This window comes from Halorubrum sp. Ea8 (assembly GCF_002252925.1).
Classification (GTDB): Archaea; Halobacteriota; Halobacteria; order Halobacteriales; family Haloferacaceae; genus Halorubrum.
Genome location: NZ_NHPF01000048.1, coordinates 1 through 48,835 on the forward strand (window position 1 = coordinate 1; position 48,835 = coordinate 48,835).

42 protein-coding genes and 13 pseudogenes are annotated in these 48,835 nt (G+C 57.8%); 33 read left to right on the top strand and 22 right to left on the bottom strand.

Annotated elements, in window-relative coordinates; genetic code table 11:
- Positions 1 to 207, top strand: a pseudogene (locus tag DJ74_RS19385) (cell division control protein Cdc6); the annotation flags it as partial.
- 411 nt (positions 208 to 618) lie between these two features.
- On the opposite strand, the gene DJ74_RS03800 reads toward DJ74_RS19385, so the two are convergent.
- Positions 619 to 1,248, bottom strand: coding sequence for a nitrous oxide reductase accessory protein NosL (locus DJ74_RS03800; RefSeq protein ID WP_254921946.1), 630 nt, complete (start codon positions 1,246 to 1,248; stop codon positions 619 to 621).
- Positions 1,249 to 1,436: 188 nt separating this feature from the next.
- On the bottom strand, positions 1,437 to 1,796 hold the full coding sequence (locus DJ74_RS03805) for a hypothetical protein (protein WP_212589833.1): 360 nt from the start codon (positions 1,794 to 1,796) through the stop codon (positions 1,437 to 1,439).
- Positions 1,797 to 1,911: 115 nt separating this feature from the next.
- Here DJ74_RS03805 and DJ74_RS03810 point away from each other — a divergent pair, with 115 nt between their 5' ends.
- Positions 1,912 to 2,415 carry a helix-turn-helix domain-containing protein gene (locus tag DJ74_RS03810; RefSeq protein ID WP_094526411.1) on the top strand — a complete coding sequence of 168 codons (504 nt, stop codon included), beginning with the start codon at positions 1,912 to 1,914 and terminating at the stop codon, positions 2,413 to 2,415.
- A 96-nt stretch (positions 2,416 to 2,511) separates the two neighbouring features.
- Positions 2,512 to 3,198: an SCO family protein gene (locus DJ74_RS03815; RefSeq protein WP_094524362.1), complete on the top strand. Its 687-nt coding sequence runs from the start codon at positions 2,512 to 2,514 to the stop codon at positions 3,196 to 3,198.
- A 105-nt stretch (positions 3,199 to 3,303) separates the two neighbouring features.
- Here the strand turns inward: DJ74_RS03815 and DJ74_RS03820 are convergent, their stop codons facing one another.
- Positions 3,304 to 4,104: a sulfite exporter TauE/SafE family protein gene (locus DJ74_RS03820; RefSeq protein WP_094526412.1), complete on the bottom strand. Its 801-nt coding sequence runs from the start codon at positions 4,102 to 4,104 to the stop codon at positions 3,304 to 3,306.
- Positions 4,105 to 4,494: 390 nt separating this feature from the next.
- On the opposite strand from DJ74_RS03820, the gene DJ74_RS03825 reads away from it, so the two are divergent.
- From DJ74_RS03825 to DJ74_RS18585, 3 genes and pseudogenes are all read left to right on the top strand, one after another.
- Complete coding sequence (locus DJ74_RS03825; RefSeq protein ID WP_094524364.1) at positions 4,495 to 4,791, top strand: hypothetical protein; 297 nt, start codon at positions 4,495 to 4,497, stop codon at positions 4,789 to 4,791.
- A gap of 174 nt (positions 4,792 to 4,965) precedes the next feature.
- A complete protein-coding gene (gene sufB / locus DJ74_RS03830) occupies positions 4,966 to 6,396 on the top strand; it encodes a Fe-S cluster assembly protein SufB (RefSeq protein ID WP_094526413.1) in 1,431 nt (476 codons plus the stop codon).
- Between the two features lie 734 nt (positions 6,397 to 7,130).
- Positions 7,131 to 7,229 (top strand): annotated as a pseudogene (locus DJ74_RS18585) (IS200/IS605 family transposase); the annotation flags it as partial.
- On the opposite strand, the gene DJ74_RS19390 reads toward DJ74_RS18585, so the two are convergent.
- The 3 genes from DJ74_RS19390 to DJ74_RS03850 all read right to left on the bottom strand — a co-directional run bounded on the left by DJ74_RS19390 (position 7,210) and on the right by DJ74_RS03850 (position 8,503).
- The gene (locus DJ74_RS19390; RefSeq protein ID WP_254922136.1) at positions 7,210 to 7,335 is read right to left on the bottom strand and encodes a HalX domain-containing protein; all 126 of its coding nucleotides are present in this window, start codon (positions 7,333 to 7,335) and stop codon (positions 7,210 to 7,212) included. The pseudogene DJ74_RS18585 and the gene DJ74_RS19390 sit on opposite strands and share 20 nt — an antisense overlap.
- 42 nt (positions 7,336 to 7,377) lie before the next feature.
- Positions 7,378 to 7,764 carry a response regulator transcription factor gene (locus tag DJ74_RS03840; protein WP_217900312.1) on the bottom strand — a complete coding sequence of 129 codons (387 nt, stop codon included), beginning with the start codon at positions 7,762 to 7,764 and terminating at the stop codon, positions 7,378 to 7,380.
- Between the two features lie 190 nt (positions 7,765 to 7,954).
- Entirely contained in the window at positions 7,955 to 8,503 is a 549-nt protein-coding gene (locus tag DJ74_RS03850; RefSeq protein ID WP_141212666.1) for a PAS domain-containing protein, read from the bottom strand.
- A 181-nt stretch (positions 8,504 to 8,684) separates the two neighbouring features.
- Here DJ74_RS03850 and DJ74_RS03855 point away from each other — a divergent pair, with 181 nt between their 5' ends.
- From DJ74_RS03855 to DJ74_RS03865, 3 genes and pseudogenes are all read left to right on the top strand, one after another.
- Positions 8,685 to 9,266 (top strand): hypothetical protein, encoded by a 582-nt coding sequence (locus tag DJ74_RS03855; protein WP_094526415.1) that lies wholly within the window; start codon positions 8,685 to 8,687, stop codon positions 9,264 to 9,266.
- Positions 9,267 to 9,269: 3 nt separating this feature from the next.
- Positions 9,270 to 9,728, top strand: coding sequence for a hypothetical protein (locus tag DJ74_RS03860; protein ID WP_094526416.1), 459 nt, complete (start codon positions 9,270 to 9,272; stop codon positions 9,726 to 9,728).
- Positions 9,725 to 10,048: pseudogene (locus DJ74_RS03865) on the top strand (site-specific integrase); the annotation flags it as partial. The gene DJ74_RS03860 and the pseudogene DJ74_RS03865, both read left to right, overlap by 4 nt.
- On the opposite strand, the pseudogene DJ74_RS19550 reads toward DJ74_RS03865, so the two are convergent.
- The 3 genes and pseudogenes from DJ74_RS19550 to DJ74_RS03875 all read right to left on the bottom strand — a co-directional run.
- Positions 10,047 to 10,534: pseudogene (locus DJ74_RS19550) on the bottom strand (RNA-guided endonuclease TnpB family protein); the annotation flags it as partial. The pseudogenes DJ74_RS03865 and DJ74_RS19550 sit on opposite strands and share 2 nt — an antisense overlap.
- A gap of 129 nt (positions 10,535 to 10,663) precedes the next feature.
- Positions 10,664 to 10,726 (bottom strand): annotated as a pseudogene (locus DJ74_RS19985) (type II toxin-antitoxin system PemK/MazF family toxin); the annotation flags it as partial.
- Positions 10,723 to 11,094 carry a helix-turn-helix domain-containing protein gene (locus DJ74_RS03875; RefSeq protein ID WP_094526417.1) on the bottom strand — a complete coding sequence of 124 codons (372 nt, stop codon included), beginning with the start codon at positions 11,092 to 11,094 and terminating at the stop codon, positions 10,723 to 10,725. The gene DJ74_RS03875 and the pseudogene DJ74_RS19985, both read right to left, overlap by 4 nt.
- A 183-nt stretch (positions 11,095 to 11,277) precedes the next feature.
- On the opposite strand from DJ74_RS03875, the gene DJ74_RS03880 reads away from it, so the two are divergent.
- On the top strand, positions 11,278 to 12,288 hold the full coding sequence (locus tag DJ74_RS03880) for a hypothetical protein (protein WP_094526418.1): 1,011 nt from the start codon (positions 11,278 to 11,280) through the stop codon (positions 12,286 to 12,288).
- A gap of 21 nt (positions 12,289 to 12,309) precedes the next feature.
- Here the strand turns inward: DJ74_RS03880 and DJ74_RS03885 are convergent, their stop codons facing one another.
- The 3 genes from DJ74_RS03885 to DJ74_RS03895 form a co-directional block, all read right to left on the bottom strand.
- Positions 12,310 to 13,887 carry an ABC transporter permease gene (locus DJ74_RS03885; protein WP_094526419.1) on the bottom strand — a complete coding sequence of 526 codons (1,578 nt, stop codon included), beginning with the start codon at positions 13,885 to 13,887 and terminating at the stop codon, positions 12,310 to 12,312.
- On the bottom strand, positions 13,884 to 14,753 hold the full coding sequence (locus tag DJ74_RS03890; RefSeq protein WP_094524372.1) for an ABC transporter ATP-binding protein: 870 nt from the start codon (positions 14,751 to 14,753) through the stop codon (positions 13,884 to 13,886). The genes DJ74_RS03885 and DJ74_RS03890 overlap by 4 nt, the downstream gene beginning before the upstream one ends.
- A gap of 251 nt (positions 14,754 to 15,004) precedes the next feature.
- Positions 15,005 to 15,895, bottom strand: a complete 891-nt coding sequence (locus DJ74_RS03895; RefSeq protein WP_254922132.1) for a CPBP family intramembrane glutamic endopeptidase — start codon at positions 15,893 to 15,895, stop codon at positions 15,005 to 15,007.
- A 228-nt stretch (positions 15,896 to 16,123) separates the two neighbouring features.
- Here DJ74_RS03895 and DJ74_RS03900 point away from each other — a divergent pair, with 228 nt between their 5' ends.
- Together DJ74_RS03900 and DJ74_RS03905 are read left to right on the top strand one after the other, a co-directional pair.
- A complete protein-coding gene (locus DJ74_RS03900; RefSeq protein WP_394338287.1) occupies positions 16,124 to 16,471 on the top strand; it encodes a helix-turn-helix domain-containing protein in 348 nt (115 codons plus the stop codon).
- A gap of 1 nt (position 16,472) precedes the next feature.
- Complete coding sequence (locus DJ74_RS03905; protein ID WP_094524375.1) at positions 16,473 to 16,796, top strand: hypothetical protein; 324 nt, start codon at positions 16,473 to 16,475, stop codon at positions 16,794 to 16,796.
- 605 nt (positions 16,797 to 17,401) lie between these two features.
- On the opposite strand, the pseudogene DJ74_RS03915 reads toward DJ74_RS03905, so the two are convergent.
- Together DJ74_RS03915 and DJ74_RS19860 are read right to left on the bottom strand one after the other, a co-directional pair.
- A pseudogene (locus tag DJ74_RS03915) lies at positions 17,402 to 18,039 on the bottom strand (IS6 family transposase).
- Positions 18,040 to 18,066: 27 nt separating this feature from the next.
- Complete coding sequence (locus tag DJ74_RS19860) at positions 18,067 to 18,495, bottom strand: hypothetical protein (RefSeq protein WP_217900313.1); 429 nt, start codon at positions 18,493 to 18,495, stop codon at positions 18,067 to 18,069.
- 610 nt (positions 18,496 to 19,105) lie between these two features.
- On the opposite strand from DJ74_RS19860, the gene DJ74_RS03925 reads away from it, so the two are divergent.
- The 16 genes and pseudogenes from DJ74_RS03925 (at position 19,106) to DJ74_RS03995 (ending at position 35,337) form a co-directional block, all read left to right on the top strand.
- Positions 19,106 to 20,116, top strand: a complete 1,011-nt coding sequence (locus tag DJ74_RS03925) for a HEAT repeat domain-containing protein (protein ID WP_094526422.1) — start codon at positions 19,106 to 19,108, stop codon at positions 20,114 to 20,116.
- 60 nt (positions 20,117 to 20,176) lie between these two features.
- Entirely contained in the window at positions 20,177 to 21,364 is a 1,188-nt protein-coding gene (locus DJ74_RS03930; protein ID WP_094526423.1) for an ABC transporter substrate-binding protein, read from the top strand.
- A gap of 2 nt (positions 21,365 to 21,366) precedes the next feature.
- A pseudogene (locus DJ74_RS03935) lies at positions 21,367 to 22,357 on the top strand (NAD(P)/FAD-dependent oxidoreductase).
- A 2-nt stretch (positions 22,358 to 22,359) separates the two neighbouring features.
- Positions 22,360 to 22,488, top strand: coding sequence for a hypothetical protein (locus DJ74_RS19560; protein ID WP_254922134.1), 129 nt, complete (start codon positions 22,360 to 22,362; stop codon positions 22,486 to 22,488).
- Entirely contained in the window at positions 22,485 to 23,624 is a 1,140-nt protein-coding gene (locus DJ74_RS03940) for an iron ABC transporter permease (RefSeq protein WP_094526424.1), read from the top strand. Before DJ74_RS19560 ends, DJ74_RS03940 begins: the two co-directional genes overlap by 4 nt.
- Position 23,625: 1 nt before the next feature.
- The gene (locus tag DJ74_RS03945) at positions 23,626 to 24,567 is read left to right on the top strand and encodes an ABC transporter ATP-binding protein (RefSeq protein ID WP_094526425.1); all 942 of its coding nucleotides are present in this window, start codon (positions 23,626 to 23,628) and stop codon (positions 24,565 to 24,567) included.
- A complete protein-coding gene (locus DJ74_RS03950) occupies positions 24,567 to 26,471 on the top strand; it encodes an ABC transporter ATP-binding protein (protein ID WP_094526426.1) in 1,905 nt (634 codons plus the stop codon). The genes DJ74_RS03945 and DJ74_RS03950 overlap by 1 nt, the downstream gene beginning before the upstream one ends.
- Before the next feature lie 56 nt (positions 26,472 to 26,527).
- Positions 26,528 to 27,790 (top strand): ABC transporter substrate-binding protein, encoded by a 1,263-nt coding sequence (locus tag DJ74_RS03955; protein ID WP_094526427.1) that lies wholly within the window; start codon positions 26,528 to 26,530, stop codon positions 27,788 to 27,790.
- 3 nt (positions 27,791 to 27,793) lie between these two features.
- Positions 27,794 to 28,473 (top strand): annotated as a pseudogene (locus DJ74_RS03960) (FAD-binding protein).
- A 71-nt stretch (positions 28,474 to 28,544) separates the two neighbouring features.
- Entirely contained in the window at positions 28,545 to 29,789 is a 1,245-nt protein-coding gene (locus DJ74_RS03965; RefSeq protein WP_094526428.1) for an ABC transporter substrate-binding protein, read from the top strand.
- Positions 29,790 to 29,792: 3 nt separating this feature from the next.
- Positions 29,793 to 30,734, top strand: a complete 942-nt coding sequence (locus DJ74_RS03970) for an FAD-dependent oxidoreductase (RefSeq protein ID WP_141212010.1) — start codon at positions 29,793 to 29,795, stop codon at positions 30,732 to 30,734.
- 93 nt (positions 30,735 to 30,827) lie between these two features.
- Positions 30,828 to 31,745, top strand: a complete 918-nt coding sequence (locus DJ74_RS03975) for a hypothetical protein (protein ID WP_094526429.1) — start codon at positions 30,828 to 30,830, stop codon at positions 31,743 to 31,745.
- Between the two features lies 1 nt (position 31,746).
- Positions 31,747 to 32,538: a hypothetical protein gene (locus DJ74_RS03980; protein ID WP_094526430.1), complete on the top strand. Its 792-nt coding sequence runs from the start codon at positions 31,747 to 31,749 to the stop codon at positions 32,536 to 32,538.
- A 155-nt stretch (positions 32,539 to 32,693) separates the two neighbouring features.
- Entirely contained in the window at positions 32,694 to 33,113 is a 420-nt protein-coding gene (locus tag DJ74_RS03985; protein ID WP_094524383.1) for a metal-dependent transcriptional regulator, read from the top strand.
- A 497-nt stretch (positions 33,114 to 33,610) separates the two neighbouring features.
- Positions 33,611 to 34,537: a MarR family transcriptional regulator gene (locus DJ74_RS03990; protein ID WP_094526431.1), complete on the top strand. Its 927-nt coding sequence runs from the start codon at positions 33,611 to 33,613 to the stop codon at positions 34,535 to 34,537.
- Positions 34,534 to 35,337, top strand: a pseudogene (locus tag DJ74_RS03995) (DUF6036 family nucleotidyltransferase). Before DJ74_RS03990 ends, DJ74_RS03995 begins: the two are co-directional and overlap by 4 nt.
- Positions 35,338 to 35,348: 11 nt before the next feature.
- On the opposite strand, the pseudogene DJ74_RS04000 reads toward DJ74_RS03995, so the two are convergent.
- Positions 35,349 to 36,041, bottom strand: a pseudogene (locus DJ74_RS04000) (IS6 family transposase).
- 405 nt (positions 36,042 to 36,446) lie between these two features.
- Between DJ74_RS04000 and rdfA the strand changes: the two are divergent.
- Complete coding sequence (rdfA, locus tag DJ74_RS04005) at positions 36,447 to 37,076, top strand: rod-determining factor RdfA (protein WP_094524385.1); 630 nt, start codon at positions 36,447 to 36,449, stop codon at positions 37,074 to 37,076.
- Between the two features lie 17 nt (positions 37,077 to 37,093).
- On the opposite strand, the gene DJ74_RS04010 is transcribed toward rdfA, so the two are convergent.
- Positions 37,094 to 39,037, bottom strand: coding sequence for an archaea-specific SMC-related protein (locus tag DJ74_RS04010; protein WP_094526432.1), 1,944 nt, complete (start codon positions 39,035 to 39,037; stop codon positions 37,094 to 37,096).
- Between the two features lie 348 nt (positions 39,038 to 39,385).
- Between DJ74_RS04010 and DJ74_RS04015 the strand changes: the two genes are divergently transcribed.
- Positions 39,386 to 40,198 carry an IclR family transcriptional regulator gene (locus DJ74_RS04015; RefSeq protein ID WP_094526438.1) on the top strand — a complete coding sequence of 271 codons (813 nt, stop codon included), beginning with the start codon at positions 39,386 to 39,388 and terminating at the stop codon, positions 40,196 to 40,198.
- A gap of 762 nt (positions 40,199 to 40,960) precedes the next feature.
- Entirely contained in the window at positions 40,961 to 41,137 is a 177-nt protein-coding gene (locus tag DJ74_RS19990) for a DUF3830 family protein (protein ID WP_094524387.1), read from the top strand.
- Here the strand turns inward: DJ74_RS19990 and DJ74_RS19400 are convergent.
- Positions 41,104 to 41,292: a hypothetical protein gene (locus tag DJ74_RS19400; RefSeq protein ID WP_217900314.1), complete on the bottom strand. Its 189-nt coding sequence runs from the start codon at positions 41,290 to 41,292 to the stop codon at positions 41,104 to 41,106. The genes DJ74_RS19990 and DJ74_RS19400 overlap by 34 nt on opposite strands.
- Positions 41,293 to 41,409: 117 nt before the next feature.
- Positions 41,410 to 43,020 carry a thiamine pyrophosphate-requiring protein gene (locus DJ74_RS04025; RefSeq protein ID WP_094526433.1) on the bottom strand — a complete coding sequence of 537 codons (1,611 nt, stop codon included), beginning with the start codon at positions 43,018 to 43,020 and terminating at the stop codon, positions 41,410 to 41,412.
- Between the two features lie 165 nt (positions 43,021 to 43,185).
- Between DJ74_RS04025 and ddh the strand changes: the two genes are divergently transcribed.
- Entirely contained in the window at positions 43,186 to 44,124 is a 939-nt protein-coding gene (ddh, locus tag DJ74_RS04030) for a D-2-hydroxyacid dehydrogenase (protein ID WP_094526434.1), read from the top strand.
- A gap of 159 nt (positions 44,125 to 44,283) precedes the next feature.
- Here ddh and uraH read toward each other — a convergent pair.
- The 4 genes and pseudogenes from uraH to DJ74_RS04045 form a co-directional block, all read right to left on the bottom strand.
- A pseudogene (gene uraH / locus DJ74_RS04035) lies at positions 44,284 to 44,541 on the bottom strand (hydroxyisourate hydrolase); the annotation flags it as partial.
- Positions 44,538 to 44,645 (bottom strand): annotated as a pseudogene (locus DJ74_RS19570) (IS6 family transposase); the annotation flags it as partial. The pseudogenes uraH and DJ74_RS19570, both read right to left, overlap by 4 nt.
- Before the next feature lie 163 nt (positions 44,646 to 44,808).
- Complete coding sequence (locus DJ74_RS04040; protein WP_094526436.1) at positions 44,809 to 45,876, bottom strand: isocitrate/isopropylmalate dehydrogenase family protein; 1,068 nt, start codon at positions 45,874 to 45,876, stop codon at positions 44,809 to 44,811.
- 413 nt (positions 45,877 to 46,289) lie between these two features.
- A complete protein-coding gene (locus DJ74_RS04045; protein WP_094526437.1) occupies positions 46,290 to 47,621 on the bottom strand; it encodes a glycerate kinase in 1,332 nt (443 codons plus the stop codon).
- A gap of 797 nt (positions 47,622 to 48,418) precedes the next feature.
- On the opposite strand from DJ74_RS04045, the pseudogene DJ74_RS19575 reads away from it, so the two are divergent.
- Positions 48,419 to 48,809 (top strand): annotated as a pseudogene (locus DJ74_RS19575) (M28 family peptidase); the annotation flags it as partial.
- Between the last annotated feature and the right edge of the window lie 26 nt (positions 48,810 to 48,835).

Genomic DNA, 48,835 nt, shown 5'->3' on the forward strand with positions numbered 1-48,835 from the left:
TTCTCCTCGAATCTCTATAAGGCCGGGACCTACGGTGTTCTGGAAAGCGAACGGGTCAGTGGTGGATTCAAATCGGGTGTCCACTTGGTTTTCAAGTTCACCGAGCCCGTTGGGGCTGTTCTAGATACATTGAGCGAAGACGAACGACTCCAAGAGATACCTACGAAAGAACTTGGGGAGGTCGTGAAGAGACGGTTGCGGGATTAGTAGTCCGGTCCGCACAGCCAGTTCGTACTCCTTATCAACCGGCTGTTTCAGATGCAGTGCGAAATAGTTCGAGGTCCTCATCATAGAGATATGACTCACAAGCCCGAAGTCTGGCACTACTGCCGATCCTCCAGCGCGAGTTCAGTGATATACGCCGACTGCCGACGCGGTTATCATTCCAAAATCGGCAGCTCCAACGGTCCATTTTCGATGCGAGTGTCGCGTCGAGTGCATCCAACCGCTCTTGATACACGGTTATCTTGTCTTTCGAATCGTTTTCTGAGGTTGCCATCGCGTGGATGATAGTTACGATTTTGCCGGCTAAAACGCTTCTAGCTCCTGATCGACCGTGTCAGATTCTTTGACTAGAACCTGTGTGATTCTCACTATCTCCACTATCAGAAGGGTCAATTAGTTCATCCCCGTCATCTGGATTCCATCAACGAGTGACCGATCGATGTCGTCGTACCCGATCGTCCGTCCGCCGTAATTATCAGCGAACGATTCAGCTTCGCTGGGTTCCGAGAACGGCATGAGATCTGGCCCCATTCCACCCATTACATCCGATTCGATGACGTATGTGAGGCCCGTCGCATCGGCGAATGTATCGGGTGCGGTCGGTGCTGGCATCTTCTTTCGCTCGGTGTCCTCAGGGATTTCCCAATCGACACGGGAATAGTCCGTGACGTAGACCGCAGTCGCCTCCGCACCGTCTGCTGCCAGACTAAAATGGTACGGGAAGAGGCCGTGTGCGAGCGTGTGAAACCAAGCAAGCTTCTCAGTACCTTCGGTGCCTTGTACGGGCCCCTGTCTGGGCTCTGGTTCTGTATCAGCGTAGAACACTTGCCCATTAGGACCCCCATGGTCTCCGATCACCATTCCACCTTGATAGTCCGTCTTTTGACCCGACAAATCCACCGGTTCAGGACTTGAGCCAGAGGATCCCCCAACGCAGCCAGCCGTTCCAATTACGACTCCCAAGCCGACTGTGTGAATAGCTTGTCGACGCGATACCAAATGCGATTCAGATTCAGATTCCATGGACATATTTCTTCGTATAGGATCAATACGGTTCTGGTACAGCTGTCGAACGCGGTTTGTCTTAGGAGAGAAACCACTCACAGAAGGCGTCTACTCCAGATCAACTAGCGCACAGAACAGTCTAGAGTGGACGATATCTGAGACCGATTAGTATGTACTGGGGCCGGGTTGCGGAGGACTCAGCCGAGCTAGTCGCTTGTGAGGCCTTCACCAAGCGAACCTAGGGCGTGGGCGTACACAGCGTATAGGATCATCGCAGCGATCAGGAAGTCGAGGCTGTGTCCGATAAAGTGGTGAACCGGCATCGGGACACCTCCCAGAACAGTCCCGGCGCCGACCAGCGACCGCAGGACTAGCACCCCAACTGCGGCGCTGATCAGCCGGTACTGGCCGGTCTGGCGGCGTCGATACGCGACGAGACTTACGAGAAACAGCGCACCGGTTCCGATCCCGGCGCACGCGATGACGGCCAGCAGCACGGGCGACCCTTGGACGGTGAGTGGCACGAGCGCCGAGAAGCCGGTCCGGGAGATGAGCGATACGATCACGACACTGGTCAGTATGCGTTCGACGTGATAAGAAGACACGGGGCGAAACGTTCCCGTGCGAGGAGAACGCCCCGACAGGTTTTATCTCTCAGCCGATCACGGGCGAATACTCACGATGGCGACGACCAGAGATCGGGTGCGACGACACGTCCGCGAGACGCCCGGCGTCCACTTCAACCAGGTGGAACGCGATCTGGACATCGCCACCGGACAGGCGCAGTATCACCTCCGACGACTGGTGAACGACGAGGAGTTGATCGTCGAGCGGATCGCTGGTCGAGCTCATTACTTCGATCCCACCTTCGACCCGTGGGAACGATGCGCGCTCGCGTTCCTTCGACGCGAGACCGCCCGCGAGATCGTACTGCGGCTCCATGCGGACGGTCCTCTTCGCCCGGAAACACTAACCACAGAGTTGGACCTCGCGCGGAGCACGGTCTCGTGGCACGTCTCGACCCTCAGCGACGCTGGGATCGTCACGAAGTCCGACGACCGCCCGATGACGATCACGCTGACCCGCCCGGACCGCACGGCTGAGTTGCTTGAGGTGGTGTCGCCCTCGCTGCCAGACCGGCTCGTCGACCGGTTCATTCGGACCGTCGACAGCCTCTTCGAATAAGAAGCCGACTAGCTGGACCCGCCTGAATCGGGCGCAAGTGGCGCGTTCGAAGGTCACACCAGATACCTCAAGACCGCGGGACCGATACGCGAACGTATGGACCGACGGAGTTTCTGTAAAACGGCCGGCGTCGCGGGAGTCACCGCCGGCACTGCCGGTTGTCTTGGTGTCCTTGGCAGTAGTGGCGCCGAAGGAACCGTTCTCGGACCGCCGGAGCAAGACCTCAGCGAGGCGTCATTCCCGAGCTACGGTGACAACATGCCCGAGTTCACCGTCCCCGACCCGATCCACGGCGAGGAGATATCGACGGCCCAGTTCGAGGGCGAGCGCGCGGTGCTGTGGACATCATTTTACACCAACTGTCCGGACGGGGTGTGTCCCGCACTCATTCTCCGGCTTCGTCGCGGACAGGAGGCCGCCGCTGAGGCGGGGTACGGCGACCAAGTCGCGTTTCTCCCCACCACGTTCGATCCCGAGCGTGATACCCCCGAGGCCCTCCGCGAGTACGCCGGGCAGCAGGGGGTTGACCTCGACGCGGGTAACTGGCACTTCCTCCGCCCAGAGACCTACGAGCGGGCCCAAGAGATACACGACGAGCACTTCGGTCTGAAGATCGAGAAGCAACCGGCGGATGACATCGAGAATTTAGCGTATCGCTTCCCGCACTACGGGCTCATCATCCTCGCCAATAAACAAGGGATCATCGAGCGGGCGTACTCACGGGGGCCGCGAACCGACATCGAACGGCTCGTCGACGACCTCGAACGAGTGGCCACCGCGTGACAGCTCGTGAGTTCCGGGAGGCCAGCTACCGTCGTTTTCCGCATCGTAGCCGACGAAGGGAGCCCGTCGCCTGTATCGAGCCAGCGAAATGTGGCCAGTACTCGGTCAGTGCCCCATCGCGCCCCCGAGGGGCTGGTAATGCGGGAACATCGGATGTGGGAGGTGAACACCGAGCGCCATCAGCCCGTGCGCGAGCAGCACGTACCCCAGCACGACGAACACCACTCCGAGTAGCCGATGAACGCGTCGCCGGTGGGCAACGTCGATCGACTGGATAATCGTCCCATAGAGGAAGACGGCCGGAATCGTCCCAATGCCGAGGGCACCGAGAGCGATTCCCCCGGTGGTCGGGGAGCCGCTCGCGAAGGCGAACAGATACGCGGGATACAGCATCGGGCAGGGAAGAAACGCGTGGACGGCGCCGAGCCCGACAATACTCGGGCTGTTCACGTGTCGGTGAACCCTCGTTGCGAGCCACGACGTGACGCGCTGGACGCCCGGGATACGAATATCGCCTCCGCTTCCACCGATGACGTACTGAACGCCCGTCGCCACAATGAACCCCCCTACCGCGAGACCGACAGCACCTCGCAGGAGGTCGGCGATCGGTGTCAGCTGATCAGCTGTGACGAACACGACGCTCCCGAGCGCGCCGAAGAGGGCACCGAGAACTGCGTACGTTGTCGCTCGTCCGACGTTGAACAGGAAGTGCTGGCGAACCTCGTAGGTCGTGAGATGACCGGCACGCCCGTCGTTGGCTGTCACCGTCCCGCCGTCTGGCTGCGGGTTCATTTGCTTCGAGTACATCGTCACTAACGGCCCACACATCCCGATACAGTGTGCGCCGCCGAGCACGCCGATGAGAACGAAGAGGACGACGTCAATCCGGAGGAGCGACTCGATCATAGTCGTTCTCGGTTGCGCACGGATTTGTGTCGTCTGGTGTGTCTCTCGAACAAGCCCGGACAGATACCGAGGACGTGCTACTGTGACATCCTCCTCGCCGTAAAATTAGTTGCCGAATCAGCTTGTATCGCCCATCGATCTGGTGTGAACAACGGTCTTCATTTATATAAGTAATAAAGAGAGGTATAAATAGAATGTGCCGAGTTTGATGATCAGTATCCTCAATATGCGGCGTGTTGAGAGGTTCGGCAACTACTGTAAACGCCGGGATTCTCTCCTCGTAGAAAGATAGGCTAACAAGAGGTCGCACTCGGCTGGAGACGTTCGCAAGCACCTGGAGTGTAGCTCTTGGCGGAACAATTCTTCACAGTAGGCGCCAATACACAGACGATGACGGACGAAATCGACATCCCAACCGAGCCGCGGGCTGCGGCCGACGCACTGGCGGCCCATCTGACTGCGACCGCAGATCGCCCAGTCCCGCCAGCGACGAACCGATGGCTCGGAGAGGCTGAAGCCGTCGCCCGCGATGCGACCAGTGACGACCTTGACACGCAAACCAGACGGAAACGGGTTCGGCAAGTTGCTACACTGCTTGAGTCGGCTGACGAAACAGGCGATGTGGTCGCCGACCGCCACATCGAAGCAGCGGTTGAGTGCTGTCAAGTCATTCTCGCTAACGAGTGACGATGACCCTGTTTCTACGGAATAGCCCTCTCGTTACATATTAAATTCTACTAAGTAGAGAAACCGAATTAAATCACACAAAGTTATTCATTTTCGTTAAAGAAACCAATATAAGTTACTGAAGAGTGTTCCAGCGCACCACACTTATATTCGTAGTCTCTAAAGAATACTTTGATGAGTTCAAAACAAGACGATCTCAAAGAGACAGACACCGAGGCTCGTTTCGAGTTCAAGAAGGAGGAGAACTCCGCCTTCAAAAGCGAGAAGGGGCTCACCGAGGAGACGGTCCGCGTCATCTCGGAGGACAAGGACGAGCCGGAGTGGATGTTGGAGCGCCGCCTGCGCGCACTCGAACAGTTCCAGGAGATGCCGATGCCGACCGACTGGCCCGGCCAGCCGGACCTGAGCGAGGTCGACGTCGACGAGATCATCCCGTACATCCGGCCGGACGTCGACGTCCGCGCCGGCGTGGACGACTGGACCGAGCTCCCGGACGAAATCAAAGACACCTTCGACAAGCTGGGCATCCCGGAGGCCGAGAAGAACGCGCTCTCCGGCGTCGGCGCCCAGTACGAGTCGGAGGTCGTCTACCAGAACATGCAGGAGCGGTGGGAGGAGAAGGGCGTCATCTTCTGTAACATGGACGAGGCCGTCCAAGAGCACGAAGAGCTCGTCCGCGAGCACTTCATGACGAAGTGCGTCCCCCCGAGCGACAACAAGTTCGCGGCGCTTCACGGCGCCATCTGGTCGGGCGGATCGTTCGTCTACGTGCCGGAGAACACCACCGTCGACATGCCCGTGCAGGCGTACTTCCGGATGAACTCCGAGGGGATGGGCCAGTTCGAGCACACGCTCATCATCGCCGAGGAGGGCTCGGAAGTCCACTACATCGAGGGCTGTTCCGCGCCGAAGTACTCGAAGTTCAATCTCCACTGCGGCGGCGTGGAAGTGTTCGTCGACGAGGACGCCCACGTCCAGTACTCGACCGTGCAGAACTGGTCGAAGAACACGTACAACCTGAACACCAAACGCGCCATCGCCGAGAAGGGCGGGCGCATGGAGTGGATCTCCGGCTCGATGGGGTCGAAGGCGACGATGCTGTACCCCTCGACGATCCTGAAGGGCCGCGGCGCCTCCGACAACCACATCACCATCGCCTTCGCGGGCGAGGGTCAGGACATCGACACCGGCGCGAAGGTGTACCACAACGCGCCGGACACGAAGTCCACCGTCGAGTCGAAGTCGATCGCGAAAGATGGCGGCCGCACGAACTACCGCGGCCTCGTCCACATCGCCGACGGCGCCGAGAACTCCTCGACTGCCGTGGAGTGTGACGCGCTGATGTTCGACAACGAGTCGACGTCGGACACGATGCCGTACATGGAGATCAACGAGTCGAAGGTCGACGTCGCCCACGAGGCGACCGTCGGGAAGATCGGCGACGAGGACATCTTCTACCTCCAGTCGCGCGGTCTCGACGACGACGACGCGAAACAGATGATCGTCTCGGGCTTCATCGAGCCCATCACGGAAGAGCTGCCGATCGAGTACGCCGTCGAGCTCAACCGGCTCGTCGAACTCGAAATGGAGGGCTCGCTGGGGTAATCCGATGCCTGAGTGCGCCCACTGCGGAGCACACGTCTCACAACAGTTTGTGACCGTGTTCGGGTTAGACGGTGGTGACGTAGTTGCCTGTCCAGCGTGTTCCGGTCGGGCACACATCGCAGAGACGATCGTGGACCGATACTAGTCACAGACCATGGAACACTGCTTTGCGTGTGAGACCGACTACGGGTACCTCGGAACGGCCCCGCACGAAGGGTCCTGTCCAGCCTGTGGCTCGACTGCTGTCACTCCCGCAGGCGATCTCAGCGTCGTCGACACGACAACATGGGAGAGCGCGAACGGGCTCTCAACGGTCCACGTGACAGCGACTGACAACCTATCACGCCAGTTTGAATTTGTTATTGCGGCGCGGCGGGGACAAGGGAAACTCGTCTGTCTAGCGATCGATGAGGTAACCGTGCCCACTGAGACAGTGTGGTCAGTTCCATCTGCCGTTGCTACGAGAGTTACCGCGCATGGTATCAGGATCAGCGACTCAGCGCCGGCTCAGAGCTCACAATGAACAGTACTGGCCAGACACACAGTAGAACGCGTCTGTCCTGTCCCAGTCACGAGAGGTGATGCCACGTGATAAAGATACGAGCGCATACCCCCGTCTTTAGGCGGGGGTCAAGCGGGCAATAGCCTACACACCCACCGACGACGCCACGTCTGGATTTCCCACGGTTCATCGGGAGTATTAACATGACGACGGAGCATAATGTACAGCACGGATGAAGACCACACGCCACGCGAGCTACGACCTCAACTAGCACATAGTGTGGTTGCCGAAGTACCGTCAATCGGTACTCGTCAACGTGGTAAGTCATCGTCCGGGAGTTCAGTCGACAGTGACTCGACGTCCCTCTGCACCGCCACGAGGCGGTCGGTAAGCGAGCGGTACTCCTCGCTGGTCTCGAGTTCGGCCGGGCTTTTCACTGCTTCGAGCGTGTCCTGTCGCTCGATCTGCGAGAACAACTCCTAGAGCTTCTCGTCGTACTCGGCGCGGGCCAGCATCCGGTCGACCGTCTCGTGCAGCGCTGTGGCATCGACCGGTTTCTCGAGGTAGGCGTCGAATCCCATCTGGACGACGTCGAGGTCGGGGGTGACAGCCGAAACCATCGCGACCCGATGGTTGACATCGGCATCCCGGATCGCCTCGAGAACTTCGCCCCCCGCGAGCCCGGGCATCATCCGATCCAGCAACACCACGTCCACGGTCTCGTCCAGCTGTTCGAGGGCTTCGGTCCCATCGTAGGCAGTCTCGACGTCGTAGCACCCCTCGAGCCACTCGGTATACAGGTCGGCCACGCTCCGGTCGTCCTCGACGACGAGGACGACCGCCCGGTTCGACTGCCCAGGTGTCATCTCGGCGTCTCGACAGACAGTCCGCTACCCACTGTTCGGCTGGCCGGCACCCGCAAACACACCTCCGTTCCGTCATCTGTCGTCTCGACCGACGCGTCACCGCCGGCCCCAGTCACGATCATCCGAACCATCCACAGACCGAGCCCCTGCCCGTGATTGAGCGGCGTCTCTTCGCCAGTCTCGATGCGCGTCAGAAACCATAGGGGAGGTCAAAGTAGTCCCTGCTGGCTTCCAGAAGTTCCGAGAGTTTCTCCTCGAAGGTCAGTTCCGAGTCGGTCGTCGTCTCGTAAATCTCTCCGAGGAGGTCTTTCCTCGCTTCGAACTGTCTCTCGCTCTCCTTGCGTTCCGTGACGTCCTGCTGTATACCGATGTAGTTCTGTAGGACGTCGTCCTCGTCTCTCACCGGCGTGATCGAAATGCGATTCCAGTAGGCCGTTCCATCGCGCCGCTCGTTCCGGAGTTCGAGTGACGTCGGCTCCTCGGCGTCAATCGCCGCACGGAGTTGCGCCACCTGTTCGGAGTCGGTGTCTTCTCCCTGGAGGAATCGCGGATTGCGCCCGATCGCTTCCTCGCGAGTGTAGCCAGTCATCCGCTCGAACCCCTCGTTGACGTAGACCAGCGGATTATCCGCCTTCGTGGGATCGGTGATCTGGATCCCGACGTTGGCTTCGTCCATCGCCCGTTCTTTGAGTTCGAGTTCGCGCTCGCGGGCCTTCCGTGCTGAGATGTCCCTGATCACACAGATAATCACGACCACTTTTGAAGTACCCCGCCGCCGTCGGTGAAGCAGGAATGCTGCAATCGCCTCAGGACGGCGCTTCCCCAAGGGTAGAGCCGCCAAGACCGGGCTCCGAGTTTGCTCTGGCTACCCTTAGCTGAGGTCGAGGCGATGGCGAAGAATAGAATTCGGTATAGGACTAATGACCTCAATCTATATTAAGACAAAGCCCGAACGGTGTTGTATGACCGAAGACGAATCGAACTCCGAGGGCCTGATTGAACGCCAGACCACGGGTGAGGACCGCGTGAGGATGACCGCCCGGCAGCTGTCGGAGCCGCGGACAGTCAACTGGATCGCTTCCGAAGCGAGCTGGTCACACGAGCCGACCAAACGCGTCCTCGAACGGCTCGTCGACGATGGCATCCTCCACCGTGACGATAGCGGTACTCACACGACGTACTACCCCGATTACCGGCGTCAGACGATGCAGGAGGCGATGCGCCTCCGGGACAGCGGACACACTGTCGAGGAGCTCACGGACCGTCTCGCCGACATGAAGGCGCAGATCCGCGACTTGGAGGACGAATTCGGCGTCGAGTCGCCGAACCAGCTTCGCGGCACGCTCGCTGAGGAGTCCCTCGATGCCGACGAAGAGGACCGTCGCCGTGAGATCGCCCGCGAGTGGGAGCATCTTCAACGGCGTATCCAGATCGTCGGCTTCGCCATCCGCGAATGGGACTTCCTCGCGCCGACGACAGAGCCCGCTGAGGCCAGCAGCTAACGAATGTCGGTTCCACATCCAGGTGGTGATCCGAACGCGAACCTCTACGCCCAGCTGAAGCGAGACGTCCTCGACCGTGTTCCACAGGTCACGGCCGTCGAGTACGTTCCTGACGATATCGAGGCAAAGCAGCCGCGGGCGATCTTCGATCCGGCCCGCCTGGATCCCCCGACAGGCCCCGATTCGCCGGAACTGACCGTCAAGTGGTATCGACAGGACCCACACGATTGGTTCCGTATCAATTACACCGACCCGAACACGAGCTTTCACGCCGACTGGCACCAGGACGAAGACCATCCCGATCTGGGACGGACGCACTTCCAGTACTCAGTCGCCGATACGGAGGACCGCTGGGGGATCACATTCGAACACGAGACTCCCTCTCTGATTCTCTGGGAAATGGTCGAAGAGCTCCTTGAGGACATTCGTCCGACCTACCAGTACGCTAACGAGGAACCATGACACCCCGAGAACGCGCTGATCAGTCACTCACGGGTTCCTTCGAGCGCTACCTCCAAGACAAGGGGAAAGGCCGCGGCGGCGACGGTGGGAACTATCGACGTAACGCTGCACGCGAGCTCGACCGGTTCGCCGAGTGGGCCGCCGGCGACCGCGGCGCCGACGACTGGACCGGGATCGTCCCCGACGACGTCGACCGCGAGCCGACCTTCGACGATCTCGACGAACGCGTCTTCCGGGAGTACGCCCGACATCTCGGCGGAGATCGGGGACTCAAGCAGAACACGATACAAACCTATTACCGCTATATCTCTGCGTGGTGTCACGAGCGGTGAGTGTGCTTTCCGTGACGCTCCAGTGGTTGGAGTCGAGATACTGTCGTTGGTAGCCATCCCCGGCTACAGGAAGCGCAAGTTCACATCGGACGCGACTCTCCGTCGTGGAGAGTGACACTGTATCGTCATCGAACAGCGTCATCGTTCGAGTGTTGTACGTTACCGTGGGTGCGGTAAACGTGGGCTTGCTGACCTGCTTGCCGTTCGAGCGGCGTTCGAGGCAGCCGGAGATGGCTTGTGCGGCTTGGTGGGTGGCGAGGATCGCGTGCTGACTCCGAGGTCGGTGTGTTCGCGCACGTCGTCGTAGGCGAGGGGTTGTACGTCGCTCTTGGCGCTACATTTCCCCCACGCCATGTCCGTGGCGAGTTGGCACCCACGCTTCCACTCGGAGATGGTTTCCTCAAGCAACTCGCGTTGCTCGCCATCTACCGAGAGGTGAGTGATTGCCGTCCGACGCACGTAGTCGTCTGCCACGTATTCAATGTGAACAAGTGGCTATTTATATGCTATTGTTTGTGACAGATACGAACGCGCTCCTCCCCTCCCTACTCGCTCCCTTCGGTCGCTCCTTGAGGAAGGGAACTCCGCGCTACCGCTTCAGTTGAACGGATCATCTCCGTAGACGACGTCGCCGCGTTCGAAAATCGGTCTCTCTTCGTCGGTCACTGTTCGTCCTCGACGCTCGGATGCGGTTCCTCGGGTGCGTGTTCGCGCCGAGACTCCTTGTCCTCAGTACCGAGTTGCTGGTTGAACAGGGCGGTCGCTCGTTCGTACCCGCTGTAGCCGTCGAGTCGCTCTGTGTCGTCGGTTATCGCCCAATACGTCGCTTTATGTTCGACGAGATCGCGGTCCTTCAGTCTCGAGAGCGCAGTGCTGACCGCGCCCTTATCGAGACCGATCTGAGAGGCGATTTCGCGGGCCTTAAACGCGCGATCATCGTTGGCGGCGAGAAATCCGAGGACCTGATCCGGGACGGAAAGTTCCTCGAGTTCGTCCTCGCTCGCCTTCTCGAAGGTATCTCGGTCGATGGACATCGTTGAGCAGAAATACGGTGTCAACCGTAATGAGTGTTAGGTGTGAAAGCCCCGAAAATTCTAAAGGCCGGGATTCCCTGCTTGTAGAAAGACGGCTCGAGGAAGTTCCTATGTCCGCCCGTCGATGAGGTGTAGACATCAACCACAAAGAATTTGTTTTGAGGATTGTATTTTTGCCCGAACATGTATTGTTCCCGCCGCCGCGCCCTCCAACTGCTCGGCGCTTCCGCAGTTACGACCTCAACTGCCGGTTGTTTGAATTCAGGTAGTCTCGATGAGTACGCGCTTATTGCAGACGAACTGGACCTTTCGTCGGTCGGTCGGCCGTATCTAAAGCCCGACCTGACGGAGATCGAAGCTGTGACGCGAGTCGATTTTTCTGCCGAAATGAAAGCGCAGTACGTTTCGGAACTGTTTGATCAGGGCAGTGTTACTATCAAACAGTGGCCACTCGTAGGACGGGACGAGTGGGGAAGAGAGACGAAGCCGTACCCGACATTCTGCCAGCGAAACAATAGCTTCTATCACGTCCGGATTGCTGACGAACGGCGGCTTGAGCGTGAACGATGGCATTTTGCAGTCGAGCGGACCGATGAAACGCCACCTGACGACGCGACAATTGAAACTCGTCCGTTCGATCTGTCAACACAAGACGAACGAGTGCTTGACGCAGCACTTGACGCGGTCTATGCTGGAAACGATGGATTCCTCGGTGACCCTGAATTCGACGAGTTGCAAACCGTGGAGTTCCATCACGGCCTCGATCCCGACGCTAGTGATCTTATCCCGTCGGCTCCGTTTGATTTTGTCGAGGTTAATGAAGCGTACTTCCGGCCAGTTACGGAGCAACGAAGGGTTCAGGTTCCAAAGTGGACGTATACCGTCACCGAGATCACACAGTCACGCAGGGAATTCGACGAGTACGCGAGAACCGAAATCGTCGAACACGACCTGAGGTCCAGCGGTCTCTCCGAGTCCGCACGGAGTGTAATTGACGACGCGATCAGCGAAGACCCGCGACGGTACGAGGAGGGAGCACCGCCCTCAGACGGTCTCTCCGAAGTCTTAGAGGCACTCAATATCGCCAGCGATCTTGAACCAATAGATAGCTACGAGGATCGAGTTGATTTTCGAAACGTCGTCGCCGAGTACCAAGACACAATCTATCGGTTTGACCTGATCGTGACGCCGTGACGCAGCGCGCACCCAATTCGATTACGCGAGTTGCCGGCGTCTACCAATCGAAGCGATAACGAGTGCGATCACTGCGGCGGTCAAGTACCCGATCTGAATCGCAATAGATCCGGGGGCTTGCGTGGCACCGACGTAATCGAGCAGCCCGAGTCCGTTCATCGGCCCGAGATACCACGCTACCAGATATCCGATCTCGAACAGGCTTGGGCGACCCGACCAGACGCCCGCGGCGAGAGCGGCCGCCGGGAGGAACAGCACCGCTGTGACCGCACCGACCAGCCCGATTGAACTCCCGACGAGAGCGTACCGAACGAGCGCGGGGCTGATCACGGCCGTTCCAACACTGACACCGGCAAGATACGAGACTGCCAACAGTCGAAGCGGGTTACTGGTGGCAAAAATCAGCTCCTGAGTCCTGTGTATCTGTTCGCGTGCTCCTGATTGTGACCACACTGGGAGCGGCAACAGCAACGCGATCGGAACCACGGTTGGTCGGAGAGATCCGAGAGGGGCGACAGTCGTACCAACGAGAGCGGCGATACAACCGACATACCAGAGTCGTCGCCGGCCCCGAAGTGCCATTTTCAGCTCAGCTATGAATGCCCGCTGCAGACGAAATCCGCTAGCCGTGACAGACGCGAGCGAGGGACCGCTGTCAGAACTTGAACGAGACATCTCGGTCAACTGAGTAGACGGCAGCTCGGCTGTTGCTTCAGCGTCTGATGATCCATGATCAAACAGCCCAAACGACCACGCTTGCGTATCGTCGAACCGGTCAAAGGATAAGACACTCACGACGAGCAAGCCACCGATAATGACAAAGATTGGTAGACGCGAGACCAGAGCGGGGCCCACCGAAAGTCCGGCCCATCGGAACATCTCCATGCCGGTCGCAGTATCTGTGTACGCGAATGAACCGATTGGGCCCTCAAAACCCGGATACTGGCCAGCGATCGACGACGCCATACTCTGGCGCAACGCCACGAGGCCGGTCAGATCAACCGGGGACTCAGGTGGGATGCTACCGATAACGCCTGCAATCGCGAGCAAAAAGTAGAGGGCGGTCCCGCCAGTGCCTCGGAGAGGACCTAGCGTTTCGAAACAGACACCAGCGGCAGCCACGACTGCCATCGTCGGAAGTGTCAGTAAAATGAATGGGAGAGCCATATCGACCAGATTGAACGGGCCGGTTCCTTGGAGCAGAAATGACACGGCGGTCGCGCCGAACAGAAGCGTCGTGACCACAGCCAGGAGTGTGAAGTTACTCAGCCACTTTCCGACGAGGTAGCTACTGTTTGACAACGGTGCAGACGCTACGAATTCAGCGACATTCGTGGTACGATCATAGGCGATGCTGCCGTGAACGAGCGGATAGCCGAACAACAGCAACACCGTCGTCCCGATACCTGCGACCAACCCGCCGTACCACGCGGCTGTCGGAACACCGGTGTACGTATTGCCGACGACAAGCGTCGAATCGACGGTGACTAGCTTTGCAAAGTACGCCAACACGACCGGAATGACGACAAGCTTCGACGTGCGGGAGCGTTCTCGAAAATCTGCGAGTGCGACAGCGGCTGCATCACGAGACCAGCTCATGGCCGGGGGTGTCCTCCGACCGCATGCAGATAGGCATCTTCTAACGTTGGCGCAACGCTCTCGGCTTCGGGTGCTGGCGCTGTCTCACTGACCACGCGGACGCGAACGCCGTCTCTGCCGCGGGTGGCACTACTGATCGTGTAGTCGGCTCTGATGGCCTCGGTGCGCGACTGAGGAACGACCCACTCCCAGACCACACCATCGGCATCCGCAAGGAGGTCGGCCGGTTGGTCGTGAGCGAGGATTTCACCGCCATACAGCAGCGCGATGTCGCTGGCTGTCGCTTCGATATCAGAGACGACGTGGGTAGAAAGAATGACAATCCGCTCGTCCGCGAGATCGGCCAAGACGTTACGGAATCGCACGCGTTCTTCGGGGTCAAGTCCAACTGTTGGTTCGTCTACGACGAGCAGATCCGGATCGGCTAGGAGCGCCTGTGCAATTCCAACGCGCTGGCGCATACCGCCAGAGAACTCACCGAGGCGTTGCTCTCGGGCCCCAGAGAGGTTAACCAGTTCCAGCAAGTCGTCGATACGGGCTTCAGCGTTACCGACTCCGCGAATCGCAGCGAGATACGAGAGGAACTCACCGGCAGTCAAATTCGGATACACGCCGAACGACTGCGGGAGGTACCCGACAATGCTGCGAATTGCCTGTGGAACCTTTGTCGTATCCGTGTCGTTCCAGTAGACTGCACCTTCTGTAGGCTCAATAACGGTCGTAATGAGCCGCATGAGTGTCGACTTTCCTGCACCGTTCGGTCCGAGTAGTCCGATAACTCCGGGTTCAAACGTGAGATCTATCCCGTGGACGGCCCAGGTGTCTCCGTAGCGCTTCCCCAAGTTCTCGACAGAAAGCGTGTTCATTTGTATGCCAAAACCGTGAGTTCTGTCTCGGAATTTGTGCTTGTGGAATCACTACTGAAGCTTAGACATCCCGTTAAGCCAGTGGTCCCACCGATGAATCTACCCGCAAGCAACCGCCGATACTGGTGGACGGAATTAATCATACGAAGGCTTCGTCACAATCATGCAAAGTGGTTCTCGAAGCTCAAAGATGCGTTTGAGTGAATCCCCTGGTGGAGTAGCATTCTTTAGACTATGCACGTTCAATGATTTCACTCTTGATCAGTTTGCGAGTGAGTGTTTTCAGCACCGGCTTCTCGCCCCCCCACGGAGTTTTCAGCTCTCGGTGTCCACTGCGTAATACGGTGATCGATATCAAGAGAGCCATCCCGCCAACGGATGTAGCCTACAAGCAATAGCCCACCGACGGCTGCGAAAAGCATCCTGAGGACCCCCTCTTCGCCGATCCAGACTGTCGGCCCGCTAACATTGAGAACAAAAACTTCGGGAGTCCGCTGTGAGACTCCGAGACCGAATACGGCACTCATACTGAAATTATAGAACACGTGAAATCCCATCGGAAGAGCGAGGTCCCCTGTTAGAACATACACACAGCCGAAAATAAGCCCAGCCAGCAAGTAATAGCTGTAGCCACCGGGTCCAGTAACCTTGCCGCTGTGCATGAACGCGAAGATGCCAGTGCTGATGAGGAGGGCGATGCCGACGGCAACCCATCGTGGAACGTATCCATCGGCGCCTTCGGCGAGGTTTTTCAGCATCGCTCCTCGGAAAATGAACTCTTCCCACGATGCCAGGACGCCGGTATATGCGAGCACCAAAAGCATCGCTGACAGGAACGGGAGGGAATCGGACCCTTGAAAGAATCCGGTTACGGTTGCCCATCCGACAGCAATCGCGGTGAGCAACGTTCCGGCATTGATCACAATCCCGATGAACCCACCAACGGCGAACGACCGTAGCCATTCGCTGTCTAACGCTAGCCCGTACTCTGCTGCCGGTCGACGGTCAAACAGTCGTGCTCCGATTAGCACAGCTGCGACGAGGACCACGGCCATCAGGCTGAATTCGAGCACCTCTCGTAGTGGGTGTTCGAACCGACCTCGGACGACTGTCACAACAACTCCGAAGGCGAGAAACGTCATCACGAGTGGCAGCAGCGCACGTAGCGGTGCGCGGAGCCGTTTCGAATCGTGATTCCAAACTGGGCTGGTGAGAATTCGCCACCCCTGTTGCAGTCGATTCGGTACCGTTCGATCAAGTGTCGTTTGTAACGACATATTCACACCAAGGGGCACAGTAGACGTATCACCACAGGCACGGCTTCCAACTCAGAAGTCGTAGCAGGCTTTTTACTATTACCCGGATGTGGGATGTGTATGGATGAGGACGAGGATGTCGTCTTGGCGGTACTCGACGACGAGTACGCGCGAGCGATCCTCGCTCACCTCACAATTGAACCGATGTCAGCCGATGAACTCTGTGCAGCCTGTGACATGTCTGATGCGACGGCGTACCGCCGTCTCAACCGGTTACAAGAAGCAGAGCTGGTGGCTGAACAGCAGGAACTTGACCCCGACGGACATCACTACAAGCGGTATACAGCTACGGTTGAGACAGTCACGGTCACGTTCGCTGATGGGAGCTGCGAAGTAGCAGTGACGCGCTCGGCAACCGACCCTGCCGACCGCTTCACAGATCTATTCGAGGGGTTGTCCTGATATGCCCCTCTTACAGTTGGAGGCAGCCGGAACAGACCCGTTCATCGCACTCGGTGTACTCGTTCTTTCTGTGGTCTCTGTAGTGCTGTCACTGACTATTACCGTCGTTCTAATTCGTGGTTACCGTCAAGGACCGGCTCACCGCGGAATGCTCTGGCTCGCGGTGGGACTCATCTTCCTGATTACGGTGCCCGAGGTGCTCCGTGTCGGGTTGCCGACGGCGACCGATATTGGGACCGTCGGTCGGTCGATACTCGTCAGTGGCTGTGAGCTATTTGGATTAGGTACGATCCTGTGGATCGTGTACAGAGGTGAGATGCGGTGATCGTAGCGAGTGTGCTAGCAATGGAACCGTTCAGTGTGGTGTCGATCACCCGTAGCGTGACTGCTCTCGTTGGATTGTTTGTCGCTACGCTGGCCTATCGGGGATACCAACGAAACAGTTCTCCAAAGATGCGGGCGTTAGCCATCGGTATCGGTCTGCTAACGGCAGGGGTGTACGTGGCTGTTATGCTGGCTGACCTGACTGGCGGGGCGAATGGGATTGTCTTGCTCGTACGGGGTCTCGTGACGGTTATCGGCCTGAGTGTCGTACTGTACGCGATTACCGTGGCATAGCGACTCTGTAGAATGCGATAATCCAGATATTCACTCGTCCAGCTCTGCTGAGATCCTCAGAGGTGGCTCTGTTGAAATGTTTAAGTTCTTTATATGATCGCCGTGCGAGATACAGAGGTTGCATGCAGCAGTTGATCGTCATTTGTTTCACCTCGTCAGCGTCAAAATAACCGTCAGATGAATGTGCGAACTGAACACCCGAAGAGATTTTTCCGGGGGAAGGAACGATACGAGTATGAATGTAACTAAGCGACAGGTCGCTGTGATCCCGTTCGTCCTTTTTTCAGCTGTTGTCGGTGCTGTACATCGTGTTCAGATGAGCTGATTCCATGCGAAGCTGAACGAACTGAGCCAGTCGTTCGGCGGTTTCTGCTTCGGCGTTGCTGAAACGGTATGCGAAACAGATAGTTCGGCGTTTTATTTCTCTGAAGATACGTTCGACAGCGTTCCGATTTCCATGTTTCTCGTATCTGAAATCGGAGCCGTGGCGGTGACGCGCAGCTTGTAACGAGTGCGATCCATCGACGAGAAACACGGCGTCGGAGACGTCGTGTTTCTCGGAAAGTTCCGTGAGAAACGAATGAGCGAGAACCTTCGTTGTCGTCGCTTCAAGCTTTGTATGGAGTAATTCGTTTGTCTCGGAATCGACGGCAGCGTACAGCCAATATTGCTCATCGTTGAGTCGGATCACAGTCTCGTCAACCGCAACGTGATCCGGACACCGACCACCTTCGGGCTGTAAATCGGCTTTGTGAACCCCCATTATGAACGGTTGACCGAGCACGTTTGACACCGAATATCCCAAGAATAGAAACTGTATTTGAAAGTGATAGGCCAGCAAGATGAAGCTGAATACCGAGTTTCATGAGCAATCTCGGTGTCGCTTCGCGTTCCACAAAACCTAATTCGATCTGGTCGATACTACCGGTGAGGCGTGTGTTTTCGGGCATGAACCACTCAGAAAACACACCGCCTCACTATTCATCTTTATCTGAACACCACCCCGAAATAGGGGATAGTCGTGATGTCGACCGCACGGTAACCGGCCGACGGAACGATGCTTCGGATTCGATGACCGCGAGCAGCCGATCGGCCACTGTATCGAATCCATCGATCAGCTCCCCTTGCGTGAACTGTTTGATCGTTCTAAGATGCGTATCGCCGTGTGGACTGCTGTCCGAACCGTGTCGATACTGAAACCGAGCCGCTCCTTGCGGTGTCCCGCAGTTGACCACTCCCGTGAACGTCTGTAATTCGAAGAACTGCGTGTCTTCGTAGGTCGTGTTCGCAGCGCGACCGGAATCAAACTCATCGAAGCCGTGATCACGAGTGAGTCGAGTCGTCCGGTAGATTTGCTTGTCGGAGAATTCACAGCCAGCCGTCTCGTCATCAGTGGAGAGGTCCACTTCATCGACGATCTCTGCTTTCGACCGGACAGCGGGAGCTGAAAACTCGCGGTCGTGAGATTGTTTGATGACGAAGTGCGCAGCAACCTAGACGAACTCCCGAACGCCGTCGTCGAAGCGTTTCCGCCACGTGCGGGACAACACGGATTCATCGGGGATGTGTTCCAAATCGAGTGGTTCGGCAAGTTCTTGGTACCGAGCCAGCGCTCGATAGCTCTCACCTGTTGCCTCTCGGTAGATGGGGAGCCGAACCTTTCCGAGAAAGGAGTGTGGAGCAGGGTGCCACTCTGGATAGCTATCGCTGCGGTATTCCGTCTGGATTGAACTATCTACAACGCTCAATAGCAGGGAGTCACCGTCTCGCAGCCGTTCAGTGATTTCGATTCCTGTGTTTTAGGCGTCGGTCATCCGGCAGGCACGGTCCGAGAGCGGGTCCAGCGTCTCCGACATTGATGCGCGCTTGTGCCGGCAGCATAGAGGTGGTCGCAGTCTCGCCTGCACCAGCACCTTTCCTCAATAGAGACGCTCAGTATAGGCTTCGCAGGGCAGCGCAGAACCACCGGATTGAAGCGATTGGTCGTGAAAGCCAGTAACATATCCGAACAGATCAATGAGTGACCCAGATCAGCCGCCACCGCCTGACCGCCTGACTACTCTTCTCGAGGAACAAGATCATAAAGGGACAGTGGGGTGTCTCGACCGACTCGGCACAGCTGATACTGAGACCCGTAAGCGTGCGTTGAGAGCGGTTCGGGACGCCGCTGAAGACCTGCCACTCTCCTTTGAAGAGCTCGCTAACCCGCTTTCCACCTTCCTGACCGATGATGATCGAGCAGTCAGATTGACGACCGCGAAGCTGTTCGTCACGCTCGCGCAGTCCGAACCGGCAGCCGTCCTGCCTGCCGTCGACGCACTCGCCGAGCGGTTGGCCGACGACGAGGAGTTCTACTATGTCCGTGCCAGGAGTGCCGAAGCACTCGGCTACGTCGCAGTCGAGTCACTCGAGGAAGTCACTGATCCAGAGACGCTGGCCGACCTCCGCATCGGACTGGAGTTCGACGAACCCGAGGTCAAAGAGAAACTCGCGAAGGCGCTGGCGTACGTCGCGCTCGGCGATCCGGCTCGACTCCGCCACCAGGTCGACTCGCTGGCCGAGCACCTCGGCGATGAAAACGAACTCGTCCGGTATCACCTCTGTACGGCATTGGTGGTCGTCGGGTGTGAGTATCCAGAAAAGCTTGCCGAGGCGGCGGAACCGCTCCAAGGGCGACTCGGTGATGAGGACCCGTACGTGCAGGGGCGGGCGGCCGAAGCGCTTGGACTACTCGCAGCGTCAGAGCCCGGAGTCGAGTCGGGGCCTGACCTCGATGATGTCGAGGCCAAGCACGAGGACCCACCGACCTTCCTGACCGACCGGCTAGAGTTCTGTCGGCGGCAGTTAGCCACCGAAAGATCTGGCGGGACTCCCGATGGAGTCGGCACGATCGAGTCGATTCGAGACGGGACGGACGAAGTAGTCGAAGAAATGAACGCCCTTGACGGCGACGCATGTCCGCACTGCGGACTCGATCTGCCGAAGAGTGGGCCGCCGATGTGTCCGCGGTGCGGTACTCCTCGCTGACATTTTTTCGCCGGCCTAAAATTCGGAACGTTTTTCAATATTTAGGTGGGCCTAAAGCATATGACAGACGATTCCAGCGGTCACGAGGCACCGACACGGCGTGACTACATGAAGTACGGCGGCGCAGTCATTGGCGGCGGACTACTCGCCGGGTGTGCGGGCCAGTCCGATTCCGACTCGACGCCGAACGAGACGAGCGCGGACGATCAGTCGACGACGGAGACATCGACAGAGACAGACAGCTCATATACTGTCGAGATGGCTCCGGTCGGGGAGGTGCAGTTCGAGGAGCCCCCAGAGCGGGTCACACACTACTTCCCTGACTACGCCGACATGGCCGTCGCGCTCGGCCACGGCGATTCGATCCTCTCGATGGGACTGCCATCGCGGTTCCACACCAGTCATTACGACGAACTCGACGGTGTGAGCGTCGACGCGGAGTCGCTGACGCGACTGAGCGACAGCGGCGTCGACAAGGAGCTCTTCTACGAGCTGGACGGCGATATCCATCTCATCGATCCGCAGTGGCTCATCAACAACGGCTCGTTCAAGCTTGAGGAGTCCGACGTCGAGGAAGTCAGTAGCAACGTCGCGCCGTTCGTCGGCAACACGATATTCCGCCGAACCGACGAGTGGCACGACTATCGGTACTACACGCTGTACGAGGCCTTCGAAAAAACCGCCCATATCTACCAAGAAGAAGAGAAGTTCACCCGGATTAAACAGCTCCACGACGAATTAATCGCTCGGGTACAAGCCGATCTTCCTCCAGCAGACGATCGACCGAACGCGCTACTGACGTTCGCTGCGGGCAACGAGCCGGAGGCGTTCTACCCCTACCAGCTGAGCGACCAAGGGGCGAACAAGAAGCATTTCCGCGATCTCGGCCTTAGCGACGCCCTCGCAGACACGGGAGTCGAAGGGCTCTCGACGACCGATCGGGGTCAGATCGACTACGAGACGATGCTCGAAGTCGACCCAGACTCCATTCTCGTCCGGGGACACGAAAACAAGAGCCACGGGGAGTTCGAAGACACTGTCTTGGCGTTCATGAAAGACCACGAGGCGGCTTCGGAACTCGCTGCTGTCCAGAACGACATGGTGTTCCGTGGTGGGCCGATTTACTCCGGGCCGTTACATCACCTGTTCCTGACTGAGCGCTACGCGAGGCTGTACTTCCCCGAGGTCTACACGGGCGAACTGTTCGACCGTCAGCGGGTCGCGGACATCATCAACGGCGACATCTGACGATGACCACCACAGAAACGGGACCGACCCACGGGTACGACCACGACGTCGTCATTGTCGGCGGCGGACCGGCAGGCTGTTCGGCGGGCGTGTTCTGCGCCCGTGAGGGGCTCGAAACGATCGTCTTCGACCGCGGACGCTCCTCGCTCAAGCGGTGCGCCTACCTAGAGAACTACCTCGGCTTCCCGGCGGGCATCGATATCGAGACGCTCTACGAGCTGATGCACGACCACGCCGAGACCGCCGGCTGCGAGGTCGTCCCGGATCTGGTCGAGTCGGTAGACCGCGCCGACGACGGAGAGGGATTCCGCGTCGCGCCGCAGGAGGGAGACCCCGTCACCGCCCGGCGCGTCGTCGCGGCGACGCGCTACGACGGGGAGTATATGCGGGGGCTCGACGACGACGCGGCGATGTTCGAGACCCGCGAGCACGACGGCGAGGAACACGAGCACTTCGACAGCGAGTACGCCGACCACGACGGCACGACGCCGGTCGATGGGCTGTACGTCGCGTCGCCGTCAGAGGAAGGCGACACACAGGCGATTATGGCCGCCGGTCGCGGCGCGCAAGTCGCCCACCGCGTCATGGCTGACGCCCGAACGGACGACGGCTGGTGGGAGGATGTCGCCGAGGGCGTCGACTGGGTGCGCCGCGAGGCCGAGCTCGACGACGAACGGGCCAAACCGCGACAGATGGGTCGAGTGGTTTAATGACTACTACGGCGACGACGCGCCCGTCGAGACGGACAGCGAACGTTTCCAACGTGTCCGCGATGCGGATATCGGCGACTCGCTGTCGTCGTACGTCTCGCCCGAGGAGATCGGCGAGCGGGACGCCGCCGGACAGGAAGCGCTCGCTGCTCACCTCGACCCGGAGCGAACCGTCGCTGCCGTGGATACCGAAACGCATCTCGAACAGGTGGACGACGACCAGATCCTCGTCGCAGCACGTGAGATCGATTCCGGGCGACCGGCGACCACGACTGACAACTAGTGATGGCAGGAGAACCCGTCTCTGACACACCATCGAAGACCCGTCGGGAACGAGTGCTCAACGCGATAGACAACGAAATGATCGACACGTACACGAAGACGAACGACACGGAAGAGGTGTCGCAGCGATGAGTAACAAAACGTCGGTCGGTAATGAGTCGACGACGAGGACGCGCGACACTCGACGGTTCGTCTGGCTGTTCGATCCAAAGCTCGTGACGACCGCCGTCGCCAGTACCGCCGTCGTCGTCCTCGCCGGACTGGTGCAGGTGAGTCTCGGTGCCTATTCTATGAGCATCAGCCAGGCGTGGGCCGCCGTGTTCAACCCGAACATCCTCCTGAATCAGCAGGCGTGGAACGCGTTCCTGCTCGGCGGCGAGATGCCGGAGATGGGCCAGGAGAGCCTGATCGTCTGGAACATCCGGCTACCCAGGGTGCTGGTGGGGATCATCGTCGGGATGAACCTCGGCGTGTCGGGCGCGATCTTCCAGGCGATCACTCGCAACGAGCTCGCGAGTCCGTTCATCCTCGGGGTCTCTTCGGGCGCGGGGCTGATGATCCTCCTGACGCTGGTCGTCTTCGGCGGCTTAGCCGCCTTCCTGCCGCTGATCGCCGCCGTCGGCGGGGCGGTCGCGTTCCTGATCGTCTACGCGATCGCCTGGAAGAACGGCACCTCCCCCGTGCGACTGGTACTCGCAGGCGTGATCGTCGGCACCGTCTTCGGGAGCGTCCAGACGGCGCTGTTCTTTTTCGCCGACGACATCGGCATCGTCCAGTCGGCGATCGCTTGGACGACCGGTTCGCTCACCGGCACTGACTGGGAGCAGGTCCGGATGGCCCTGCCGTGGTCGGTCGTCGCAATCGGACTCGCGATCGCCGGATCGCGCCAGTGTAACGTGATGCTGCTGGGCGAGGAGACTGCCAAGTCGCTCGGCATGTCCATCGAGAAGGTGCGCTTCGCGCTGTCGGGCGTGGCCGTCCTCGCTGCTGCCGCGAGCATCGCCGTCGCGGGCATCGTCGGCTTCGTCGGACTGATCGTCCCGCACATGGTGCGGAACCTCGTCGGCAGCGACTACAAGAAGGTGATCGTCGGCTGTCTATTCGTCGGCCCGGCGTTGATGGTCGGGGCCGACGTCGGTGCGCGCCTCGGGATGAGCGTCCTGACCGGGGCCGACGCCCAGATCCCCGTCGGGATCGTTACCGGACTCATCGGCGGCCCCTACTTCCTGTATCTGATGCGGAAAAAGGAGAACATTGGAGAGATCTGAAATGAGCCAAGATGTTTCGAACGCACGAAGGTCGAACGGTTCCGAAGACGCAGTCTCGAACGACACGAGTTCGGGGGGTGCTTCCGCGAAGGCGACGAGCCACCTCTCGGGCGAGGATCTCGTCTTACAGTACCCGTCGATGGACGAACCGGTCGTCGACGGCGAGACGCTCGTCGCCGAGCCGGGTGCGGTCACCGCGTTGATCGGTCCGAACGGCTCTGGGAAGAGCACCCTGTTGAAGGGGCTCGCAAAACAGCTCACCCCCGAGGACGGCTCGGTGCTGATCGACGGGCAAGACGTCTACGAGCTGGGCACCAAGGAGCTGGCTCGCAGGCTCGGGTTGCTCTCCCAGGAGAGCACCTCGCCGGACTCGATCACCGTCGAAGACCTCGTGTACCACGGCCGATACCCCCATCGCGGCTTCTTCGAGTCGGTCACCGAGGAGGACCAGCGAGCGGTCGACCGGGCGATCGAACTGGCGGGCTGTGGCCACCTCCGTGAGCGCGAGGTCGGCAGCCTGAGCGGCGGTCAAAAGCAGCTGGCGTGGATCGCGATGGTGCTGGCCCAAGGCACCGACGTCCTGCTTCTGGACGAGCCGACGACGTTCCTCGACCTCCACCACCAGCTGGAGGTGATGGAGATCGTCGAGACGCTCCGGGACGAGTCCGACATCACGGTCGTCGTCGTGCTCCACGACATCCAGCAGGCCGCGCGCCTGGCCGATAAGATGGTCGCGCTCAAGGAGGGCGAGATTCAGGCGCGTGGAACGCCCGAGGAGGTCGTCACCGAGGAGCTGCTCGCAGAGGTGTTCGAGATCGACGCCGAGGTCGACGTGACGCCGCACGGGCCGCGCATCGAGCCGCTCAGGGCTCGCCACGACGACGACGACGAGCGCGAGCGACCGACCGAACGCGTTGCCAAGGTCGACGGCGGGGACGGCTGATGGCCGCCGGCGACGAGTTCGAGACGGAACTGGACGCCTACCGCGAACAGGTCGAGCGCCCGCTGTGGCGACTGTTCCGCGCCTATTCACCCGACCACGCGCTGTGGCTGACAGTCGGCCTGCTCACGAGTGTACTCGCCTACGGGACGGTGCTCGTGACACCCATCGTCTTGGGGACGACCATCGACGCTGTGTTCACCCAAGAGAGCGCGTACGCGCTACCGCTCGTCCCCGATGCGTGGCTGCCGGGCAGACAGGAGGCGCAGTTCTGGTTCTCGACCGGCGTCGTCGCCGCCGCGCTGCTGGGCGGGGCCGTCCTCCAGTGGGTGCGCGGCGTCGCGATCAACTATTTCGCCCACGGCGTGATGTACGCGATCCGAGTCGACGCCTACGAGAAGATGCAGCGGCTGGACATGACCTTCTTCGACAACAAGGAGACGGGCGAGGTCATGTCGATCCTCAACAACGACACGTCGAACTTGGAGACGTTCTTCGACAACGCGCTCGGGGACTCGGTTCGGATCGGGGTGATCGTCGTCGGCGTGACGACGGCGTTGTTGTACACGAACCGCCAGCTCGCGCTGGTGACCCTGGGTGCAGTCCCGCTGCTGGTCGGGTTCACTTGGTGGTTCATGCGCGTCATCGAACCGCGGTACACGCGCCACCGCGAGACGATCGGCGACCTCAACACCCGCATCGAGAACGGCCTCAGCGGGATCGAACTCGTCAAGACCACGAGTACCGAGGACTACGAGAACGAGCGGGTCCGCTCCGTCTCGCGGGACGTCTTCGACGCCAACATGTCGGTGCTGAAGCTGAGCTACTTCTACCGGCCGGGGATGGAACTCATCACGGGCGCGGCGCTGCTCGCGACGTTCATTCTTGGGGGGCTGTGGGTGTTCTCGGGCCCGCCGCTGTTCTTCACGGGCGAGCTCACGACTGGTGATTTCGTCGTGTTCATGCTGTTGACCCAGCGGCTGACCGGCCCGATGGCCCAGTTGTCGAGTATCGTCGACTGGTACGAGAACGCGAAGGCGTCGGGCAAGCGCATCTGCGGGCTGATGGACGTGCCCGTCCGCATCGAGGACGCGCCGAACGCCATCGCGCTCGACGACGTCGAGGGGCGCGTGGAGTACGACGACGTGACGTTCGCCTACGATGACGGTGAGACAGTGCTCACCGGGGTCGATATCGATGCCGACCCGGGCGAGACGATCGCCATCGTCGGGCCGACCGGCGCGGGGAAGTCGACGGTCGCCAAACTGCTGCTGCGGCTGTACGACGTTACTGACGGTGCGGTCCAGGTCGACGGTCACGACGTGCGCGACGTCCGGCTCGCGGCCCTGCGCTCTTCGATCGGCTACGTGAGTCAGGACACGTTCCTCTTCGACGGGACCGTCGCCGAGAACATCCGCTACGGCCGGTTCGACGCCGGCCGCGAGGACGTCGTCGCCGCGGCGGAGGCCGCCGAGGCGCACGGCTTCATCCAAGGGCTCTCGGAGGGCTACGACACGCGCGTCGGCGAGCGCGGCGTGAAGCTCTCGGGCGGGCAGCGCCAGCGCATCGCCATCGCGCGGACGGTGTTACAGGACCCGGAGATCCTCCTGTTGGACGAGGCGACCAGTGCGGTGGACACGGAGACGGAGTACCTGATTCAGCGGTCGCTGGACCGGCTGGCTGCCGACCGGACGACGCTGGTGATCGCCCACCGCCTCTCGACGGTGAAGGACGCCGATACCATCGTCGTGCTGGACGACGGCGAGGTGGTCGAGCGCGGGAGCCACGAGGACCTGCTGGCTGCCGATGGGCTGTACGCGAACCTCTGGGGCGTCCAGGCCGGCGAGATCGAGTCGCTGCCCGAGGACTTTCTCGAACGGACGGACGAGTCTGCTGTCGAGCGGTGAGGCTCGGGATCGGCCGTTTCGGTAACTTTTTGTGTTTTTAGGCGGGCCTAAAAAATATGGCAGACGATTCCAGCCAGTACGAGGCATCGACGCGCAGAGACTACATAAGATACGGCGGCAGAGTCGTCAGCGGGAGCCTGCTCGCGGGCTGTACGAGCCAGTCCGACGACGAGTCGACACCGGAATCCACAGATGCGGAGACCCCCACCGAGACAGCGACTTCCACTGAGACAGAGATCTCCACCGAGGACAGTTCGTACTCGACGACGCTTGCGCCAGCGGGCGAGGTCACGCTCAACTCGGAACCCGAGGACATCTTCACGATGCTGGGCCACCACGCCGACATGGTGCTGGCGCTCGGTCGGAGCGACGGCATGAACGCGATGTTCGCGCCAGAATACCACCAGGGGTTGTACCGGAAGCTGACACACCACTTCGACGGGGTTTCTATCGACTGGGAGGGACTGTACAACTCGTGGCCACCGAAGAAGGAGAACCTGTACGAACTCGACAGTGACGTCCACATCGCTGATCCGGCGAAAGTCGCAACCGCCGATGGATGGGACAACGGCGACGTACAGGAGATAGCCGAGAACGTCGCGCCGTGGTTCGGAAACACGCTCAGCGGAACCAACCGGACGCCACCAGAGGGCTGGAAGGACCAGTACGAGTACTACACGTTGTGGGAGATTTTCGCCAGGGTCGCGCAGTTGCTCGGAGATCACGAACAGTACGGGGCTCTCGCGTCCGTCCGTGACTCGATGGTTCAGAAAATCCAGGAGAACCGCCCGCCGGAGAACGACCGACCGACCGCAGCGCTGGTGTTGTTCTCGTCAACGGAGGACGACAAGGGATGGGGCTACAAAATGAACCATCCGGGCTACTACGCCGCACACACCCGTCCGATGGGGGTCACCGACACGCTGTCCGAGGCCTTCGGGGAGGGATACGGCGAGGGCGGACGGAACATGGCGTTCGACTACGAACTGCTCCTCGAAGCAGACCCGGACGTGTTGCTCGTCCTCGGTTCGATGACAGCGTATTTCAACCTTGACGAGATTCGAGATAACCTCGAGAATCACGAGATCGCCAGCGAACTCACCGCCGTCAAGGAGGGCAACGTCTACGCCCAGGGAGCACGTCGACAGGGACCGATCCTCAACCTGTTCCAGCTGGAGATGACCGCGAAGCAGCTCTATCCCGAGCAGTTCGGCGAGTGGCCCGGCTACGAGAACAGCGAACCGTACCCGGAGATTCCCGAAGAAGAACAGTTGTTTGACCGTGACGCGGTGGCGGACATCATCAACGGCGACGTCTGACCAATGAGCACGACCAGCCCACCTGAAGTCGTCGTCATCGGCGGCGGTGTTGCCGGCCTGTCGACAGCCGTCTTCACCGCCCGACACGGGCTGGATACGCTTGTCGTTGCCGCCGGCGAGTCGATCCTCCGACGGAACGCCCACCTCGAGAACTCCCCCGGCTTCCCCGCCGGCGTCAACGGCCGCCAGCTACTCGATCTCCTCGAAAAACAAGTGGCCGGAGCAGGCTGCGAGCAGGTGACCGCGACCGTCGCAAGTGTCGAAGATACCGACGAGGGATTCGCCGTCGAGGCCGACGCCGTCGANNCGACCGCGGGAAAGCGTTCGTCGACACGGACGAGCTCGGGCGCACCGGCGTCGACGGCCTCTACTCGGCCGGTCGGCTCGCCGAGAAGCCACACCAAGCAGCGGTCTGTGCCGGCCACGGCGCCGAGGTCGGCGTGACGATCCTCGAAGACGACGAGCGGCCGTTCTACCACGACTGGGTCGCGCCCGAGGGCTACTTTACAGACCGTGGGCGGGACTTGCCGCCCGGTTGTGACGAGATCGACGAGGCGGAGCGGGCGCACCGCGAAGCGCGCTCGCTCGACGTAATGGGTGAGCGTTTTGCCGAGCCCCACCCGGACGAACAAGAAACGCACCCGCGTCTCGAAAACGAGGGGAGCCATTCGGACGGAGGGTAGAGGCGACGCGAAGGGTCTCTCAGTAGAGCCCCATCGATAGTTTTTTTAATTTTTAGGCTGGCCTAAAACGTATGCCTGCTCACGACAGCAGTGATACCGGATCGACACGTAGAGGCTATCTGAAGTACGGGAGTACGCTACTGGGTACGAGTTTCTTGGCTGGCTGTACGGGGGGTGACGGTAGCGGGGCCACAGAGGAGCCAACGACCACCGGCGAGAGTGGGACCGATTCCGAAACCGGCGAGACCGAGACGGAGTCGACCGAGACCGATACCGGATACACCGCTTCCATCGTCCCCGCGGGAGAGGTCCACTTCGATGCCGTTCCCGAGACGTGGACGGTCTACAACGGCGGCTGGGCCGACATGGCGTTCGCGCTGGGGCAGCGAGAGGGGTTCCTCACCGCGGGCAATATGATTCCGGGGTTCTTTTTCGACCCGTTCGACATCGACGTTCCGGACCAGGACGCGCTCCCCTCGATGTGGTCCGAGGGCGGTTGGGACAAGGAGAGTTTCTACGAACTCGACCCGGACGTGTTCCTGATGGATCCGAACTACCTCCACGGGACCGGCTGGGACGACTCCTGGAGCAAGGACGACACGCAGGAGATCATCGAGAACGTCGCGCCGTTCTTCGGGAACAACTGCCGCCGCCGACGCGAGTTCCACGATTACAAACTGTACAGTCTCTACGGCGCGTTCGAGCAGCTCTCTCACGCCTTCCAAGAACAGGAGCGATACGAAGCGTTCGCCACGCTACACGACGAGGTGCAGTCAGAGATCGCTTCTCGTACGCCCGACGAACAGCCGACGATCGGCCTCGTCAACGGCGGCTCGGAACCCTCGAAGGGGAAATTCTTCCCGTTGAATACACAGGACGATGGGTACGAGATGAAGCCGTATCGGGATCTGAACGTCGCGAGTGCGTTCCCCCAGGAGATGGAAGACGGCGGGCAGATCGATTACGAAACGCTTCTCGAGGTGGACCCGGAGATTATCGTCGTCCACTGGGGTATCGGCACTACCGGCGACACGGATAGCTTCTCCGCCGAGGCATTTCGGGAGCAGTACGTCACTCCGATGGAGGAAGACTCCGTGGGACAGGAACTGACGGCCGTTCAGGAAGGCCGCGTGTTTCCGGGCCAGTACGGCGAGCAGGGCCCCATCGTGAACCTCCTGCAAACCGAGATGGTCGCACAGCAGCTCTATCCCGACGAGTTCGGTGCGTTCGACCCGGAGTCATTCCCGGAGGTCCCTGAGGAGAATCAGCTCTTCGACCGCGGGCGCGTCAAGGACATTATCGCGGGCGACATCTGAGGCATGGCACGCACAGACACTATCGGACCGACGGGAGCCGACTCCCCGGACTCCACACTCGATCACGACGTACTGGTCGTCGGGGGCGGAGCGGCCGGGCTGTCCGCAGCGACGTTTCTCGCACGCTACGGACTGAACACGCTCGTCCTCGCTCGTGGGAAGTCAGCCATCCAGCAATGTGCCGTCCTCGAGAATTTCCTTGGATTTCCGGTCGGTATCACGCCCGACCGATTTCTCGAACTGGGGCGAACACAAGTCGAGTACGAGGGTGGGACCGTCCGTGAGGAGACTGTCGAGCGCGTCGAGCGGGTCGACATCGAGGAGCCACCGACAGATGCAGGCGGTGAGCCGCTGGATTCGAATGGGTTCGAGATAGAGAGTGACGACGGCGACTATCGCGTCCGGTACGTCCTCGCCGCGACCGCGTACGACGGGGAGATGTTCGAGCCGTTCATCGAGGAGATAGAGACCGACGAGGCGTTCGGGATGGTCGACAGCGAGAACGGGCGCACGCCGGTCGACGGGCTGTACGCGGCCGGATGGATGACGACCGAAACGGTACATCAAGCCATCGTCAGTGCGGGCCACGGTGCGCACGCAGCGCTCTCGCTGATCCGGGACGATATCGCCGCCCGCTACTGGCCTGCCGTTGCGGACCACTACGTCGACTGGGTCGTCCACGACGGGCGATACGCCGGCGATGAAGCGTGGGACGACCACACCCGCGAGTGGTTCGAAAACGAGATTCTCGTTGACGACGTGGACTCCGGTTTGGCAGATGCGGCCCTCGAACATCTAAAATCCGAGTTCCTGGACCGACAGATCGGCACCGACGAGCGGGCGCGTCGGGATCGTGACGGACAGCGGGCACTGCTCGAGACGATGGACGACGATGTCGTCTCCGAATACGCTGCGAGCCTCGACACCACCGATGACAGAAACTGAGCGCCATCTCGTGGCTGTGACCGCTGGATTCGGGAGTCGCCACGCTGACTCTCCCCCACTCGATCAACACAGCGCGTAAGACACCAAACCACCATGGTCGGCCCAACACTCATCGACATCAGAGAACACATCGAAGCCCTCGCGACCGAGGACGGTCAGTACTACCTCCGTTGTGGGCGGATGGGCGACCGGCCAGTCCCAGCGGCCGGTACCCGGTTCCCGGATCGGGTCACCGCGCGAGCTGCCGCTCGCGCCACCGAGCAGTACCGCTCGGCACTACGACGCTACGACCCGCAAGTCCCATTCTACGACCTAATCGTCTGTGAGGAGACGGCCCAAGACACGACAGTAGCGCACGAACGTAACTCAGAGACAGGCAGCCCACCAGACAGGCTCTCCGAGCCCGATCTCACCGACAGCGCCACGCCCGAGCGGCACGACCTCGTCGAGTTCTGTCACCGCGTCGCCGGCGCGGTCTTCGAGACGCTCTCCGAAGCGGGATACGACAGTGTCGAGGGCGCCGTCATGGACACGTACTTCGAGCTCGCCGAGACCGTCGGTGATCCCGACGAACTCTGTCTGTGTCTCCTCGAGAGCATGGCCAGCGAACTCGACGAGCGCCTGTTTCCTGCTGACCAGGCCGAAGTTCTCGCCGACGCTGCGACACGACTAGAGTCACCCAGCGAAGACGGTGATTCACTCGAGCGGAGCCTGACCGCGCTCCAGCAACGAGGTGTCATCGAGAGCTACACGCGCTCGCCGTACTCCGTTGACCTCGATGGGGGTTCAGGAGCCGTTGTCGTACAGATCTCTGGCTACGCGCTTTCAGCGCAGGACGGCCGACTCCCTGTGCTACCGTTGACGCTTGAACTCTGCCGACATCACGCGGAGCAGTCCCCACAGTCTGTTCAGGTGACCGCCGTGGACGGCGACTGGCAACTCACGTTCGGCCTCGCGGACACGGCAGAGCAGAACGGCCTCGTGAGTGCTCCAATCGAGGGAGAGGTGTGAGATGACCGTCGACACCTACATCGAGCAAGCGCGAACGCGCGCTCGATCCGAGCGGGAGCCCATCGACGAGATGCTGGACGCCTACGACACGTTCATCCGTCGGGTACAGAAGCTACAGCCCGAGCAGACACCATCATCGGTCGCCAGCCTCTCGACAGCCGGTGGGGTCACCCACCTCTCCGCAGACGCGTCCAGTACCGATGGCTGTCGGCCTGTCCGAACGGTGTTCACCGAGACGATTCGCCCTCACAGCGTTGCCGACATCGACGAGACTGAGTCTTTGCTGAAAACGATCCGCGAGGAATTCACTGACGCAATCGCAGTCGCACTCGCTCCGACGACAGAGGCCTCATTCACTCCCGACCTCAAACGGATGGTTCTCGCCGAAGCACAATCTCGGCGGGCGGAAGCGACGGCGCTACAGAAAGCGCTCGAACGCGAGGAAGCGCACCTCGACGAGGCGGATGCAGCGGTCGACGACATCATCGCCTGGATCGTCGACGCGAACGAGACGCCGTTGACTGACCTCGGCTTCGATGCGCTACAACAACGTCACGAGACGTTGGCCAGCCATCGTGACTACTGTGAGGAGGTGGCTCGCGACCGGCAGGAATTCCTTCAGAAGACGACGAACAACGGTGTTGACGCCGGCATCCGTCACAGAAGCCTCATCCCGTACCTGTATCAGGATTTTTCGGTCGACCATCCGGTGCTCGCAACGGTCGCGACGCTCGATGAGACGTGTGAAGATTGCCAACGAACCGTGCGAGACCACTTGGTCCGGAGGGCATGACCGATGGGTGAGGGACCTCGTCGACAGCGTGCAAAGGCGTGGGCGTGGGTGTACGCTGCACTGTTCGGCCCCGATGACTGTTCTGATGCTGACACAGAAGACTGTGGCGAGGATTCGGCGAACAGCACTCTCTCACGAGACCAGCCGGACGAACGATGAGTAGAGCCGCACAGCATCTACTGGCCGTGTATATCCTCGGTCATCAGGACGATCCACCGATCCCGACGAATGCGGTGGCCGAGACGCTGGACCGCTCGCCGGCGACCGTCACTGAAACGTTCCAGCGACTCGAGGAAGATGGGCTCGTTGAGTACGAGGCGTACAACGGAGTGACTCTGACAGACGCAGGGCGCGAGCGTGCTGGAGAACTACACGAAACCTACGTGACCATCTCGTGGTTCTTCCGGAGCCTCTTGGAGTTAGACGACTACGAGAAGGAGGCGATGGAACTGGCCGGACTCGTGAGTCCGACCGTTGCCGAGCGCCTGGCGAACACATTGCCCATTGAGACGGACGCCCCATCACATTCCGACGGAGCAAACTCGTCGGCAGCGACCGATTACGAGAGTTCTTGACTACAACCGATATCGATGAGCGATGCTTCCTGACCCCGATATCGGTCAGCACAAGCAAGCGGTAGTGGGCGCCGTACGGTAGCGTGAGACCAAGTCGTATGACCAGCAGTGGTCCAGTCCCAAGTTCAGGCGATGCGAAAAATTGATACATTCCATTAATGATGCGCCCATAGTCTCGGAATTTTGGCTACAAAGGCGCTGTAAGAGATATTTTTAGCCCCACTTAATACTAAGATTTATGATACTATGGTTCCAGCGTGAGAGTGTAATGAGCGCAGAAGGCTCCGGGCTCGACTCGTTGAGCGTGTTGACGATCTCCGTCGGGAGGTTCGCCGGTGGGGTCGGGGGTTCGTAGGACATCGGCTACTCTCGTGTTAACCAACACGACCCACGAGTCCATAGTTTTGTTGGTTAAGACAATGGGGACGGTTCTCGCGTTGCTGGCTGTAACACTACTCGAAACTTCTTTATATATAAGTTTCGTACTATGTTACACCGTGCTCCGGCGCATCGAACTCGAGGTCCTCGCCACGGTTGACCGCGGCGACACGATCTCCGAGCTCGCGACGAAGCTCAACCACAGCGAGAGTTACCTCTCGCGTGCCGTCGCCGACCTCGTCGAGAAGGGGCTCGTCTACGCGGAACGCGATGGCCGGCGAAAACGAGTCGTACCGTCGGATGCTCGCGCCGTCCAACTCTTTCGGAACCTCGTCCGCCAGCACTCCCACACCGACCTCCCCGAACTGCTGACCGGGAAGGCACTCGAAGTGCTGTACTACCTCGACCAGCCGCGAACCGTCTCCGAGATCGCCGACCGGAGCGACAACTACCGCAACACGGTCAACCGTGTCCTCAAGCGGTTTCGTGACCGTGGTCTCGTCGGGACGGCCGACGGACGCTACGAGTTCAACGCCGACTTCGACCGCCTACACGCGTTCGCCCGTGAACTCGCACACCATCTACATCGCCAACGTCTCGAGGCCGTCGCCCCGAAGGGCACGATTCTCTGGGAGGACTACGACGAATTCCTCGCACAGGCCGAAACGGAGATCGACGCGGAGGCGTTCCACGAAACCGGTCTCGCTCGATTCGCGGCCTTCGACCTCCAATTCCTGCTCACCGGCCACCGCTACTTCCTCTGCTCCGAGGACCTCGACGCAGTCTCGCCGGCGGAGCTCTGCTGTCACACGCTGCTAATCGACGACGGCAGCCGCCACCGCTCGTACTGTCTCCTCCTGCTCAGCCACGTCGACGTCGACGAGGAGGATCTCCGAAAGCAGGCGGCGAAGTATGGCCTCGAAGACGAAATCGACGCCTTGCTGCGCTACCTCGAGACGCACGGCGAGGTCGACGACGACCGGCTCCCGGAGTGGGACGAGTTCCAGGAGTTGGCGGCTGACTACGAGGTGCCACTCCCACAATGAGACCAACATTCGGCCGCGAGTACATCGAGAACGAATTCCAGCGAATCGGGGACGGGCTATCTGAACCGCTCACGGTCTACCTGATCGGTGGTGGCGTGATGTCGCTGCGCGACCTCAAGGGGGCGACGAAAGATATCGACCTGGTCGTCCCAGATGGCGACGTGTACGGCCAGCTGTGGGCCGTTCTGATGGACCTCGGGTATACGGAGGTTCAATCGCTGGATCCAGATTACCGGGCGCTGGGGGCGACGAGCTGCGTCGAGAACGACGATGGGTGTCGCCTCGATATCTTCAACCAGCAGGTCGCGAACAAGCTCGTGCTCACCGACGGTATGCAAGAGCGCAGTGAGCCGTTCCTCAACCTGGATCGACTGACGGTCCGGCTGGTTAGCAACGAGGATATCTTCCTGTTCAAGGCGATCGCAGGCCGCGACGACGACATCGAGGACATGAATATGCTCGTGCAGGCCGGCCTCGATTACGACGTCGTCCGGCATGAACTCGAAGCCCAGATCGAACGCCTGGGGGACGTTCAGTTCGCCACGTTCGCGAACGAGGCTCTAGTTGAACTTGAGGAGCGGTACGGGGTGACCACGCCGATTGAGGCCCGCGTCTAGGAGCTCACGAATAGGTACTACCGGGGGCTCGAAGTCCTCCAGGCACTCGATGAGCCGATGACCGTCGACGAACTGGCCGCCGAACTGGAGCGGGATACTGACGAGGTTCACGACCGGCTCGCGTATCTCTCAACGTTCGACCGGGTCCGTCGGATTGGCGACACAGTCCGTCCCATGGAGTAGTCCGGTCACGACTACGGGGAGGGAAGGCACCCATCAGGTCGTGGGACCCGCCCCTGCTTGATTTCGTAATCGACTCGTCGGAGGTGTTTACAGCCGGCCCCGGGCGCTCGCTGCTGCCAATCCGGACAAGTACACGACTCGCTGATCACGTCGACTTCGTACCAGTTTCCGGACGCCGATCGGACCTCATAGCGGCCACCCTTTTCGAGCAGCGAGACGGCCACCGATTTGTCGACGGCATTCCGATTCCCATGTGTGACATGTTGGAATCGTAGCCCGTGGCGATGGCAGGCCGCTTGTAACCATGGAGCACCGTCGACCAGAAAGATCGCGTTGTCAACCTGATGTTTCTCACGAAGTTCTGAGAGAAACATCGAAGAGATTGCGTTAGTTCTCGTCGGATAGAGCCGAACATGGAGCAGACGGTTTGTGTCGGGATCGACGGCAGCGTACAGCCAATATTGCTCACTATTGAGCTGAATCACGGTTTCATCGACCGCGACGTGATTCGGACAGGTACCGTCTGTCGGCTGTAGATCGGCCTTCTGTATCCACCGCTGGACGGTAGTTCGATGCCGATCGACACCCAAAATATCAAGAATAGAGATAGAATCAGAACATGACTGTCTAGCTAAATAAATCCGGATACCGAGCTTCTTCCCCGGCTCAGGTGTCACCTCTTGCTATAGAAAATCTAACTCGATACAACCCTTATCCCCGTTGAGGCGGTCGAACGAGAGCCTAGACCGCTCGACTTTTTGACCGCCTTATCTTTCGATCTTATATCAACACCGCCATGAGATACATTATTGCTGTTATAAACAGAACTCCGGCCAATAATGCAATATACTCTGGTTTTAAATATGAATAGAACTCACAATTTGAAATATATCAGGAATTGATGTCTTTATAAAGTTTGTTAACCCGTTCTCTATGAATGTCATATAAATAATATTAGTATGATAATAATCTTATGAAAATCTAGTTTTTCGACTGTATGATCTCAGTTTTATCGCATCGGCTGGTATCACTATTCCCCAGAGGAGACCGTGAGGATACTCGATTGAACAGCACCGCTATTATATATGTTGCCACCGCTATTTGGGAATATGCCGGAAGAAACCAGTGGACAATCAAGAAAGTCGAATAAGGTTGCGAGACTGATCGCTGAATATCATCTCGCTGAATCTCTCGGCGATAAACTTGAACGGCTCTGGACTGCCGAGGACCAACAACGTAAGAGTCTCCGAGATCTTGCAGATCTCTTCAATCAGCGATTGCTCGAAAGTGCGATGGCCTCTGCAGGAATTTCTACAGTAGACGGAGAAATCTCCAATCTTTATCGTCTCCTCACCGCTGATGACGTGAGTAGTGGTATGCGAACCGAGGCTCGAAATCGTCTTGAACGGGATGGCGTCGATGTCAAGCAACTCGAACGCGATTTCGTCTCGTATCAGGCAATTCGGTCGTACCTCACTAAATATCGGAATGCTTCCTACGAATCCCCCTCCGACAGCGAGCAAGTGGAGAGCGTTCTTGATTCCATCCGACGTCTCCAGTCCCGCCTACGGTCACTCACCGAGGGCAGCTTGGATCGACTCCGATCAACAGAGCGAATCACGCTCGGCGAGTTTCGCTTGTTTATCGATGTTGACGTTCTCTGCGAGGACTGTGGCGAACAGTACAGCGTTATTGACCTGCTGGAACGTGGCGGTTGTGATTGCGAGGACGGAACATAGCCGCTTCTGGCCGGGTCCTATATTTCAGTGATGAGGGTATAATCGTCGTCGAGAGCCTGTGCGTCTTCGGGGAGCAGAGCGACAACCAGGAACTCCGGATAGTCGGCCATATAATTGATCAGCGATGCGATTCGCTGTGAATCGATGGCCTCCAAGGAGTCCAGAATCATGAACGGAACCCGTTCGTACACCTCGTGAACGAGATAGCCCGCAAGAGCAAACACCAGTCCAGTGACTTCTCGTTCGCTTTCGCTGAGATGATCGACGGTGTCCTCGTACGCCGCTCCGGTGTCGGTACTCCGGACGACGTGTAGTTCGAACTGAGTTTTTTCCACCTTTCTTCGTCCGTCTCGTACCTCGCGCTCGACTCTTTCGATCCAGATGCGCTCGATGTTCTCATAGCCGAGAGTCTCGAGGACTGCATCCATATGGTCGTTGAATTGCTCGACAGCGTTCTCTTCGATCTGATCGATTCGCGTCCGGAGATCCGTCAGTTCAGTACTGATCTCTTCTCGCTGCGAATTCAACCGTGTCTCCTCAGCAAGGCGCTCTTCGATAGAGCCGATCTGTTCCGTCACATCCTCCAGCTCAGATTCAAGCCGTTCGAGATCGAATTCCAACTGATTTGCCTCCTTGTGAAGATCCAGAATTTCACTGAAGTCTGCAGATTCTAACGTTTCGATCTCCGATTCAAGATCCTCGACTCCCTCGTTGAGATGTTCTCGCTCGTCTCGCAAGTCATCCAATCGCTCTTCGCGTTCCACGATTTCACTCTCGATGCCAGTGAGTTTTCTCTCAATCGACTCTCTTCGCTGCTGTTGTTCCCGATATTCCTGCTGTTTGCCTTTCAGCTGAGACAATTCCGATTCGAGGTCCCGGACCGTTTCCAGTTTCTCTTGACGGATATCCCGAAGTTGATCAAGCGTCTGTGTGATATTCTCCTCTTCGACTTCGGATCCACAGGTCCAACAGACAACCATGTCGTCGACAAGTGCATCCGTCACTGTGCTGTCAGTCTCTTGAGCGCTCAGAACGGAGGTGACAGTTCCTTCGCTCTCTTCCAGCCGTTCTTCATTGAACTGAATCACGTTCTGGAGGTTGCTCACCTCGCTTTCGAGACTCTCTTTCCGGTCTCGAAGTCTGGAAATTTCGTTTTTGAGCTCGTCATGCTCCCCCATCGGTGTGTCGGGAAGCTCATCGAGCTCCGACTCGAGGTCTCTCCGTTCGGTTGTCAGTGCTTCAATGCTCTCTTGTTCGACTTCGATGTCGGATCGAACCCGATCTAATTCGGCGCGTTTCTCGCGGAGTTCGTCGAGGCAGGCCTCGAGTTCTTGTTTCTCTTCCCGCGTTTCGTCGACGTCGGCATCGAGGGTCTCAATCTCTCCTTCCTTTGCTACTAGTTCCTCTTTTTTCGCTTCGATCTCGTCTTTGAGCTGGCTCCGGTCCTCTTCCAACTTTGGCATTTCACCCTTCAGCTCGTTGAGTTCATCGAGTTCATCGTCGATCTGCGACCGTTCCCGTTCGAGCTGTTGGATTTTTGATTGGATCGATTCGGTATCGACTGGTCGCATGATGAGCTCGTGAAGATCGGCACCGCTGATGACGGATCGACGGGCTTCGTTGGTTTCCAAGAGAAATGCGAACAGGTCGGCAAGCTCTGGCTCATCAAGATAGGGGTTGCCTCCAGCCGTGACGGAGCCATTTGTGCGAGTGAACGTTCGCACATAGGTTTCCTCATCAACGTCGAGCGCAACTCGTCCTTCATCCGCGTCTGCTTTCAGGGACGCATTATCGCTTCCCATAACTGCCATGATGGACCGGAGTAGCGACGTTCGATTCGTCGCGTTTCTCCCCTCCAATACCGTGATCCCGGGAGAAAAGTCTACAGATGCTTTGTCGATACCCCCCATATTTTCTACCTCGAGTTTGGCGGCTTGATCGAGTATATTTGCCCGGTTCATATCCTTGTATAGAATCTTTATAATAAAAGAGTTGTGGCATTGACTCACTTCCACCTTCAGGATCGAGCATCTCAAAACCTCATAACAAAATTAGTATTGTTATTCTAATGCGATGTAGATAAGGCACTATGACTATTATTCCAAAGTGATTAATTTATTATTTTGAATTTATTTCAGATATCAGGGCAGAATATATTTTTTATTGAATAGTTGTACTGTCCCATCCATATATAATGGAATAATTCCTTCGTATATTCAGATAGAGATATTCAGATAGAGATATTCGGCTAGTGTCTATCCGTTTGATATAGCCAAACGATTAAGTAAATTCGAATGGTTTGTGAGAACATGACTGTCGATCCAAACCAATCGGAGTCGCCGCGGACACTAAAAACAGTAGAGCGTACAGCTCAGATCATCGAGGCGCTCGAAACACTGGACGGTGCGGGAGTGACCGAGTTGGCGACTCATCTCAGAATTTCAAAAAGCTCCGCGTATCATTACTTGGCGACTCTCCGTCAGGAAGACCTAGTCGTCAAGAATGGTGAGCAGTACGAACTCAGTTTGCAGTTCCTCCTCGCTGGCGAGTACGTCAGGAATCGAAATCGACTGTACAGATACGGAAAAGACGAGGTCGAGGACCTCGCGGAGTCGACCGGTGAGTACGCGAATCTCTTCACCGAGGAACATGGGATGGGCATCAATCTGTACAAAGTGAGCGGCAGTGACGCTGTCGGAAGCGGGTATCAGACCGACAAGCTTCAGCGCCCGGACTATCTCCACTGTACGGCAACAGGAAAAGCAATCCTAGCATATCTTCCCCGCGAGCGCGTCGACAAAATCCTCGACCAACACGGGCTTCCGAAACAGACCGCCAACACGATCACCGATCGCGACGAACTCTTCGCCGAACTCGATACTGTTCGTCAGCAAGGATATGCACACAACGACGAGGAAGAAGTTGAGGGTCTGCGTGCCGTCGGTGCACCCGTCATCGACCGTAATGAGAACGTCTTGGGTTCGTTGAGTGTCGCCGGACCGACGAGCCGTCTGAAAGGGGAGCAATTCAAAGACCAACTTCCAGAGAAGGTCCAGAGCGCAGCGAACGTGGTCGAAGTGAACCTGAACATGGCGACTCACGAGAATGAATCGTTGGAGTGATAGACTTCGTTTTCGGCGGAAACTCCGCTGAACCGGTTTCTGTATCACAAGGGGCCTCCACGTGGCACGTATCTTGTTACGTTGACTGCGTTTGTATTATGCGAACCACGATAAGATAGTGATTGCCGCAGTAGAAGCCCGTCTCAACCGTATTTTCCCCCGATAGTGCCGATAACTACGTTATCCTCATTTGTGATATAGTAACGATAGTCGAAGATCGATACTTCACAGGCGGAGCAGGTCGAGTGTTTTGGGGCTTGTCTCGAGACGAAGATCTCCCGTTTCACCGTGTGACAGGCGTTTATCGCCGTTATTGACGTCGAGGCGCAGTACGACGACACTGACGACTCGAGTTCTGGTTTGTCGGCGGATGCTCCGCAACGCGCCTCCTCAGTATGGTGGTCGGCGTCTTGGTCAGCCTCCCGATCTTCGATCTATCGTGGGTGATTAGGCTGCCGACTGCGTTCGTCGCGTACTCTGTGCTCTCGAAGGTGAACTTCAACCGCCACGTTATCCGAACGACCAGCTCGCGGAGCACTCAACCCACCAAAAGAGACTGACACCACCGGCGTACGTCGATTGAGAGACTCGCCGTGCTCAAGGTGGACGCAGCTTTTTCATTCTTCATTGGGTCACCGTCGGACCCGTGACGCAGATAGAGTCCGACATCGATGTCCAAGTGTTTATCTCCGATCTACTCGAATATGAAGACCTCGCTCGGTCGAGGTACTCTAAGAGTTCCCGCCGCTCGTATCGGAACTCATGCTTCCGGAGATTCCTCGCGAGAACCACACAGTCTATCCCGCGCGTGGCGACACCCTCCACTATCCGATCTATCGGAACGAAAGAGGTACTTATCACCTACGGCCCGATCTGCTTCGAGAGCCCGCAGGTAAAATAGCCGGCTACCGGGTCGCAAGCCTCAACTCGAGCACGTGAGACTCGTACTCAAACTCCACATAGAACAGTGTGAACACTAGTGCGGCCGTCGGTGTCGTCTCGACGAATACGTGGACCATCCGATGTGCAGTCGGGATTGAGAGAGAGGCAAACCACTCGGGATGGATGTAACCGCCGAACTGGGATACAGTCAATACACCGATCGGGTTCGTCCGAATTGGAACGTGTGATCGTGGGAGGCCTCAATCAACGAGAATAAAGCTAGTCCAGCGGGTATGTTGGCGCCACCAGTCGTACCGGTGGATGAGCTGTTATTCGAGATCAGGACGGGATAACGCGGTCTCTTTGGACGTAAGGAACTCCAGTAGCACCGGTGTCCCTTCTTTATTTTTCTGGACGCCACGTCGAATCGCGTCTGCAATATTGTCGGGGTCTTCGATCCGTTCACCGTACCCGCCCATCGATTCCGCAAAGTCAGCATAATGGCCCGAGAAAGGCGTATCGTAGCTCGCCATCTCAAAGTTGTTTAAGACGATCTCGAGAACCGGAATGTCCTCTCGAACGGCCGTCTCAAAGTCCATTCCGGTCATACCGATGGCACCGTCGCCCATCACGTGAACGCATGTCTTGTCTGGCCGTGCGAGCTTCGCACCCATCATCAGCCCGAGACCGTACCCTAACTGAGTCGTCTTACCCCATCCGACGTACGATAGTGGTTCGGTCACCTCAAAGAAGGGCGCCATAAAGTCGCGAGCATTCCCGGCGTCGGCTGTGGCGATGATTTCGTCTTTATCGAGGACCCGATCGAGCTCGTACACGACCCGGTAGGGATTGATCGGCACTTCGTCTGAGGTCAACGTGGCTTCCCAATCCTCACGCCATTCTGCTTCGACCTCGGCGATCTCGTTGGCAACGGTATCGAATCGGCCACGCGAGTCGCCGTTGAGCCGGTCTTGAACCTCGTCAACAAGAGCTTCGAGCGTCAGCTTCGCGTCACCGACAAGACCGTAGTCAGATTCGACATCTTTGTCGATGTCACCCGCATCAAGGGTTGAGTGGATCAGCGTCTTGCCATCGGGCACGGTAATTCCGTACGCTGTCTTCGTGAAGCTGCAGCCAATTCCGAAGATGACGTCCGACTTCTCGAGGAAGTGATTCAGTGCCAGTGGTTCACTTTTACTCCCGGCACCGAGGGAAAGCGGGTGATCTTCAGGGAAGGCGCTTTTCCCGTTCAACGTGGTCGCAACGGGCGCTTCGAGCAGCTCAGCGAGTTCCTGCAGCGGGTCCCACGCCTCCGCATAGTGGACACCCTGGCCGGCGTTGATGACGGGATTATCGGCCTCTAGGAGTACGTCGACGATCTCCGGGATTGCCTCCGGATCAGGAGCAGATCGAGTTGACGAGGTTGATGCATACTCGACGTCGCCGATCTCTTCACTGAATACGTCTTTGGGGACCTCGACGAGTGCCGGTCGTTGACGGCCGTTCCGCGCCGATTGGAACGCGCGACGGAACATCTCACTGACGGAGTCCGGATCGGTCAACTGCTCGGCGGTTTTGGTAACGTGCTGGTAGTTTATGAGCGAGCTGAACTTGGGATCGGTATTCGTCTTGGCCCGCGAGTACCCCGCGGGGATCGCGACGATCGGAGCTGACTCCGCGTACGCCTGTGCGATGCCACCGACCGAGTTCTCGGTCCCAGGACCGTGCTGGCAAGCGAACGCTCCCACCTGATTGCCGGATGTGATGCGGGCGATACCATCCAGCATGTGCGCGCCTGTGCGCTCTTGACGGACCACAATCGGACGAATTCCGGCTTCCTCCGCAGCGTTATCGTCGAACAGTGGATTACTAGGGAATCCGATCAGGTGCTTGACCTCCTCTTGGGCTAATATATCGGCTATTGCCTCTGTTACATTCATACCGTCTATTACTCAACGATTCTCATGTGGGATAAAAGTACGGAATCATTTAAAAATAATCATAATGATCGTATATTCTGATTGAGGCGGTTTCGCCGCTCCTCTGGAGGTCAAATATTTCTCATGACACCAAGGTTTATTATCGGCATCGTTCGATAATTTACCATGCCGAAGTCTACAGACTTGGATCGGCTGTGTGTACACGAATCGGTCGAAAACGTGATTCCCAAGGAAGCGTTCGTGGCGGCGCTCGAAGATGGACCACTCGACGTCGAGCTTATAGGAGATCAGGAACCTATCACAGAAATGGATGCGGTCGCGACCTACGTACCACACGATGAGTTTCTGGATGCTGGGTGGGTTCACTGTATCCGCGCCGGATACGACGAATTCGATACAGAGCGATATCGGTCTACTGGCGTACCGCTCACGAATAGTACTGGGATCCACGAGACAACCGTGAGCGAAGTCGCCTTGGGATTCATGCTGTCGTTGGCTAGAAACCTTCACGTGTACCGCGATCATCAAGCGGCAAACGAGTGGTACGAGCCCGACTATCACCGGCCGTTTACGCTGGAGAACGAACGGATCTGCGTCGTCGGACTGGGAACGATTGGGAGGGGTATCGCGAAGCGTGCCGACGCGCTGGGGATGGATGTGATCGGAATACGTCGCTCGACCGATCCCGTTCCGGGGGTCTCGAAGGTATTCCAGCCCGATGAGTTGAATGATGCGATAGCGGACGCACGGTTCGTCGCGCTTACGGTGCCACACACGCCGTCTACTGAGCACATGATTGACGAGTCGGCACTCGCGCAGATGCGAGATGACGCGTACTTGATCAACGTCGCTCGCGGTCCCCTTGTGGATGAGGCCGCACTCGTCGACGCACTCGAACGTGGCGAGATCTCGGGAGCCGGACTGGATGTTTTTGAAACTGAACCGCTTCCAGAAGAATCCCCTCTGTGGGACTTCGACGAGGTGATGATCTCACCGCACAAGGGGTCGGCGACGAACCGGTATCACGTCGATATTGCGAATCTGGTGAAAGAAAATATCGATTACTACCTGGCGGACGAAGACCTGCGGAATCGGGTAGCGTAGTCACGACGGGGTCGTTGCTCAGGCAACGGATACGAACTATCGTCTTTGTCGGCGACGGGTTTTGTCGATATTGCCGGTCCAATATCAGGTAGTCGGCACTAGTAGAAGAAACAATCTGTTAACAGGAAACGACGACGGAAGTCCAAAAAATACTCATCGCTAGCTCCAACGGTAGGTCGTGTACCCGCCGGGAGAGCAGAGGAGCGGAACGTGGTGGTGCTCCTCGGGATCAGAGATCTTGAACCGCACAGGAACCGTATCAAGAAAGCTTGTGTCGGTGGACTCTGCTCTCTCGTAGTAGCTACTGACATCGAACAGCAGCTGATAGGTCCCTTCTTCCATTTCTTCGTCTGTCAGGAGAGGCTCATCCAGTCGACCATCGTCGTTTGTTATCCCCTGACTGATTGTTTCTGGTTCATCCGCACCCCGAACATCCTGACCGGTGTCGAAGTGCGCTCGTTCTCCCAAACGTCTTCACAATCCACGTCTACCGTCTGTTTGAGCAGGTCTGCGAGTGTCATGAGCACCACTCACTACGATCTGCTCACTTCTGAAACCACTTCAACTAGACAGTACCCGTCAAACTCATATTACCGTCAAATTACTGTACGCTAAGGTTGACACCCCTGGTGGAACAATTGTTCATGGTTATCTATGTAGCACCCTCTAAAACATTCAAGTAAATTACAAGATACGAGAGAGCAAATCTTCAGTGACGTCAACTGTTGACGATTCTCCGCCCAGATCCGGTGTATGTGGGGCAGTTTCGTCGGCGATTTGTGCTTGTACCTCCTTGCGTAATGTTTCGGCAGCCGCTATCTCACCGTCACCCAAGTATTCGAACATCATCGCGCCCGTGAGTATAGCTGCAAGTGGGTTTGCGATGCCTTGCCCTACGATATCTGGTGCGCTTCCGTGGACAGGCTCGAACATATCTGGATACTCGTTGTTCGGATTGATGTTGCCAGACGGGGCAAGTCCAAGGCTTCCAGTCGTGATCGCCGCGATGTCTGTCGAAATATCTCCGAAGAGATTCGACGCGACGACAACATCGAACTCTTCAGGTCGGCGAACAAGATCCATCGACGCTCGATCCACGAGGATACTCTCCACGTCAACTTCGGGATACTCTGTACTCACTTCATCGACAATATCATCCCAGAACACCATTGAGTACGCCTGTGCGTTGGACTTTGTGATGCTCGTTAGGTGTCCGTTCCGCTCGGTCGCCGCCTCAAACGCACTTCGGACGATCCGTTCGGTTCCCTTGCGCGTGAATACACCCGATTGAACAGCAATTTCGTTACTGAAGCCTTGATGTTCCCGTCCACCGACGTCCGCGTACTCCCCTTCTGTATTTTCACGATACACGACGAGGTCGATCTCACCTGCTTCGTATCCTTTTAGAGGACTATCGATCCCCTCGAAAAGCGTGTTTGGCCGTTTACAGATGTACTGGTCAAACCCTTTCCGGATCGGCAGTAAGAGACCGTTCAACGTGATATGATCGGGAACATCTGGATGACCCACAGCTCCGAGAAAAATAGAGTCTGCAGACTCTATTTGATCGAGCCCGTCGTTTGGCATCATCGAACCCGTCTCGAGGTACCGTTCAGTGCTCCAATCGTACTCTGTTTGATTGAGTTCGAATCCGTACTTTTCGGCCGTTGCGTTGAGAACATCTAACGCTGCATCAGTCACTGCAGGACCGATACCATCCCCTGGGATCACTGCAATATCGTACGTGCCCATAAAATAACATTTCAACAGGGCTGTTTAAATATTTCCTTTGATGAGAAATATTATATAAATATTTATTAATTATTGGACTACTCAGTAGCCAACGACCCCAAGACTGGTCTCGACGTGTTCGACATTTAGTCCACTTACTCAATATTTCTTGGTGTTGATTATGAGTCAGTTGTAGATGTCCGTCTCTGAATTCGATGGATAATAGATCTATCTTCTGTCGCTCCTCAGCTAGTAGATACCCAAGCGATGGGGGTAGATGAAAGAGTGTGAATCAGCAATTAGCGGTGCAGTCCTTGCGGCGGGATTAACTGCCTCAATTTCTAGAGTATTTGAGGATAAATGGACAGTGGGGCTCGTTATCTGGATAATTCCCTGCATTATAGGTCTCCTCACATGGGTTAACGTGGGTATGCTTATTTTGGATCGGATATTGCAATGATTCGCAAGTCGTTGACGTTAGTTCCTGTTTGTCCGGTGTAAACTAGCGCATCTCGTCTCGAGAAATACGGATACGTGTCGTTCTGGTCTAGGGACTGCCTCGCGATATCCTTATTGGATACAATCGTCGAGGTGCCAAGCGCACCTGCCGCATCTGTCGCACCGTCTTCTCCGTCTGTATCCACGCTGGCAACGACCATCTCTTCTGAACTTGCTTGAAGTAGACTCTCAAGAACAAACTCTTGATTTGGCCCGCCGAGTCCACCGCCTCGGACCGTCACTGTTGCTTCACCACCGGATATTAAGACAGCGGGCGGCTCGATCGGTCGACCGGACCGAATTATCTCGTTTCCGATTGCACTGTGAACCCTCCCGATCTCACAGGCTTCGCCTTCGATGCTTGTAGAGAGCACGAACGGTGTGAACGGTGTATGTGTGATTTCATCGATTGCAGCGTCGATTGCAGTCGACGCGTCTGCGAGAATGTGTGTCGACACATTATCGAAGCAGTGATGATTTGACTGTGGTGTCTCTTCGAATTTTCTATCGGCACCATGCCTGAGATGGGTCTTAATTGTATTCGGTGGTTCGATATCGTATGACTCCAACACCGATATTGCATCTTGGTATGTAGTGTTATCTCCCACGATTGGGCCGCTTGCAATCGTACCTAAATTGTTCCCAGCTACGTCACTGAGAACGAGCCCGATCACTGTTGCCGGAGCCGCCGCCATGGCGAATTGTCCCCCTTTGATCTGGGATATATGTTTTCTAACCGTATTTATCTCGGCGATAGTCGCACCGCTGGTCAAAAGTTTCTCAGTCACCTGCTGCAGGTCAGTTAGCATCACATCCGAAACCGGGAGCGGAAGCAGAGAGCTACCGCCACCCGAGAGTGGGAATAAAATGAGCGTGCCTTCATCGGCCTTTTGCGCTCTCGATAATATCGCCTTTGCACCCGCGTTGCCACTTTCGTTGGGAACCGGATGAGATCCCTCAATCACATCGACTTGTTTGGTTTCTCGTGGGTCGTTTGTGACGACTACGCCTCCCGATATCGTGTTTTCGAGGATCGTTTCTAATGCCTTTGCCGACTGTGCGGCCGCTTTGCCGCCGCCGAGGACGACAACTTGCTCGAACTGAGTGAGATCAACTGTGGTGTCGCCGACGATAAGATTAGAGTCTTCCTTGGAGACCGTGTTTGCGACGGCGTTCTTCGGTTGGCTTGCTTCGATCCCGGCTGCAAGACAGTCTAGGACTACCTTGTGAGCAGGCGTTACTGCGAGTTGTTTTCTGTTCTGGATCACATTCGGAGTCCCTTGTGTGTCTGTAAAATACTATCCCTCGGTGTAGACTGGCTGGAAGTGATGGTAACTTGACGGTGACAAATAGACGCATGTGAACATTCCTATGGATGTGTTCGTGGCGGCGATCGAAAATTCACCAAGCAATAAACGAGTGGTACGAGCCCGACTATCACCGGCCGTTTACGCTGGAGAACGAACGTAGTCACGACGGGTTCGTCGTTCAGGTAACGGATTCGAACTAATGTATTCTTGATAATTCTCTCCCCCCATCTGATGTATTATGGGAAGTTTCATCTGTAATTTGTACTCGTACCTCCTCGCGTTCTGCTTCGGCAGCTACTGTCTCACCGTCACCCTTTCAAAAACTCTGCTCGTTCGTAATATGCGAAAATAGAGAACGGGATCAAATATGGAAGGCGTTACTAGATAACAAACTTAGTCTTGTTATATACACATGTGTTCTATGCTCAACAACCGATCAAGCACCTGTTGAACGCAGAGATAATCCAGTACCCTGGGCCAATCAATGGGTATAGCGAGAAACAGCACGAATATTCGATAAATACGAACAGAAATTTAGGTACGAGCTGGTGAACTTTCTGAATTATACCTATATCCCGTTCTGCCGAAAGCCCACCATATGAAAAATCCTGAGCAGGGAGGGGATCACGATAACGTCTTCTCATCGAATCAGTACGATCTGATGCTGTTGAGCGAGATTGCTGTTATTTGCGCATCGTCCGGGTCATCGTCTCCGATATATTCAAACTAAAGCCCGTTTAATAGGGGGATGGGTTATGAGTAAAGCGAAAGGAGCGCATCAGCGCGTCAGCGAAGACCGACTCCGAGACGATATCACGGAAACCGGGAAATTCGGAGAGGTTGTAACTGACCAAGGACACGGTCGAACTGTACTCACGGGAACGGAAGCAAACAGACAAGCGCGGGAGTATTTCATCGACCGCCTGGAGGCGGCAAGGCTTGACGTCCGCGTTGACGCAAGTAGGCAATATCGTCGGCCGCTGGGTGCCCGAGAGCGCCGATCCGACAGCACCAGCAGTCGCCTGTGGGAGCCATATCGACTCCGTTCCCGAAGGGGGTATCTTCGATGGGGTGCTCGGCGTCTACAGCGGGCTCGAAGCCGTACGGGCGCTTCAGGAGTCCGGCATCGAATTTGACCGGCCGATCTAGGTTGTCTGTTTCACCGCAGAAGA

What these genes read in the sequence shown, in the direction of transcription:
- DJ74_RS03800 (WP_254921946.1), bottom strand. Translation starts at nt 1,248, where the DNA reads ATGGAATCTGAATCTGAATCGCATTTGGTATCGCGTCGACAAGCTATT.
- DJ74_RS03810 (WP_094526411.1), top strand. Translation starts at nt 1,912, where the DNA reads ATGGCGACGACCAGAGATCGGGTGCGACGACACGTCCGCGAGACGCCC.
- DJ74_RS03815 (WP_094524362.1), top strand. Translation starts at nt 2,512, where the DNA reads ATGGACCGACGGAGTTTCTGTAAAACGGCCGGCGTCGCGGGAGTCACC.
- DJ74_RS03820 (WP_094526412.1), bottom strand. Translation starts at nt 4,104, where the DNA reads ATGATCGAGTCGCTCCTCCGGATTGACGTCGTCCTCTTCGTTCTCATC.
- DJ74_RS03825 (WP_094524364.1), top strand. Translation starts at nt 4,495, where the DNA reads ATGACGGACGAAATCGACATCCCAACCGAGCCGCGGGCTGCGGCCGAC.
- sufB (WP_094526413.1), top strand. Translation starts at nt 4,966, where the DNA reads ATGAGTTCAAAACAAGACGATCTCAAAGAGACAGACACCGAGGCTCGT.
- DJ74_RS03840 (WP_217900312.1), bottom strand. Translation starts at nt 7,764, where the DNA reads ATGACACCTGGGCAGTCGAACCGGGCGGTCGTCCTCGTCGTCGAGGAC.
- DJ74_RS03855 (WP_094526415.1), top strand. Translation starts at nt 8,685, where the DNA reads ATGACCTCAATCTATATTAAGACAAAGCCCGAACGGTGTTGTATGACC.
- DJ74_RS03860 (WP_094526416.1), top strand. Translation starts at nt 9,270, where the DNA reads ATGTCGGTTCCACATCCAGGTGGTGATCCGAACGCGAACCTCTACGCC.
- DJ74_RS03875 (WP_094526417.1), bottom strand. Translation starts at nt 11,094, where the DNA reads ATGTCCATCGACCGAGATACCTTCGAGAAGGCGAGCGAGGACGAACTC.
- DJ74_RS03880 (WP_094526418.1), top strand. Translation starts at nt 11,278, where the DNA reads ATGTATTGTTCCCGCCGCCGCGCCCTCCAACTGCTCGGCGCTTCCGCA.
- DJ74_RS03885 (WP_094526419.1), bottom strand. Translation starts at nt 13,887, where the DNA reads ATGAGCTGGTCTCGTGATGCAGCCGCTGTCGCACTCGCAGATTTTCGA.
- DJ74_RS03890 (WP_094524372.1), bottom strand. Translation starts at nt 14,753, where the DNA reads ATGAACACGCTTTCTGTCGAGAACTTGGGGAAGCGCTACGGAGACACC.
- DJ74_RS03895 (WP_254922132.1), bottom strand. Translation starts at nt 15,895, where the DNA reads ATGACGTTTCTCGCCTTCGGAGTTGTTGTGACAGTCGTCCGAGGTCGG.
- DJ74_RS03900 (WP_394338287.1), top strand. Translation starts at nt 16,124, where the DNA reads ATGTGTATGGATGAGGACGAGGATGTCGTCTTGGCGGTACTCGACGAC.
- DJ74_RS03905 (WP_094524375.1), top strand. Translation starts at nt 16,473, where the DNA reads ATGCCCCTCTTACAGTTGGAGGCAGCCGGAACAGACCCGTTCATCGCA.
- DJ74_RS03925 (WP_094526422.1), top strand. Translation starts at nt 19,106, where the DNA reads ATGAGTGACCCAGATCAGCCGCCACCGCCTGACCGCCTGACTACTCTT.
- DJ74_RS03930 (WP_094526423.1), top strand. Translation starts at nt 20,177, where the DNA reads ATGACAGACGATTCCAGCGGTCACGAGGCACCGACACGGCGTGACTAC.
- DJ74_RS19560 (WP_254922134.1), top strand. Translation starts at nt 22,360, where the DNA reads ATGGCAGGAGAACCCGTCTCTGACACACCATCGAAGACCCGTCGGGAA.
- DJ74_RS03940 (WP_094526424.1), top strand. Translation starts at nt 22,485, where the DNA reads ATGAGTAACAAAACGTCGGTCGGTAATGAGTCGACGACGAGGACGCGC.
- DJ74_RS03945 (WP_094526425.1), top strand. Translation starts at nt 23,626, where the DNA reads ATGAGCCAAGATGTTTCGAACGCACGAAGGTCGAACGGTTCCGAAGAC.
- DJ74_RS03950 (WP_094526426.1), top strand. Translation starts at nt 24,567, where the DNA reads ATGGCCGCCGGCGACGAGTTCGAGACGGAACTGGACGCCTACCGCGAA.
- DJ74_RS03955 (WP_094526427.1), top strand. Translation starts at nt 26,528, where the DNA reads ATGGCAGACGATTCCAGCCAGTACGAGGCATCGACGCGCAGAGACTAC.
- DJ74_RS03965 (WP_094526428.1), top strand. Translation starts at nt 28,545, where the DNA reads ATGCCTGCTCACGACAGCAGTGATACCGGATCGACACGTAGAGGCTAT.
- DJ74_RS03970 (WP_141212010.1), top strand. Translation starts at nt 29,793, where the DNA reads ATGGCACGCACAGACACTATCGGACCGACGGGAGCCGACTCCCCGGAC.
- DJ74_RS03975 (WP_094526429.1), top strand. Translation starts at nt 30,828, where the DNA reads ATGGTCGGCCCAACACTCATCGACATCAGAGAACACATCGAAGCCCTC.
- DJ74_RS03980 (WP_094526430.1), top strand. Translation starts at nt 31,747, where the DNA reads ATGACCGTCGACACCTACATCGAGCAAGCGCGAACGCGCGCTCGATCC.
- DJ74_RS03985 (WP_094524383.1), top strand. Translation starts at nt 32,694, where the DNA reads ATGAGTAGAGCCGCACAGCATCTACTGGCCGTGTATATCCTCGGTCAT.
- rdfA (WP_094524385.1), top strand. Translation starts at nt 36,447, where the DNA reads ATGCCGGAAGAAACCAGTGGACAATCAAGAAAGTCGAATAAGGTTGCG.
- DJ74_RS04010 (WP_094526432.1), bottom strand. Translation starts at nt 39,037, where the DNA reads ATGAACCGGGCAAATATACTCGATCAAGCCGCCAAACTCGAGGTAGAA.
- DJ74_RS04015 (WP_094526438.1), top strand. Translation starts at nt 39,386, where the DNA reads ATGACTGTCGATCCAAACCAATCGGAGTCGCCGCGGACACTAAAAACA.
- DJ74_RS19990 (WP_094524387.1), top strand. Translation starts at nt 40,961, where the DNA reads ATGCTTCCGGAGATTCCTCGCGAGAACCACACAGTCTATCCCGCGCGT.
- DJ74_RS04025 (WP_094526433.1), bottom strand. Translation starts at nt 43,020, where the DNA reads ATGAATGTAACAGAGGCAATAGCCGATATATTAGCCCAAGAGGAGGTC.
- ddh (WP_094526434.1), top strand. Translation starts at nt 43,186, where the DNA reads ATGCCGAAGTCTACAGACTTGGATCGGCTGTGTGTACACGAATCGGTC.
- DJ74_RS04040 (WP_094526436.1), bottom strand. Translation starts at nt 45,876, where the DNA reads ATGGGCACGTACGATATTGCAGTGATCCCAGGGGATGGTATCGGTCCT.